A 53,031-nucleotide genomic window follows, 5' to 3' on the forward strand; every position below is an offset into this window, starting at 1 on the left:
CCGCCGGAGCTGGCCGCGGGCGGCGAGTACGACTTCAGCAAGGACCGCCGCTACAAGGGCGCCGATCTGCCGTCGACCGAGAGCCTGGCCACGACCCTGGTGCGCGTTCTGCCCTACTGGGAAAGCGATATCGCCCCGCACCTGAAGGCCGGCGAGACGGTCCTGATCGCGGCCCACGGCAATTCGCTGCGCGCCATCGTCAAGCATCTGTTCAACGTGCCGAACGACAAGATCGTCGGCGTCGAGATCCCGACGGGCAATCCGCTGGTCATCGAGCTCGACGACCAGCTCAAGCCGACCAGCGCTCGCTACCTGGACGAAAGCCGGGCGGAAGCTCTGCCCCAAGTTGGGTAAAATTCTGGCTAAGCTTCACCAGAAACCCTTGGAAACACGACGTTAATTTTGCTCTGCGCATGGTGATCCCCTATCCGGGATTCCATGCCAGACATGAGCGCCGCCGCCAGCACGACACAGGAATACAAGCGCCTGACGCAGCATGATGTCGACGTCATCTGCGCCAAGCACGATCGCCTGTGGTCGGCCCGCCTGGGCGGCGCGCGCGCCGTGTTCGCCTTCTGCGATCTGTCGGGTCTGTCGATGACCGGCCGCAATCTGTGCGACGCCGACTTCACCGGCGCGATGATGGTCGGCTGCGACCTGCGCAAGACCAAGCTGGACAACGCCAATCTCTACGGCGCGGATCTGCAGGGAGCGGACCTGACGGACGCTTCGATGCGTCGCGCCGACCTGCGCGGCTCCAGCCTGCGCGGCGCCAACCTGACCGGCGCCGACATGTTCGAGTCCGACCTGCGCGAAGGCTCCATCGCCGCCGCCGACCGCAAGGAAGGCTATCGCGTCATCGAGCCGGTCCAGCGCGAGGCCTACGCCAAGGGCGCCAACCTGTCGGGCGCGAATCTCGAGCGGTCGCGCCTGTCGGGCATCGTCGCCACCAAGGCCGACTTCAGCGACGCGATCCTCAAGGACGCCAAGCTGGTCCGCGCCAACCTCAAGCAGGCCAATTTCAACGGGGCGAACCTGGCCGGGGCCGACCTGTCGGGCGCCAATCTGGCCGGGGCCGACCTGCGCAACACGATCCTGGTCGGCGCCAAGACCATGTCGTGGAACATCAACGACACCAATCTGGAAGGGGCCCTGACCGACAAGCCGTCGGGCACCAGCGTCTCGGACCTGCCGTACGAGCAGATGATCGCCGACCACGCGCGATGGATCGACACGGGCGGCGCCGAGGGCAAGCCGTCGGTGTTCGACAAGGCCGACCTGCGCAATCTGCGTTCGGTGCGGGGCTTCAACCTGACGGCCCTCTCGGCCAAGGCCGCGGTGTTCTACGGCCTCGACATGGAAGGCGTGCAGATGCAGGGCGCGCAGCTGGACGGCGCCGACCTGCGCGCCTGCAACCTGCGTCGGGCCGATCTGCGCGGCGCGCGGCTGAAGGGCGCCAAGCTGACCGGCTCGGACCTGCGCGACGCCCAGCTGGGGCCGCTGCTGATCGCCGCCGACCGCGTGCTGCCAGTGGACCTGACCGGCGCCATCCTGGCCAACGCCGATCTGGCGCGCGCCGACCTTCGCCAGGCCCGGATGGCCGGGGCGGACGTGTCGCGCGCCAACTTCACCGGAGCTCAGCTCAAGGACGTCGACCTGACCGGCGCGATCCGCCTGGCGGCGCGCGGCTTGGACGACGTGATCTGAGAAAATAACGCGACAAAAGGACGCATGCTTAACGCTTCGCTCGTCCCTCGTCGCTAGAGTGCGCGTAACTCAGAAAAGCACCTAACGGGGAACCAACGTTATGAACGCCGCGCAAAGCGTGGTCGGGCGTCGTCGCCTGAGCCAAGCCGAGCTCGACATGATCGTAACGGCGCACGAGAAATTCGTTACCGGCAAGCAGGGCGGCAAACGCGCCTCCCTACGCTTCATGCAGCTGTCGGGCCTAGATCTGTCGTTCCGGAATCTGACTGACGCGGACCTGACCGCTTCCGTCCTCGAAAATTGCCGCATGGTCCGCACCAAGCTGGACCGCGCCAGCCTGTTTGGCTGCGACCTGCGCAAGAGCGACATGCGACAGGCTTCGCTGGTCCGCGCGGATCTGCGCGGCGCCTGCCTGCGCGGCGCCAACCTCGCCCAGGCCGACCTGACCCAGGCCGACTTCCGCGAAGGTCAGATCGCCATCCCGCATCCCCGCAAGGGCCTCGAAACCATGCGCCACGAAACCCGCCAGGGGGAGGTGGACGAGGTCAACTTCTCGGGCGCCACCCTGGACGGCTCGCAGTTCGAGGGCGTCTCCGCGTTCAAGGCCGACTTCAGCGACTGCTCGCTGAGGGGCGCCAAGCTGGCGGGCGCGAACCTCAAGGAAGCCAATCTGGTCGGGGCCATCCTCGACGGGGCCGACGTCAAGGGCTGCAATCTCGAAGGCGCGAACCTGTCGGGCGCGGTGATGGCCGGGGTGGACACCTCCACGGCCCGCACCAGCGGCGCCAGCATGACCGGCGCGGTGGTCACGGTGACCCGCGAGGCGATCGGCAAGGCTCAGGAACTTTACAATCGCTGCCTGGGCAACCAGCGCTGGTGCCAGACCGGCGGCAAGGAGGGCGCGGCCGCCCGCCTGGACGGCGAGGACCTGCGTCCGCTGGGCGACAAGCTGAAGGGTCTGCGCCTGACGGCGATGAGCGCCAAGGGCGCCTGCATGGTCGGCCTGGATCTCTCGGGCGCTCAGCTGCAGGGCGCGAACCTGCAGAACGCCGACCTGCGCATGGCCAACCTGACCAAGGCGGATCTGCGCGGCGCCCGGTTGACCGGCGCCAACCTGACCAAGGCGGACCTGCGCCAGGCCTTCCTGTCGCCGCTGCCGCTGGGGCCGGCGCGCCAGACCCAGTCGAACCTGCAGGGCGCGCGCATACGCTACGCCATGGTCCAGGCCGCCGATCTCAGCGAAGCCATCTTCGACGGCGCCGACCTGCGCGGTTCGGACTTCACCGGCGCGCGGATCGCCAAGGCCAGCTTCCGCGACATGGATCTGAGCCAGGTCCAGGGCCTGGATTTCTCGCTGCCCTGAACGGAAAAAGGCGGCGCATCGCTGCGCCGCCCAAGTTCAGAGGGGATTGAGGGGAGACTAGGGAGAGGCGCCGTTAGGCGGCCTTTTCGCCTTCGATCAGGGTCGAAGCGGCTTTCGACTTGATCTCCACCGTACGGGGCTTCAGGGCCTCCGGCAGTTCACGCTTCAGCGCGATCGACAGCAGGCCGTTCGACAGATCGGCGTCTTCGACGATCAGGTAGTCGGTCAGCTGGAACTTGCGCTCGAAGTTGCGCTCGGCGAGCCCGCGGTGCAGGTACTGCTTGGCGTCGCCGTCATTGGCGGCCTTGCGGCCGGTGACGGTCAGCAGGTTTTCCTTCACCTCGACGGTCAGTTCGTCCGGCTTGAAACCGGCCACCGCGATCTCGATGCGGTAGTCGTTCTCGCCGGTGCGTTCGATGTTGTAGGGGGGATAGCCCGAGGCCGCTTCGGTGCGGGCGGCGGCGTCCAGCTGGTCGGCGAGGCGGTCGAAGCCGACGAGCGAGCGGTACAGGGGCGAAAGGTCGATCGTACGCATAGGGTCAGATCCTTCTCTTCAAGCAAGGTCTTCGAATGTTTCGTCCCGTCGGCGACCCGAAATCGGCATCGCCAGGTGGTCCGGAAGGCCCGGGTGTCCAGCGCCTTCGTGAAAATAGTTGGTGAGCGGATTCCCGGGTTCAAGGGGGCGCAAGCTCGCAGAACGTGAATCGTTTGACGCACCGGCCGCCCCGGCTAAGGTCGCGGCCTCCGTTATGCCGAAGGACACGCCCCCCCATGCCGCTTCGCCGCCACATGCTGTTGCTCGCCGCCGCCATCTCCCTGGCCGCGCCCGCCGCCTTCGCCTCGACCGACCAGGCCCTGAAGGCCGCCGTCGCCTCGCCGACCCGTCCCGCCGGCGATGTCGCCCGCGACGGCGCGCGTCACCCCGTCGAGAGCCTGACCTTCTGGGGCCTGAAGCCCAAGCAGACCGTGATCGAGATCTCGCCCGGCGGCGGCTACTGGACCGAGATCCTCGCGCCCTACGCCAAGGCGACCGGCGGGACCTACGTCGCCGGCGTCGCCGATCTGTCGAACCCCAAGATTTCGGAAGGGGCCAAGAAGGGGCGCGCCGACTTCGAGGCCCGCTTCGCCGACGCGGCCAAGTACGGCAAGCCGCAATTCGTCAATTTCGGCGCCCAGTCGGGCCCGCTGGGCGCGCCCGGTTCGGCCGATCTCGTGCTGACCGCCCGCAACGTCCACAACTGGACCCAGGCGCCGGGCATGGCCGACAAGGTGTTCGCCGACTTCTTCGCCGTGCTGAAGCCCGGCGGCGTGCTGGCCGTCGAGGATCACCGCGCCGATCCGCGCTCGGAAAAGGACGCCGGCGCCGACGGCTATCTGAACACCGCCACCGTGATCGCCCTGGCCGAGAAGGCCGGCTTCAAGCTGGACGCCAAGTCCGAGATCAACGCCAACCCCAAGGACACCAAGGACCACCCCTTCGGCGTCTGGACCCTGCCGCCGACCAAGCGCACCGCGCCGGGCGGCCAGCCCGCCAATCCGAATTTCGATCGCACGAAGTACGACGCGATCGGCGAGAGCGACCGCATGACCCTGCGCTTCCGCAAGCCCGCCTAGGTTTGGCCCGCCTGACTTTGGTCAAGGTCGGCTGGCAGGCTGGCTGCATTACGGGGGAATGATGCTTCCAGCTCGGTATTGGTCGCGGCGAGGAGTCCTGGCGAGCGTTGGCGCGCTGGGACTCTCGGCCTGCGGCAAGAAGAACGACCCGGCCAAGACCGAGGCCAAGGCGGCCCAGAAGGCCGGGCCGGCGACCATCGAGGCGGTCGTGGCCGGCGACTGGCGCCTGCCCGCCGACCGCGCCCGCGACGCCTGGCGCCATCCGGTCGAGACCCTGAAGTTCTGGGGGCTGAAGCCCGGCCAGACGGTGGTCGAGTTCTGGCCCGGCGCGGGCTGGTACACCGACATCCTGGCGCCTTTCCTGGCCGAGACCCACGGCAAGCTCTACGAAGCCGAACTGCAGACCGACGATCCGTCGGAGCCGGCCGCGGCGGAGATCGTCGAGGCCTACCGTCGCAAGCTGTCGGAAAAGAAGAAGATCTACGGCGAGGTGACCTTCACCGCCTTCGGCCCGACCAGCGGTCCGGTGGCCCCGGCGGAGACGGTCGACCTGGTGCTGTTCCTGCGCAACCTGCACAACTGGATGGCCGGCGGCATCGCCGAGAAGGCCTTCAAGGACGCCCTGGCGGCCCTGAAGCCGGGCGGTATCCTGGGCGTCGAGGAGCACCGCGGCGAGCCCGGCCGGGTGCAGGATGTGCTGGCCGCCGACGGCTATGTGCAGCAGGACTACGTGATCCAGATGGCCAGGGAGGCCGGTTTTGTCCTGGCCGGGACCAGCGAGATCAACGCCAACGCCAGGGACACAAAGGACCACCCGTTCGGCGTCTGGACCCTGCCGCCGACGCGCCTTTCCGCACCCCGTGGGGAGCCGGCCGAGTCTGGCTTCGACCATTCCAAATATGACGCCATCGGCGAAAGCGACCGCATGACCCTCAAGTTCGTGAAGCCCAAATGAAACGCGCCGCTTCGCTGATCCTGATCGCCGCCCTGGCCGCCTCCACGCCCGCCTTGGCCGAGAAGACCGCGCCGGCCTCCAAGGTGCTGCCGTTCCTGGACCGCTATCTCAAGGTTCCGGCCGCCGAACGAGCGCGGGTCAAGCTGTCCTACGCCCTCAAGCGCGACGGCAAGCCCGCGTCGAACCTGAAGGTCGTCATGGTGGAGAAGAACGGCGCGCGCACGCCGCTGCCGGTCAACGCCGACGGTTATTTCGACAGCCTGCCGACCTTGTCTCAGCTCGACGGCGACCCGACCCTGGTTCTCGACGTGCCATCCGACGCCAAGATGGGCTCGATGATGAACTTTGGCGCTCAACTGAAGCCGGCCGCCGAGTATGACGCCCGCGAGCTGGTCGCGACGGTCAACGAGGCCAACACCGTGATCGGCAAGGCCGCCGGTCCGATGGCGTTCATGGCTCCGAAGATGACCGGCGTCGCCTTTCCCAAAGCCGACGGCGGCGTGGCGATCTTCGCCGATGGACACATCGCGTCGCTGCCGCGGGCAGAAGGGACGCCCTATTTCCGTCCCGCCGATCATCAGGGCGCCGTACGGGTAAAGTTGACAAAAACGCCAACTAAGGTCGGGTTCTACGACGGGAAGAAATAAGACCCTGGGTCGTCTGAACGGTGTTTACTTAACAGGACGGCCCGGTCTAGCTATTCGCCACACTTTTTCGCGCAGAGGGAGATCGCGCTCATGGCCACGCTTCAGGAAATCACCGATCGCATCAAGGGCGCCGTGGGCGACGACAGCGGTCTCGGCAAGAGCCTCAAGTTTGATCTGAAGGACGCCGGCGTCATCCATATCGATGGCGGCTCGGTGACCAACGAAGACAAGCCCGCCGACCTGACCATGACGCTCAGCCTGGACGATCTGCTGGCCATGGGCGCCGGCTCGCTGGACCCGACCATGGCGGTCATGACCGGCAAGCTGAAGCTGTCGGACATGGGCACGGCCATGGCGCTGCAGCCCAAGATGGGCGCGCTGTTCGCCAAGATGCGCTAACTTGAGATGATGGAAGAACCGGCGCGTCTGGTCTCGATTCCCGAGGCTCCGGTTCCCGATCACGGCCCAAATTCGACTGGGGCCGAATGGTTTAGCGGCGCGGATGGGGCGACCCTCCGCGCCGCGACGTTTTTCCCGCAAGGGCCCGCGCGGGGTTCGGTGGTGGTCAGCCCCGGACGCAGCGAGCCGATCGAGAAATATTTCGAGGTCGTCGAGGACCTTCTGAGCCGCGGCTTCGCCGTGCTGCTGCATGACTGGCGAGGGCAGGGGCTGTCGGCCCGCGGCCTGCCGGACCGCCTCAGGGGCCATGCCCGGGGCTTCAAGACCTTCATTTCCGACCACAAGGCGCTGCTCGACACGTTCGAGGCGCGGATGCCCAGACCGTGGATCGCCGTCTCCCACTCGATGGGCGGCTGCCTGACCATGCTGGCCCTGGCCCATGGCGAGACCCGCTTCGACGCCGCCGTGCTGTCCGCGCCGATGCTGGGCCTGAACACCGCGGGCGTGCCGCCCTGGCTGGCCAGGCCGCTGGCCTGGACGATGTCGCGGGTCGGTCTGGCCGGCGACTATGTGTCCGCCGCCTACGACCCGCTGGTCCAGACCTTCCAGGGCGACGCCCTGACCCATGACGAGACGCGCTTTGATCGCTACCAGGCGCAGCTAAGGGCCGATCCTGAGATCGCCCTGGGCGGGATGACCTGGGGCTGGGCCGACTTCGCGATCTCGGCCTGCGCCTGGTTGCGCGGAAGCAAGGGCGTCGAGGAGATCCAGATCCCCGTGACCATCGTCGGGGCCGAACTGGACAACCGCGTGCTGAACGCCGACGCGGAGTCGATCGCCCGCCGCATCCCCAAGGGCCGCTATGTCGAGGTCCCGGGCGCGTTCCACGAGATCCTGATCGAGACCGATCCCCGCCGGGCGCTGTTCTGGAAGACCTTCGACGAGGCGGTCGATCCGGTCGCTCCGCGCGAGCCGTTTATTTCGCCGAACGCTTCAGACTGACCAGGGCCTCGTCCAGCGGGCGGCGATCGCCCGAGATGACCATCTGGCCGCCGTTCGGGCCGACCGGCTCGCCGCGCCAGTTGGTGACCAGGCCGCCGGCGCCCTCGATCACGGGGATGGCGGCCTCGATGTCCCAGGATTTGAGGCCGGCCTCGATGACCATGTCCATCTTGCCCATGGCGACCATGGCGTAGGCGTAGGCGTCGCAGCCCAGGCGGGCCAGCTTGGCGGCCGAGCGCACCTGCAGCCAGGCGCCGCGTTCGGCCCCGTCGAAGCAGGCGTCGGGATCGGTGGTGGCGATGACGGCGTCGGTCAGGTCGGCGCATTCGCGGACCCTGATCGGCGTCTCCCGGCCCTGCGCCAGCAGGCGCGAGCCGCCGGCGTGGCCGATGAACAGCTCGCCGACATAGGGCTGGCCGATCGAGCCCAGCACCGGGCGACCCTGATGGCGCAGGCCGACCAGGGTGGTCCACAGCGGCAGGCCGGAGATGAAGGCGCGCGTGCCATCGATCGGGTCCAGCACCCAGACGAACTCTGCGTCCGGACGGTCCTCGCCGTACTCCTCGCCGATCACGCCGTGCTCGGGGAACCGCTCGCCGATCAGCTTGCGGATCGCCGCTTCCGCGCCGCGGTCGGCCTCGGTCACGGGGTCGAACGCCGCGTGGCTGTCGCGCGGGAGGTTCTTGCCGGCTCCCTTGTCCTCCAGGCCATGGTCGGCCCGGAACAGCGGCAAGATCGCATCCGCGGACGCGCGGTTCAGATCGATGATGAAGGCGTCGAGCGCCGTGAGCCGGTCAGCGGAAAGCGTCATGAGCGGGGGTTTAGCGCCCCCGCCTCACGTAAGCTACCGTTGTCAGGCGTCCGCGTGCTCGGGACCGCCGCCGTTCAGCGATTTGGCCAGGTCCAGCAGGCGACGGCGCGGACGCTCGCCCAGCAGGTAGTAGGCGCGGATCAGGTCCAGCGTCTCCTTGCGAGCGAACATTTCGCCGCCCTCGGCCGACTCGCCGGCGCTCTCGCGGCGCACGTCCGACAGGCCGTCGTAGAAGTAGCCGACCGGCACTTCCAGGGCCTCGGACAGTTGCCACAGACGCGCGGCGGAGATGCGGTTGGCGCCGCACTCGTACTTTTGAATCTGCTGGAATCGCACGCCGACGGCGCCCGCCAGTTGTTGCTGGGTCAAACCCAGCAGACGACGGCGGCGACGCAGGCGTTTGCCCAGGTGCGTATCGATGTCGTTACCCATGGAAGCCGTGCCCCCTAGCTTTCTCGAGCCGTCCCGAAACGGAACGGCCTGGGCTGACAGCCGCAAGTCGCGTGCCGGGCAAGAGCGCGTTGGTCCAAAGGCGCGCGCGGCTTCGCCGCCCAACGTGCTCTGGGCGACGTTGCGCGAGATATGCGAGACAGCCTACTTAGGACCTATGTCGGATAAGCGTCAGCCCTGGGTTCAGGACATTCTGTGGCGGTTGGAGGCCCTGGGCTTCGACCTCTTTATCGGCGCTGTGCGTCTGATGGGCGTGGACCGCGCTTCGGACTTCGGCGGCTGGCTGGGCCGCACGTTCGGGCCGCTCAGCGGCGCGCACAAGGTGGCGACCCGAAATCTGAAGCTGGCCTTTCCGGAAAAGGACGCCGCCTGGCACGCGCGGATTCTGGACGAGCAATGGGAGGGCCTGGGCCGCTCGTTCGCCGAGTTTCCGTTGATGGACAAGATCCTGCCGTCCACCGGCCGGGTCGAGGTGGTCAATGCCGAGCGTCTGGCGCAGATCGCCGAGCAGAAGACGCCGGTGGTGTTCGTGTCAGGCCATCTGTCGAACTGGGAGGTCATGCCCGCGGCCATCGTCGACAGCGGCGTGATCTGCGAGATGACCTATCGCGCGGCCAACAACCCCTATGTCGACAAGCGCATCCGCGACAGCCGCTTCCGCTACGGGGTGCGGCTGTTCGCGCCCAAGGGCGGCGACGGGTCCCGCGAACTGCTGAAGGGCATGATGGAGGGACGGTCGGTCGCCCTGATGAACGATCAGAAGTTCAACAGCGGCGTGGCGGCCCCGTTCTTCGGCCACGACGCTCGCACCGCGCCGGCTCCGACGCGGATGGCGATCCGTTTTGGCACGGTGCTGCAGCCGATGTCCGTGCAGCGGTTGAAGGGCGCGCGGTTCCGGGCGGTGGTGCACGCGCCGATCGTCCCGCCCAACACGGGCAACCGCACGGCCGACATCGAGGCCGGGGTGCGGATGATCAACGCCTTCATGGAAGACCGCATCCGCGAGCGGCCGGCCGAGTGGTTCTGGGTTCACCGCCGCTGGCCGAACGAGGTCTATGCGGAACTGGCCGAGCGCGAACGCGCGGCCCAGGACGCCAGCGCCTAGAGCCCTTTAGCAGGCTCTAGATCTCCAGCGTGTCGGCGGGCGCGTCCTTCTCGCCGGAGCGGCGGAAGGGGCCGCTATAGTGCGGGTCGACGCGACGGCGGCGGCAGGGGCCGAAATAGTCCCCCGAACGGATGAACGGCCGCGGGTGGAAGATCACCGTGTTGATCCGGTCCAGCAGCGAGCGGGCCGTCACCGGCTTGACCACCACCTCGGTCACCCCGGCGTCGCGGGCCTCGAACACGCGGTGACGCTCGGCGAAGCCGGTCAGCATGATGACGGGCAGGAACGGGTCGACGCTGTCGGGCGAGTTGCGGACCAACTGGGTGAACTGCACCCCGTCCAGGGGGGTCATCTTGAAGTCGACGATGGCGATGTCGGTCTGCCAGTCGCGCAGGATCTGCAGGCCCTCGGCCCCGTCCATGGCTTCACGGATGTGCCGAACGCCCACGCCCTTGAGGATCGCGGAGACGATCGACCGGATGTGCTGGTTATCATCCACCAGCAAAAAGCGCAGCTTTTCGAACGCCGCCGACATGCGGAAGCCGCCTCCTCAAATCATACGGGAAGATCGGAACCCCGAAGCCGCTCCCCCGCGTCTCCATGTCCCGATGCGGCGGCATAGCTACCTAAGGATTGAAATTCGCGCCAGGGGCGAAATGCCAGAATTTCAAGCGCGGAAGGGGCCGGCGCCGACCAGCAGTGACGGGTCGAGATTGCGGCCGCGCCACTTCATGCGCCAGCACAGATGCGGCCCGGTCGCCCGGCCTGCCTTTCCCGTCTCGGCGATCAGCTGGCCCTGCTTGACGTAAGTGCCCGCCGGGACGAGGATTTTCGACAGGTGAAGATAGGCGGTGACCAGGCCCTGGCCGTGATCGACCAGGACGAGACCGCCTTCGTAGTGCAATCCGGTCTCGGCGAAACACACCAGGCCGCCGGCCGGCGCACGCACCGGCGCGCCCACGGGCGTGGCCAGATCAACCCCATAATGGGGACGTTTGGGCTCGCCGTTGAGGATGCGCTGGCCGCCGAACCGGGCCGAACGCCGCGCGCCTGCAACCGGAAGTATGAAGCCGTCGCGGAATCCCTCCAGGTCGACCTGGCTGGCGAAGCCGGCCACCTTGCGCAGGTTCTCGGCGGTGATCCGCTCCAGCAGCGCCGGGTCGGTCGGCGTCACCTGTTCGGGCGGCAGGCCATCGATGCGCTGGACGTCGAAGTCGCCGATCGCGACAGCCCGCTCGTCGGAGGCCGAGCCGTCGGGCGTAGTGATCGTCATCTTGCTGGTCGGCGGCGCATCGCGGTCGAAGCCGATCACGAACCAGCCCTCCGCCGAGGCGGTGGTCAGCACCTGGCCGTCGAGATCGATCACCGCGCGAGGCGTGGTGCGGCCCACCGCGTAGCCGCCCTGGACGAACTTGCCCGTCAGCGACAGGCCCGGCGCGGCGGCGCGGGTCGTCGTCGTGAGGGCGGCCGAGAGCGGAAGCGCGGCGAGGACCGCGCGGCGGCTCAGACTCCCTGCCAACGCTTCAGCGCCTCGGCGGGACCGGCATAGGCTTCCTGGTGCTCGGGGCTCCAGTAGCGCAGGCCCTCCAGCGGGATCTGCTTGTTGGTGATGGCGCACAGCACGAAGCGGCCGGGGCTGAGCACGGCGTACTCGCCGTCGCCATAGTGCAGGACGGCCAAGCCGTCGGACTTGCCGAGATCACGATCGAAAGCGTTCATGGCTCTTACTCTACGCCAATGTGGGGCTTCAGAACAGATCGCCCTGATCGATCGGCGCCGCCGCCGGCTTGGGGCGGGGCTTCTGCGCGGGGACGGACACCGGCGCTGGCGGTGGGACGAACCCGCCTTCGCCGTCTATCACCGCGTCGCGGTCGCCGCTCTTGAACTTCAGGTTCACGCGTTCGCCGGAGACAAGGTCGGCCGCCGAACGCGCCAGCGTTCCGTCGCCCTTGCGGACCAGGGCGAAGCCCAGTTCCAGCGGCCGCTCGGGGTTCAGCGACTGGCGCAGCTTTTCCAGGCTGGACAGGCGGTCGACATCGCGCTGCAGGCGACGTTTCCCCGCCGCGTTCAGGCGCTGCCACAGGGCGGGCAGGCGAGCGTGCTGGGCGACGCGGTCGGGCGCGCGGCGGGCGGCCAGGTCCAGGCGGCGGCCAAGGTCGCCCACACGCTCGGCCTTGATGGCGCGCTGCCGGGTCAGCACCTCCGGCGTCAGGCGCGCGGTGACCTTCAGCAGCGCCTGGGCGTGGACGGTGGTGTTGCGGTGCAGGGCCGCGTCGAGGCGTCCGGAGGCGATGTCGAAGCGCTGCTGGGCCAGGGCCAGGATGTCGTCGGGACGCGGCAGGCCGCGCGCGGCGCTGACCAGGCGCGTGCGGCGGTCCTCGATCAGGCGCGCGCCCGAGCGGTTCAGGCGGCGGTCGAAGTCCGAGATCAGGGCGCGCAGCTCGGCCAGCACCGGCGTCGCCATTTCGGCGGCGGCCGTCGGGGTGGGGGCGCGGCGGTCGGAGACGAAGTCGATCAGGGTGGTGTCGGTCTCGTGACCGACCGCCGAGATCAGCGGGATGGTTCCCTCGGCCACGGTGCGGGCCAGGCCCTCGTCGTTGAAGGCCCAGAGGTCTTCGACCGAACCGCCGCCGCGCGCCACGATCAGGATGTCGGGGCGCGGCACGGGGCCGCCGGGTTGGATGGCGTTGAAGCCGCGGATGGCCGCGCTGACCTGGCCGGCGGCGGCGTCACCTTGGACGACGCACGGCCAGACCAGCACCTGGCAGGGCCAGCGGTCGCGGATGCGATGGAGAATGTCGCGGATCACCGCGCCGGTCGGGCTGGTGATGACGCCGACCACGGCCGGCATCGAGGGCAGGGGCTTCTTGCGCTCGGGCGCGAACAGGCCCTCGGCGGCCAGCTTGGCCTTCAGGCGTTCGAGTTGCGCCAGAAGCGCGCCGACGCCGGCGGCTTCCATGCTGTCGATGACGATCTGGTAGCGCGAACCGGCCGGATAGGTGGTGATCTTGCCGGTGACGATGACCTCGAGCCCATGCTCGGGCCGCACGCTCAAGGCCCGGACATTGCCCTTCCAGACCACGCCGTCGATCGCGGACTTGTCGTCCTTGATGGTCAGGTAGACGTGGCCGTTGCCGTGGTGAGTGACCTTGGACAGCTCGCCGCGCAGCCGCACGAAGCCGTAGCGGTCCTCCAGCGTCCGCTTCAGGGCGAAGGCCAGCTCGGAGACCGAATAGGGCGGGGCGTTGGAATCGTTCGGCGCGAGGTCCGTCATGCGCCCTATCTAGAACGTCCCCCGGAAATGGAAAATCCCAGGCAGTCGCGAGACCGCCCCGACAAATGGAAAATCCCGGGGCGCGTGAGCGCCCCGGGATCCGCCGCCTGAGAGACTATTGTTGTTCTTAGATGTAGCGGCGAAGCGAACGGGCGAGCTCGGTGGCGCCGCCCTTCTTCTTGGTCTGCTGCGGCTGGTAGGCCACGCGGGCGTGCTCGATGCAGTAGGGGCCGTCCGACGAGCGACGGCCGCAGAAGGTGAAGCCGTCCGTCGAAGGATCGCCGATCGGCCACTTGCACATGTGCGCGCCCAGGGTCAGCACGGTGGCCGAGCCTGGCTCCTCATGCCGGAAGGCCGGCAGCGATGGCGGCGTCGAGGCCGAGGCCGCCGGAACCGACGACGGCGCCTCGACCGGCGTCACGCGACGCGGCGCCGACGGCATGGCCTGGGCGGCCGGACGCGCCGGACGCGGAGCCTTGAACGCCGGACGCGCCGGCTGCGAGGGGGCCGCGCGGCCCGAGAGGCCCAGGCGGTGCACCTTGCCGATGACGGCGTTGCGCGTGACGCCGCCCAGTTGTTTGGCGATCTGGCTGGCGGAAAGGCCGTCCAGCCAGAGCTTCTTCAAGGTCGAAACCCGTTCGTCGGTCCAGCTCATAACCCGTCTCCGCCGTTTGGATGGAGGTGAAGCGCGTCCCCACGCTCCTCACCCCATATCTGGTGTTCAAACCGCCCCGCCGGCGGTCGTCCTACTAGATATCGTAAAGAATGTGTTAAGGCGCACAATAGGCGGTAACGACTCTGTCCACAGAAACAAGATGTTGATTCCGGCAAGCCCAAGCTTGCGGAAAGGCGCCTCAGGGCGCACATGGCCAAGCAACACAACGGGTTGAGCGTATGAGAGACATGGCCGACAGCGTCATTCCGCCGCAGCCGCGCGACTATCACGGCTGGAATTGGTCCGGGTTCGCCACGCTGTATCAGCGCGAAATCCGCCGGTTCTGGAAGGTCGGCACCCAGACAGTGGCCGCGCCGGTGGTCACCACCTTGCTCTACATGCTGGTCTTCGTGGTCGCCGTGGGCGCCAGCCGGCCGGCCGTGGGCGGGGTGACCTTCGGCCATTTCGTGGCCCCGGGCCTGATCATGATGGCGATCCTGAACAACGCCTTCGCCAATTCCTCGTCGTCGCTGATCCAGGCCAAGATGATGGGCCTGACGCCGGACTTCCTGACCCCGCCGCTGTCGGCGCTGGAGCAGGTCCTGGGTTTCGCCCTGGGCGCGGCGACGCGCGGCGTGGTGGTCGGAGCCGTCACCGCCCTGGTCATCGGCGTGCTGCCGGGCGCGGGGCTGCAGCTGGCCCACCCCTGGGCCATCGTCTATTTCGCCGTGACGGCTTCGCTGATCCTGGGCCTAGCCGGCATTTTGGCCGGCCTGTGGGCCGAGAAGTTCGACCAGCTGGCGGCCGTGACCAACTTCCTGATCATGCCGATGACCTTCCTGTCGGGCACCTTCTACCTGGTCGACAAGCTGCCCGAGCCGTTCCGCTCGGCCAGCCATTTCAACCCGTTCTTCTATCTGATCGACGGCTTCCGTTACGGCTTCATCGGCCACGCCGACGGCTCGATCCTGATCGGCGTGATCAGCATGGGCGTGCTGACCACGGGCATGTTCCTGTGGTGCTGGCGCCTGTTCGTCACCGGCTATCGCCTGAAGAGCTGAGGCCGCCGGCGTCGGCGAGCCGAAAACTCGTCGGTTTTTCAGCGGCCTTCACAGTCCGTTGATTGACAGGACGTCGTTCCACGGCGACAACCTGCGGCCTTCCGGTCCCCGTGCTCACGCACGGGGGCTTCTTTCCTTTTTGGGAGGCCGGTCTTGAGCACCGCGACGTCGTCCAACCCCTCGCAGCACCACATCATGGGCGTCTACAACCGCGCCCCGCTGGCGTTCGAGCGAGGCCGAGGCGCGCGCCTGTTCTCTACGGACGGCGGCGAGTACCTGGACTGCGTGGCCGGCATCGCCACCGACGGCCTGGGTCACGCCCACCCCGTCCTGGTCGAGGCGCTGAAGACTCAGGGCGAAAAGCTCTGGCACGTCTCCAACATCTATCGGATCCCCGAGCAGGAAGAGCTGGCCGACAAGCTGTGCGCCCACAGCTTCGCCGACGTGGTGTTCTTCACCAACTCGGGCACCGAGGCGATCGAGTGCGCGCTGAAGACGGCCCGCAAGTATCACACCGCCAACGGCCAGCCCGAGCGGACCGAGATCTACGGTTTCGACGGCTCGTTCCACGGCCGCTCGTACGCGGCGGTCAACGCTTCGGGCAATCCCAACTATGTCGAGGGCTTCGGTCCGCGCCTGCCGGGCTACAGCCAGCTGAAGTTCGGCGACCACGACGCCCTGAAGGCCGCCATCGCCAACCCGACCACGGCGGCGATCATCGTCGAGCCCGTGCAGGGCGAGGGCGGCGCGCGCTCGATTCCCGAGCACTGCCTCGTCAGCCTGCGCCAGCTTTGCGACGAGCACGGCGTCCTGGTGATCTACGACGAGGTCCAGTGCGGCATGGGCCGGACCGGCAAGCTGTTCGCCTACGAATGGGCTCCGGGCGGCGAGCCGCACATCATGGCCGTGGCCAAGGCCCTGGGCGGCGGCTTTCCGATCGGCGCCTGCCTGGCCACGACCGAAGCTGCCAAGGGCATGGTCGTGGGCGTCCACGGCTCGACCTTCGGCGGGAACCCGCTGGCCATGGCCGTCGGCAAGGCGGCCTTCGACACGATCAACACGCCCGAGATCCTCGACAACGTGAAGACCGTCGCCGGCTACTTCACCCAGCAGCTGAACGGTCTGAAGGATCGCTTCCCGGACGTCATCGTCGACATCCGCGGCAAGGGCCTGCTGATCGGGGTCAAGCTGATCCCCAACAATCGCGAGTTCATGGCCCTGGCCCGCGACCAGCACCTGCTGGTGGCTGGCGGCGGGGACAACTGCGTGCGCCTGCTGCCGCCGCTGAACCTCACCATCGAGGAAGCCAGCGAGGCGATCTCCAAGCTCGAGAAGGCTTGCGAGGTCGCTCGCGCCAAGGCCGCAGCCTAAAACACTCATCTCCGTCTTCCCGGCGAAGGCCGGAACCCAGATCAAGCCCGCTGACTTCCAGGATGACTCTGGGCCCCGGCGTTCGCCGGGGAGACGGGAATTAGGGATAGTCCGATGACTCAACCCCGGCACTTCATCGACCTGTGGAAGCTGGACGGCGCGACCCTGCGCCTGCTGCTCGACGACGCCCACGCCCGCAAGGCCGCCCGCAAGGGCTGGCCGCAGGGCAAGGTCGACGCCGACGCGCCGGCCAAGGATCGCGTGCTGTCGATGATCTTCCAGAAGAACTCGACCCGCACCCGCTTTTCGTTCGACGCGGCCATGCGCCAGCTGGGCGGCGGCGCCATCATCTCGACCTCGTCGGATATGCAGTTGGGCCGGGGCGAGACCATCGAGGACACCGCCAAGGTGCTGTCGCGCATGGTCGACGCGGTGATGATCCGCGCCAACAGCCACGCCGACGTCGAGCGCTTCGCCCAGGTCGCCACCGTGCCGGTGATCAACGGCCTGACCGACAAGAGCCACCCCTGCCAGATCATGGCCGATATCCTCACCATCGAGGAGCATCGCGGCCCGATCGCCGGCAAGACGATCGCCTGGGTCGGCGACGGCAACAATGTCTGCTCCAGCTTCATCCACGCCGCGCCGCTGCTGGGCTTTACGCTGAAGATCGCCTGCCCGGCGGTCTATCACGCCGATCTGCACGACCTGGCCCGCGCCGAGAGCCTGCAGGGCAAGGTGAGCATGACCACCGACGTCAAGGCGGCCGTCGCCGGGGCCGACGTCGTGGTGGCCGACACCTGGGTCTCGATGGGCGACACCGACCATGACGAGCGCCTGGCGGCTCTGGAGCCCTACCAGGTCGACGACGCCCTGATGGATCTGGCCGCCGGCGACGGCGTCTTCCTGCATTGCCTGCCGGCCCACCGGGGCGAGGAAGTCACCGACGCCGTGCTGGACGGCCCGCGCTCGCTGGTCTGGGACGAGGCGGAGAACCGCATCCACGCCCAGAAGTCCGTGCTGGCGTGGGTGTTCGGAGCGATCGGGTAGGGCAGTCGGGGCGGCGCCCTCGCAATTGTCACCCCCTCATCCTATCTAGCCTCCCCATGACCGACATCGCCTCCAATCCTGGCGTCCTCGACGACGTCGTTTCCGCATTCCAGATCGAAGGCCTGCCCGTGCGCGGCCGCGTGGTCCGCCTGGGCGACGCCGTCGACCAGGTGCTGACCCGCCACGCCTATCCGGAGCCCGTCGCCAACCTGCTGGGCGAGGCCTGCGCGCTGGCCGCCCTGGTCGGCTCCAGCCTGAAGTTCGAGGGCCGGCTGATCATCCAGGCCCAGGGCGACGGCCCCGTGCGCTACGTCGTGGTCGACTATGACACCAGCGGCGGCCTGCGCGGCTACTGCCGGTTCGACCCGGAGGAGGTCGCGGCCCTCTCGGAAGGCTTCACGCGTCCGGGCGCCAAGACCCTGCTGGGCGGCGGCGTCTTCATCATGACGCTGGACCAGGGCGCGGACATGGACCGCTATCAGGGTGTCACGCCGATCGAAGGCGAGACCCTGGCCCTGTGCGCCGAGCAGTACTTCGCCCAGTCGGAACAGACCCCGACCCGCGTGCGCCTGGCCGTCGGCCAGGTCGACACCGGCGAAGGGCCGAAGTGGCGCGCCGGCGGCATCCTGATCCAGATGATCGCGGGCGATCAGTCCCGCGGCGACACCCAGGACGCCTGGACCCACGTCCAGGCCCTGTTCGAGACCACGGGCGAGGACGAGCTGGTCGACCCGACCCTCACGACCCCGACCTTGCTGTGGCGGTTGTTCAACGAGGACGGCGTGCGGCTGCTGGAAGAAAAGCCGATGCGGGCGTTCTGCCGCTGCTCGGACGAGCGCATCGCCGTGGTGATGGACTCGTTCTCGGCCGAGGAAGTCGCCGACATGGTCGAGCCCGACGGCAAGATCCACGTGACCTGCGAGTACTGCTCGCGCGTCTACAAGCTGGACGCGCCGGCGGCGGCCTGACCGCCGGGCCCGAAGTCGTCACTCATAGACGACGGTGTAAGCGCCATTCGGTTCCTGGATCACGGTGGCCGTCGTCTCCGAGCGGCCGGTGAAGTCGATCGCGGCGTAGTCGTTCGATATCGCGTCCATGTCGATGACCTCGCCGGGCGTACAGGCGGTGTCGGCGACGTAGAACTTCACCACGGGCGTGATGTTGTATCGTTCGTTCGGCGCGGCGTTGAAGGTCGCGACGGGCGAGGGGATCGCGCCGCCGTTATCGGTAGCCAGGCCGAAGACGAAGTTGCTGATCGGCGTGAAGTCGCTGCTCGTCACGATCTGGAATGACCCGTTCTGCGCGTGACCGGGACTGCTCACGCCGGTGAACCCCGTCGCGCCCGTGTTGGTGAAGGTGACCGTGTCGTTCGTGCTTGAGTCCACGCCGATGACGCCTCCGGAGTCCAGCACGGTCCCGTGGTCCAAGCGATCAGCTGGCTGCCCCCAATAGGCATAGGTGTTTTCGGTGTAGGTCACCGAATCCCAGGCGCCATTCGTGATGTTCTCGAAGGTCGCCCAGGCGTTCGTGTAGACTGGCGTGGAACCGCCACTGGACACCACGGTCGGTTGCTGCAGGAACGCCACGAACGACTTCGTGACCTGAGACTGATTGAAAATCTTGATGGTGTAGGTCGCCATCGCGGAGCCTCCCGGATCGTGGAGGCGCCTTCGCGTATCAAGCCGCGTCGTGCTTCCCCCAAAAAAGCCACTCCATTAACGCGTGAAGTGCTCCGGGATGCAATCTATGATTTTTGTGGCGCGACGCGAAACGGCGACTAGTTCAGCTTCGCCGCCGCGCCGGGCAGGTGCAGCGAGAACTCCGGAATCTCGGCCTCGAACACCTCGCCCTGGTCGGTGACCATCTGATAGCTGCCCTTCATCGCGCCGGACGGCGTGGGCAGGGGGCAGTTGGAGACGTAGCGGAAGGCTTCGCGCGGCTTCAGCTCCGGCTGCTCGCCGACCACGCCCGAGCCCTCGACGTCGTTCACGCGGTTGAAGCCGTCGGTGATCGACCAGCGCCGCGAGATCAGGGTCACCGTCTCGGTTCCGTGGTTCTCGATCTCGACCGTGTAGGACCACAGATACAGGCCCTGATCGGGCGAGGATTCCTCGGCCGCGTAGGTCGCGAAGACGCGCACGACGATGTCGCGCGTGCGAGCCTCGTAGGCCGCGCCGTCCTGGCCGCGTCGACGGCGCATCCGCTGCATCGGCGGGGAGGTTTCACGCCTGATCGAGCGCACGGATCACATCTCGCTGAAGGTCGGCCAGGCTTTCCAGGCCCACGGACAGGCGCACGCCGCCCTCGGTCACGCCCAGGGACGGGCGCAGTTCCTCGGGCACCGAACGGTGGGTGGTGGTCGGCGGGTGGGTCGCCATCGATTTGGCGTCGCCCAGATTGTTGGAGATGTCGACGATCTCCAGGGCGTTCAGGAACTTGAAGGCCGCCTCGCGCGAGCCGAGGTCCATGGCGATCACGGTGCCGCCGCCGCTCATCTGCGCCTTGGCGACGTTGTGGCCCGGGTGGTCGGCGCGGAACGGGTAGAGCACCCGCTGCACCTTCTTGTGCTCGGCGATGGTGTTGGAGAGCGCCAAGGCGCTGTCGGCCTGGCGGCGGACGCGCAGGTCCAGGGTCTCCAGGCCCTTCAGCATCACCCAGGCGTTGAAGGGCGACAGCGACGGACCGGTGTGGCGCAGGCTGTCGCGGTAGAATTCCTCGTTGATCGCCTCGCTGGTCAGGATGGCCCCGCCCAGCACGCGGCCCTGGCCGTCGATGTGCTTGGTGGCCGAATAGACCACCACGTCGGCGCCCAGTTCCAGCGGCTGCTGGAAGATCGGGGTGGCGAAGACGTTGTCGACGATGACCTTGGCGCCGACCGCGTGGGCCATCTCGGAGACGGCGCGAATGTCGGTGATTTCCAGGACCGGGTTCGAGGGCGTCTCGATCAGCACGGCCTTGGTGCCCGGGCGGATCGCCGCTTCCCATGCCTTCAGGTCGGTGGCGTCGACGAAGGTGGTCTCGACACCGAAGCGCGGCAGCCACTCCGACACGATCCAGCGGCACGAGCCGAACAGGGCGCGGCCGGCCACCACGTGATCGCCGGCGCGGACCAGGCCCATCAGGGCGGAGTGGATCGAGGCCATGCCGGTGGCCTGGGCGCGGCAAACCTCGGCGCCTTCCAGCAGGGCCAGGCGGTCCTCGAACATCTTCACGGTCGGGTTGTTGAACCGCGAATAGACGAAGCCCGGATCCTCGCCGGAGAAGCGGCGGTCGGCGGCCTCGGCGCTGTCGTAGGTGAAGCCCTGCGTCAGATAGAGCGCCTCGGCGGTTTCCATGAACTGCGACCGCGCGATGCCCCCACGGATGAGCTTCGTCGCGACGTCCCAGTCTTTTGGATCCTCGGCCACGGGCCTTGCCTCTCTACGCTTGAAACCGCCGGCATAAGGAGCGGCGAGGGGGTCTTGGTCAAGCCTGAACGCCCCGTCCGCGAGCGGAGAATTGTCACGGGCGAAAATCACATTGTCACGGGCGAACTGGCGTCTCTCCCGCCTTGCCTTTGTGGCGCGGTTTGGCGAGTGTCGCGCCGATGACCGACGCCCACGCCGCAGGGATTCTGCCCTGCCAGACCATCGAGGACCTGATCGTCGAAGAGGCGATCACCTCGGCCACGCCTTTCGACACCGATCAGGTGCAGCCCGCCAGCCTGGACCTGCGGTTGGGCGCGCGCGCCTGGCGCGTCCGCGCCTCGTTCCTGCCGGGCCTGGGCCGCCGGGTGGTGGAGCGTCTGAAGGACGTCGCCATGCACGAGCTGGACCTCACAAAGGGCGCGGTGCTGGAGAAGGGCTGCGTCTACATCGCCGAACTGCAGGAGAGCCTGGCCTTGCCGGGCAATGTCTCGGCGCGCGGCAATCCCAAGAGCTCGACCGGTCGCGTGGACGTGTTCGTGCGCCTGCTGACCGACCACAGCCGCGCCTTCGACGACGTGGACGCCGGCTATGACGGTCCGCTCTATATGGAGATCGCGCCGCAGACCTTCTCGGTGCTCGTGCGCTCCGGCACGCGGCTGAACCAGCTGCGTCTCAAGCGCGGCGAACCGGCCAAGCTGTCGATCAAGAGCGTGGGCGTGGACCTGACGCCGGGCCCGAACGGCCTGGTCGGCTTCCGCGGCCGCCGTCACGCCGGCGTCGTCGACCTGGACCACGAGGATGGCCACGACCCGCGCGACTACTGGGAGCCGCTGGAGGCTCGCCATGGCGAGCTGCTGCTGGATCCGGGCGAGTTCTACATCCTGGCCTCGAAGGAAAACATCGAGATCCCCGTGCTGGAAGCGGCCGAGATGACCCCGATCGATCCGTCGGTCGGCGAGTTCCGCGTTCACTACGCCGGCTTCTTCGATCCGGGCTTCGGCACCGAGGAGGCCCTGGCGACGGGCTCCAAGGGCGTGCTGGAAGTGCGCAGCCACGAGACGCCGTTCCTGCTGGAGGACGGCCAGACCGTGGCGCGGCTGGTCTACGAACCGCTGACCGCGCGCCCCGTCCGCCTGTATGGCGAGGGCGGCTCGCACTACCAGCGCCAGGGGTTGAAATTGTCCAAGCATTTCAAGGCGTGGAGCTGAGCTTCAGCGCGCTGAGGCGTTAGGTCGCGGGGCGTGTTCACTCGCGCCTTACCAGGCTACCGCTTACCTGAAGGTCCAGTTCTGGTCGGGCCTTGAGTATGTGCGTCGTGTTTGGAAGCGCGCTGTCGCGCGAGGTCTGCCGCCCTTCCGAGGGCGCGCGGCTATGCCGTCCGGAGCCTACACATAGGTGTCGCAACCCCGCCGCGCGGCAACGCGCCGCACCACATCTAGTGGACAGTCGGTGCGGTTACACAAATTCTAGCCCTCGTCCTCGCTGGCGGCGACTCACCGAGTCGCTGGGTGGCGAGGCCGGTTAAATCTCCACGGAGGCCATCTTGGCCCGCATCGCACATGATCGGTTCCTGATCCTGCAAGGCCGCGTCGAGGCCTGGGAGCGGTGCGCGCGCATCCCTGGCTGCGACAAGGCCGTCTGGCGCCAGGACGCCGGGGGGCGGGTGATCCGCTGGGCCGACTTCGGTGATCGCTTCTCGCGTTACGGCTGGGAGGTGGTCAGTCGTCCGCGCCCTGGCGTGCTGGGCCGCGCCCTGTCGGTCAAGCGCCTGGAGGCCATCCACTGGCGCGGCCTGACCCGCAACACGGCGCCGGCCGACCCGTTCCTGGACCGCGAGGCGGCCTGAAGCGCTGCCGAAAACGTCAGGCGCCATAGTCTCTTAGATTGGTTTGCATGACAAAATGACAACTTTCCTTGACATGGTTGTGACTCGATGTGACAAGTCTACTTGTCAAATTGAGAGGGTTGCTTGTCATGGAAGATGCAAAGCCTAGGTGGCCCGGATATCTCCTGTTCTTCGCCGGCGTGGCGGCCTTGGCCGCCGTCCCGTTCTGGCTGGCCTATGCTCGTCCGTTTAAGGGACCGGCGATGCTGGTCGCGATCCTGGCCTGGGTCCTGGTCTACATGGCCTATATCTTTGTCGGCTCCTCGCGTTTGAAGGGGAATCGGATCGGTCCGGTCATGAAGCGCTATCGCCGCCGCCTGGGCGTGGCGATGATGGCCTACAGCTTCATCCTGATCGGTTCGCTGAGCCTGCTGCGCGGCGGCCATCTCACCGGACCGCTGCTGTGGCTCGTGGCCGCCGCGCCGGCCATACCGATCCTGGGCGTGCTGGTCGTGATGGGCCTCTACCTGAAGGAAGAGCCCGACGAGTTCGAGCGCATGATCCACGTCGAGGCCATGCTGTGGGGCCTGGGCGCGGTCCTGGGGGTCTCCACCGTCTGGGGCTTCCTAGCCAATGCCGAGGTCGTGCCCAATCCGCCCCTGTTCCTGGTCTTCCCGCTGTTCTGCCTGGCCTGGGGCTTCAGCCAGCCCATCATCCGGAGGCGGTACCAATGAAGAACCGCCTGAAGGTCCTCCGCGCTGAACGCGACTGGAGCCAGGCGGACCTCGCCGAGAAGCTTCAGGTCTCCCGCCAGACCATCAACGCCCTGGAGACGGGCAAGTACGATCCGAGCCTGCCGCTGGCCTTCAAGATCGCTCGCCTGTTCGAGCAGCCGATCGAAGCGATCTTCCAGGACGACCTCTGAGCCAAGGCCTCAGAGCCGGCTCCCACCCACCGACTTTTCTTTCCAACCGCGTCCGGCGCCTGAGCGCCGGAGCCTTCCGCACGTCCCTGTCCAAGGAGAACACACCATGTGCACGCCCATGCCGCGCTTCCGCTTCTTCGTCATGGTGATGGCCATCATGGCCGCCTGCGGCGTCTTCGGCCGCGCCCACGCCGCCACCCCGTCCGACGGCCGCATCACGGTCGCCGTCACGGGCCAAGGTCCCGACGTCATCCTGATTCCGGGCCTGGCCTCGTCCGGCGCGGTCTGGGACGAGACCGTCAAGCAACTGGCCCCGACCCACCGTGTCCACGTCGTTCAGGTCGCGGGCTTCGCCGGCGCGCCGGTGGCCGGCAACGCCGAAGGGCCGGTCGTCGAGCCCCTGGTCGAGGCGGTCGACGCCTACATCAAGACCAATCACCTCAAGTCGCCGGCCGTGATCGGCCACTCGATGGGCGGTTTTGCCGGTCTGCTGCTGGTCAGCCGTCACCCGGAGGACGTCAGCCGCCTGCTGATCGTCGACAGCCTGCCCTTCTTCTCGTCGCTGTTCTCGCCGGCCGCCACCGCCGAAGGCATGAAGCCCCAGGCCGCCGCCATGCGCGACGCCACCATCGCCATGAGCGCCGACGCCTTCGCCAGCCAACAGGCGATGACCCTGCCGCGCATGGTCAAGTCGCCGGACGGCCAGAAGGCCGCCCTGGCCTGGTCGGTCGCCTCGTCGCAATCGGTCGTGGCTCGCGCCCTGTACGACCTGCTCACCACCGACGCCCGCGCCGACCTGCCGGCGATCAAGACCTCCGCCACGCTGCTCTACCCTTACGATCCGGCCATGGGCGCGCCCACGGCGATGATCGACAAGACCTATGCCGACGCCTACGCCGGCCTCCCGGGTGTCACGCTGAAGCGCATCGACGACAGCCGCCACTTCATCATGTTCGACCAGCCCAAGGCCTTCGCCGACGCGGTCGAGACCTTCTTGAAGTAGGGGGCGGCGCAGTCCAAGCATGGGGCCGACGCATCAGCGGGGGTCCCATGCTTCGTAATCTTCGTCGCGTCGCGGCGGGCCTGATCTCCGTCCTGGCGCTGGGTTTCGCCGGGACCGCCCTGGCCGAGCCGGCGCTGTGGAAGATCCAGGACGCGGACTCCACCATCTACCTGTTCGGCACGATCCATGTGCTGAAGCCCAGCACGGTCTGGCGCTCGCCCAGGATCGACAAGGCCCTGAAGGACAGCGGCGACCTGACTCTGGAGATCGTCGGCGCCGACGACCCCGCGGTGATGCAGCCGCTGGTGCTGAAATACGGCCTGGATCCGAACCAGCCGCTGTCGGGCAAGATCGACGCGGCCGCCTTCCAGAAGGCCTCGGCCCTGGCCCAGGTGGGCGGCGTGCCGCCGCAACTGCTGAACGCCATGCGGCCCTGGCTGGCGGCGGTGCAACTGTCGCTGATCCCCGTCATCAAGGCCGGCTACGATCCCAAGAGCGGCGTCGAGTCGATCCTGGCCGCCGAGGTCAAGGCCGCCGGCAAGCCGGAGGGCGCCTTCGAGACGCCGGAGCAGCAGATTCGCTTCTTCGCCGACCTGCCGGTCAAGACCGAGGTGGAGTTCCTGAGCTCGACCCTGGACGAGGCCGACGAGGGCGTTGGCAAGATCGACAAGATGGTCGCCGCCTGGGCCGTCGGCGACACCGCCGAGCTGGAGACCGAATTCGTCACCGAGATGAAGGGCCAGTACCCGGAGCTCTACGACCTCCTGATCACCAAGCGGAACCAGAACTGGGCCGGCCAGCTGAAGACCAAGCTGGCGGGCAAGGGCGTCAGCTTCGTGGCCGTCGGCTCGGGGCACCTGGTGGGGCCCGACAGCGTCCAGGTCCAGCTGGCCAAGCTGGGCGTCAAGGCCGAGCGGGTGGAGTAGGGGGAGGGACTTTGGAGCGGGCGGGGGGAATCGAACCCCCGACATCAAGCTTGGGAAGCTTGCGTTCTACCTCTGAACTACGCCCGCCAAAGGGACGCCCCGTTTAGCCTGGGACGTCCGCCTACTCAAGGCGCCTTCGCGAGGCCTAGGCTCCGCACTGGTCAAGATGACCAAATTGCGCCGCACAGTTCGTCTCCTTATCCGCGGTGACACGGATGGGGAGTCGATCGGCGCGTGGAAGTCCTGACGGAAATCTCTAAGCCGCCCCGGATGGTCTTCGGCGAGGTGACGATCGATGTCGAAAATCGTCGCGTGCGGGCCCCCGTGGGCGCCAGCAGCCTGGAGCCGAGGGTCTTCGACCTTCTGCTGACCCTGGTCGAGCGGCCGGGCCTGACCGCTTCGCGCGACCATCTGATCGAGACGGTGTGGGGCCGGGGTGACGGCTCCGACGGGGCCCTCAGCCAGGCCGTGTCCAAGCTGCGCCAGGTCCTGGGCGACGATGATCGCGCGCCGCGCTACATCGAGACGGTGCCCAGGCTCGGCTATCGCTGGATCTTCGAGGAGCCGCCTGAACGCCTGCGCCCGCCCGCCCCGCGCTGGGCGCTGGGACCGGCCTGGGTGGCCGGCGGCGCGGCTCTGGCGATGATGGTCGGCGGCCTGGGCGGGGTCGGCGCCTATGCCTGGGTCCGGGCGGAAGAGCCCGACCATTTCGAGATTCGCAAGATCCGCATGCAGCGCACGGCCGACGGTCGCTGCCTGAAGCAGGTTCAGGTCATTCGCGGCGTGGGCCGACCCACCGAGGCCGACCAGGCTCTGCCACGGCCTTCGTCGCCGGGTTGCGAGCCGCCGCCGATCTCGCGTGAGTTCGTCGAGCGCTAGGCGTGAAAAAGGCGGGCGTTGCAGCGCCCGCCTTCCTCGTCCGGCCTTGGCCTATCAGGCCTTGATGAAGGCCAGGATGTCGGGGTTGATCACGTCGGGATGGGTGGTGGCCATGCCGTGCGGGAAGCCCGGATAGGTCTTGAGCGTGCCCTTCTTCAGCAGCTTGATGCCCAGGCGGGCGCTGTCGTCGATCGGGACGATCTGGTCGTCCTCGCCGTGCATCAGGAACACCGGCACGTCGACCTTCTTCATGTCCTCGGTGAAGTCGGTTTCCGAGAAGGCCTTGATGCAGTCGTAGTGGGCCTTGGTTCCGCCCATCATGCCCTGGCGCCACCAGTTCTCGACCGTGGCTTGCGACACCTTCGCGCCCGGGCGGTTGAAGCCATAGAAGGGCCCCGCCGCCACATCGTGGAAGAACTGGGCGCGGTTGGCGATCTGGGCGGCGCGGAAGCCGTCGAACACCTCGATCGGCAGGCCGCCCGGATTGGCGGGGGTCTTCAGCATGATCGGCGGCACGGCGCCGATCAGCACGGCCTTGGCGACGCGGCCCGGCTTGGCGCGGGCGACGTAGTGGATCACCTCGCCGCCGCCGGTCGAGTGACCGACGTGGACGGCGTTCTTCAGGTCCAGGTGGTCGGTCAGGGCCGCGACGTCGGCGGCGTAGGTGTCCATCTCGTTGCCGGTGTCGGTCTGGGTCGAGCGGCCGTGGCCGCGGCGGTCATGGGCGATGACGCGGAAACCCTGGCCCAGGAAGAACATCATCTGATTGTCCCAGTCGTCCGCGCTCAGCGGCCAGCCGTGGTGGAACACGATCGGCTGGGCGGTCTTGGGGCCCCAGTCCTTGTAGAAGATCTGCGTGCCGTCCTTGGTGGTGATGAAACCGCTGCTCATGTTCGAAGCTCCTGGAGCGGCCGCCGCGACGGCCGGATTGGCGAGGGTGGGGAGGGCGGTCAGCGCACCGAGCGCCAGCCCGCCGGCAAGCACGCCGCGACGCGATGTTTCGATGGGTTCGTTGGCGTCCATGGCTTTGCCCCTCGTGTGGAGACGCCCGCCTGGAGCGGCGCGCCGTCGTTCTGCGAGGCGGACATTGGCCCGGAGGGGCGGGGCGGGATTGGACGGCCTGGACGCGGTTTGAATGTTCATGAGGCTTGTCGGGCAATGCGTGCGCCCGAAATGCAAAACGCCGCCCGGGCGAACCGGGCGGCGTTCGAAAGCGTCTGGATTGGGAGCGCTTAGTTGCCTTGCGGCGGGTGGCCTTCCGGCAGCGGGCCGGGAGGCGGGCCGCCTTCCTGCGAGCGGCGGGCGCGCATCTTTTCGAAGGCGACCTTCAGTTCGTCCAGGGTGAGCTTGCCGTCGCTGTTGGCGTCGATCATGGCGAAGCGGTCGGCCGGGCGACCCGTGGCGTCCCATTCGGCCTTGTCGACCGCGCCGTCGCTATTGGCGTCCCAGCGCTTGAAGATGTCCTCGGGGGCCGGCATCTGGCGCGGCGGACCTTCTTGGGCCATGGCGACGCCGGCGGCGGCGAGAGCGGTGAGCGAGGCGAGCGCTACGGTGAGCGTGCGGCGCATGGGGGGTGTTTCCTTCCGGGTGATGTCCCTGTCTTGGTCATCGGCCGCGAATATTGCGAGGATGTTTCGAGATTGCGGCCGGACCGGGCCGCGAGCGCCTGGCCGGAACGCGTTCGACGCGACACGAAACTGTCATGCGTGGCCGATAGGCCGAACCTGTCAGATCCGAGGGCGAAAGGCGCCGTCGACGGCCCGACCTTGCGACGAGGCTTCGCCATTCGTGAGGCGGACCGCCAGCTTGCGAGGCGAGATATGAAAAAGCGGCTCAAGGGCTCGGTTCCGGAGCGTTCGCGGACCGCCCCGGTCCGGGCGGCCGAGACCGAGCTGGTCTGCTACGTGCACGAGGGCTGGAAGCCGCGGGTGGAACCGGCCTCGGCCAAGCGCGACTGGATGACCGCCACGCCCGAAAGCTTCGCCTATCGCTGCCTGCCGCTGGCGATCGCCAACGCCCACGGCTGGGTGATGCTGAGCCCGTGCGGCTTCTCCGCCCGATGGCTGGGCGATGTCGGCACCCATTCGGTGGAGATCGTGCTGGACAAGGGCGCGGACCCCAAGCACGCCCCGGTCTCTCTGTTCGGCAGCGGTACGCTGACCTTCCACGTCGAAGGCATCATGCGCACGTCGGAGGGCTGGAACCTGTGGGTCGGCGGCCCGCCGAACGCCATGAAGGACGGCATCGCGCCGATGGGCGGCGTCATCGAGACCGACTGGTCGCCCTACACCTTCACGATGAACTGGCGCTTCACCCGGCCGGATCACTGGATCCGGTTCGAGGAGAACGAGCCGTTCTGCTTCTTCTTCCCCACGCCGCGCGGCGTGGTCGATGGCTTGAAGCCGGAGCTGCGTCCGATGGAGGACCTGCCCGAGCTTCTGGACTCCTATCATGAATGGAGCCGCTCGCGGGCGGCCTTTCAGGACTGGGTTAGGAGCAACAAGCCCAAAAACCCGGCCGACCAGTGGCAGAAGCTCTACTATCGCGGCCTGCATCCCGACGGTCAGGCCGGGCCGGCCGACCATGAGTCGAAGATCCGGCTGGCCGAGTTCCGGCAGACGGGCTCGCGGCGGGTCTGTCCCGTCGGTCGCAAGGGCGCTCGCAAGCCCGACTGACGCGGCGCCGGTCGGAGGCTAGTGCTTGCCCCGGTCCCGGCCGAAGTTGGGTAGGGCGCTTTCCTGGCCGGCCGCCACGATGCCGCGCCGGATCGCCCGCGTGCGGGTGAAATGCGTATGCAAGGTGTCGGCGTCGCCCCAGCGGATCGCGCGGCTCATGGCCTGCAGGTCCTCGGTGAAGCGGCCCAGCATCTCGAGCACCGCGTCCTTGTTGGCCACGAAGATGTCGCGCCACATGGTCGGGTCGCTGGCGGCGATGCGGGTGAAGTCGCGGAAACCCGAGGCCGAGTACTTGATGACCTCGTTCTCGGTGACGTTCTCCAGGTCCGCCGCGCTGCCGACGATCGTGTAGGCGATCAGGTGGGGCAGGTGGGACACCACGGCCAAAACGAGGTCGTGGTGCTTCTCGTCCATCAGCTCGACCTGGGCCCCGAAGGCGCGCCAGAAGGCCGACAGCTTGGCGACCGCCTCGGCGTAATGTTCGTCATCGCTGTCGAGCGGCGTCAGGATCGTCCAGCGGCCTTCGAACAGTTCGGCGAAGCCTGAATCCGGGCCCGACTGCTCGGTGCCGGCGATCGGGTGGCCGGGGATGGCGTAGATCTTCGAGAGATCCTGGGCGCGGAAGGCCTCGGCGACATTGCCCTTGGTCGAGCCGACGTCGGTCAGGGTCGCGCCGGGCTTCATGGCCGGGATGATCTCGGCGGCCAGGCCGGGGATCGACAGCACCGGGGTGGCGATGACCACCAGGTCGGCGTCCTTCACCGCCTCGGCGATGTCGCCGGTGACGTGCTCGGCGATGCCCAGTTCGACGACACGGGCGCGGTTGGCCTCGCTGGCGTCGGCCGCGGTGACTTGACCGACGACGCCGTGCTGGCGCGCCGCGCGGATCACCGACCCGCCAATCAGGCCGCAGCCGATGACGGTGAGCTTGGGATAGAGGAGACCGGGACTGGACATCTAGCGCGCCATGAACTCGCTCAGCAGGTCGACCACCGCTCGATTCTGCTCTTCCAGGCCGATGGTGATCCGGATGGCGTCGGGCAGGCCGTAGTTGGCCACCGCGCGGACCAGATAGCCCTTCGACGCCAGGAAGGCCTCGGCCTCGAGCGCGGTCTTGCCGGGCGTGGTCGGGAAGGTCGCCAGGACGAAGTTCGCCGCCGACGGCGTCACCTCCAGGCCCAGGCCGCCCAGCTGCTGGGCCAGCCACGGTCGCCATTGCTCGACCAGGGCGAGCGAGCGGGCCTGGAAATCGTCGTCGAACAGGGCCGCCACGGCCGCTTCCTGGCCGGGGATCGAGGTGTTGAACGGCGGGCGGATGCGCTCGATCGGCTCGATGATGTGCGTCGGCGCATAGCCCCAGCCCACGCGCAGGGCGGCCAGGCCGTGCAGCTTCGAGAAGGTGCGCGTGACGATCACGTTCTCGGCGGCGCGGGCCAGATCGAGGCCGTCCTCGAAGCGCGGATCGCTGCAGAATTCCGAATAGGCGCCGTCCAGCACCAGGATCACCGACGGCGGCAGGGCCGCGTGCAGGGCGCGGATCTCCTCGCCGGTCAGCCAGGTGCCGGTCGGGTTGGCGGGATTGGCGATGAACACCAGACGCGTGCGTTCGTCGACGCACTTGACCGTCTCGTCGATGTCGATGCGGTGGTTGATCTCTCTGGCCATCCGCACCTGCGCCTGGCAGGCGCGGGCCCCGATGGCGTAGGCGGCGAAGCCGTGCTCGCCCTGGACGATATTGTCGCCGGGTTCCAGATAGACCTGGCACAGCAGGGCGAAGATCTCGTCGCTGCCGTCGCCGAAGGTCAGGCGCTCGGGTTCCAGCTTGAAGCGCTCGGCCACGGCGGCGCGCAGGATATTGGCCTTGCCGTCCGGATAGATGTGCATCCGGTCGACCGCGTCGCGATAGGCCTGCTTGGCCTTGTCGCTGCTGCCCAGGATGTTCTCGTTGCTCGACAGCTTCACCGGATGGGCGACGCCTTCGATCTTCGACTTGCCGCCGACATAGGCGTGGATGTCCATGATCCCAGGCTTGGGAACGGGACGGGGCGCGGCGAAGCGATCGGTGGGGACGGCGGTCATCGGATACTCAGTCTAGAGACGGGCGTCTCTTACACGTCGAACTGTTCGGGCGCAGCCCCGATGACGCCGGTCAGTTGACCCGGCGCGCGGGCCAGGCGCTCGTCGTCGGCCTGGAAGAAGCCCGACAGCGAGAGCAGCTTCAGGCCGCCGGCCTCGGCGACCTGCTCGGCGGCGACGCCGTCCAGGCTGAGCGCGTCGACGATGGCGGCCGCGCTCTTGGCCGAGTCGGTCACCCAGAAGGTCTGGTCGTGGCCGGTGGGCTCGACCTCGACCTCCGCCACGGCCAGGGCGGCTTGCGGTCCCCAGGTCGCCAGGCAGGGCAGGGCGGCGAACACCTTCAGCTTCGGCTCGGCCAGCAGGCGGCCCCACCAAGGCGTGTCTGACGCCAGCGGCAGGACGGCGACGCCCCACGGGGCGCGGGCCACGGCAAGGGCGTCCTGGGTGGTGGGGACGATCGACAGGCGCGGGGCGGTCCCGAAGCGCAGGCGGGTCAGCTCGACGGCGCGGGCCGGTTCGCGGCCGCCGAACACGGCCAGCTGATAGGGACCCTGGCGCGCCAGGTTGTCGGCCATGATCTCGCGCCAGATGCGGATGACCAGGGCGTTGGAGGCGCCGGTGCGGGGCGCTTCCAGAAGCTTGCGGACAATCTGGGCCTCGCGGCCGGGGCGCAGGCCAAAGCCCGTGTCGCCGGAGGCGCGCTTGGCGGCCGCGACGGCGCTGGCTAGACCGGCGCGCTCGTCGAGCAGCTTCAACAATTCACCGTCGATGGCGTCCAGTCGCCATCGGACCTCTTCGAGAGACGGTGTGGCGTCCGTCGCGTCGCTGCCCATGTTCTTCCCCGAAATTGGAGGGCGGACCATAGTCTTTGCCGCCGAACACGCAATAGCCAGCCCTGTTGGGGAAGAAAATTGCGCGCTCGGCGATCAGTGATCCATCACTCGGGTTCAATACACCTTCGGCGCGGGGCCCGTATCGATCACGCCCAGGAAGGTGCGGCCGTTCTGGAACTTCAGGTCCGCTTCGATGACCGGCTCCTGGCCGGCGGCCTGGGCGACGGCGGCCAGGGCCTGTTCCGGCGTCTTGATCGGCTGGCCGGGGGTGGCGCGTTCCTTGAGCGCCACGCTCAGCGATCCGGTCACCGCGCCATCGGCGTCGACCGACAGCACGCCGGACTTGGCCTTGCCCTCGGCGTCGCCGGCCAGCAGTTGGCTCTGCTGGACGCTGATCTGGCCGCCGGCCTCGCTCCAGCGCTTGACGGCCGCCTCCCAGTTGCGGCCGCGCAGGTACGAAACGTGCGACAGGCGGGTCTCCAGGATCATCGAGGCGGTCTTGTCCTGGGCCAGGCGGCCCAGCAAACCGGTGAAGGCGGTCTTGGCGCCGTCAGCCTTGAAGAAGATCGCGCCCTGGTCGTCGGGACCGCTGCGGGTGTGCAGCTGCATGTTGTCGGCCGAGACCAGCTGGAACGGCTTGGTCCCCGGGGCGGGGACGAAGGTCAGCTTGGCGCCCTCGACCGAGATGCGCGGCGGGTATTCGGTGACATGCGAGATGCTGGCGCGCAGGGCCTGGCCGGTGATGGTCACGTCGCCGGCCTCGGGACGGGTCAGCACCACGCCTTGGGGCGCGACGAGCACCCAGTGGGTCAGGTCATAGATCTCGGCCTCGCCCTTCAGCACCGGCGCACGGACGGCCCAGCCGGTGGGTTCGGCCATGCGGGCGTTGGTCAGGTCGACGTTCATGCGGAACGGGAAGCCGTGGAAGGTGCGGGCGCTCCACGACAGGTCATAGCCGCGCGACTTCAGGTCGGCCGACTGGGCGTCCATCCGCTGCTCGGCCTGACCACGCAGCCAGAACCAGCCATAGCTCCAGCCGCCCGCGATGATGGCGGCGAGGATGAAAGGCGTGAACAGACGGCTGCGCCGAGCCTTCTGGGGGGCTTTGCGGGACGGGCGGGCGTCGGTATGGGTCATGTATAGGGCGCGTCCAGTCGGGATCGGGAATGGGTTTGGCAGGCGACAGTGAAGATCGCTGGGTGTTCGGATACGGATCGCTCATGTGGCGGCCCGGGTTCCCGTTCATAGACCGAAGAACGGCCGTGCTCCACGGTCGCCGGCGGGCCTTCTGCATCTATTCCGTCCACCATCGCGGCACCTACGAGCGACCGGGCCTTGTGCTGGGCCTGGCTCCCGGCGGGGCGGTGCGCGGCATGGCCTACCGGGTGGCGGCTGGCGAATGGGAAGCGGTCTATGCCTATCTGCGCGAACGCGAGCAGCCGACCGAGACCTATTTCGAAACCTGGCGCGACGTGAAGATCGACAACGGGCCAAAGGGGGGCGAGAAGACGCCGGCGCTGGTCTTCCTGTCGGACATGAAGCATGCCCAGTGGGCCGGAGCCTTGACCCTGGAGCAGCAGGCCCAGCTGATCGCGGGCGCCAAGGGCCTGTCGGGCCGCAACATCGACTACCTCTCCGACCTCGTCCTGCACCTGCGCGAGGATGGGGTGCGCGACGGGACGATGGAGAAGCTGCTGAAGATGGTCGAGGCGATCGAGCCGGTCCGCTAGAGTCGTGGACCGAAATCCTCGTCCTTCGACAGGCTCAGGATGAGGATGAGGATTTCTACTGGAACCGCCATCGACAATAGCCCTCATCCTGAGCTTGTCGAAGGACGAGGGCGGGAGCGCGGCGGTTAAATTCCGCTGTCCTCCAGCGCCTTGGTCGCGGTGTCGATGCGGGTCTGCAGCTCGCGCATGAATTCGCCGCGCTTCAGGCCGGCGGGGATCGGCTCGAGATAGTCGAAGACGATCGTGCCCGGCTTGACGACGAAACCCTTGTTCCAGTGGCTGCCGCAGTTCAGGGCGAGCGGCGTGACCGGCATCTCCAGCTCACGATAGAGCGCGGCGATGCCAGGCTTGTACTCGCCGGGCTGGCCGGGGAGGCCGCGGGTGCCTTCTGGGAAGATCACGATCTGGCGGCTTTCCGTCATGCGCTCGACGGAGTCGCGGACCAGCTTCTTCAACGCCGTCGAATGGCCGGCGCGGTCGACCACGATCATGCCCGCCTTCATCCCGTGCCAGCCGAACAGCGGCACCATCAGGAGTTCCTTCTTCATCACGAAGCAGGCGTCGGGCAGCAGGGCGAACTGGCTGAAGACGTCGAACATCGACTGGTGCTTGGCCGCGACCAGGGCCGCGTCGGTCGGACGCTGACCGCGCACCTCGACCCTGACATCGGCCAGCCAGCGCAGGCTCCAGATCAGGCCCTTGGCCCAGGTCTTCAGCGACCAGGTGTTGGCCTGCCGGGGCAGCGGATAGGTCACGATCATGCCCACGGCCCAGACGATGGACCACAGCCAGAAGAACAGCTGGAAGAGGAACGAACGCAGATAGATCAAGACGCTTCCTTCGCGGCCGGGGCGGCCTTTTCTTTCGGTCCCAGGCCTAGAAACGCTTCACGGCCCAGGATCGCCAGGTACTTGCAGTATTCCACGATCATCCGCCGGGCGCTGATGCTGGTCTTCCACCAGCGGTGGGCGTTGAGATCGGTCTTGACCGGATAGGCATAGAGCTCGACGTTCGGCATGGCGGCCCGCAGCTCCAGCATCGAGCGCGGCATGTGATAGTCGGCCGTGACCACGATCAGGCTCTTATAGCCCTTGGACTTGGCCCACTCGGCCGTCTCGCGGGCGTTGCCGACGGTGTTGGCGGCGGCGAAGCCTAAGTCCACGCAGCAGTCATAGATCGGCTTGACCGCCTTGGTCACCGTCTGGACATCGGCGCGGGTGGCTTCGCGGTTGACGCCGGAGATCAGCAGACGCTGGCCCTTGCCCTCCTCCAGCAACTTGGTGGCGGCTTCCAGGCGCAGGGTCGAGGCGCCGGTCAGGGCCACGACGCCGTCGGCGACCGGCGGCTCCTTGGCGGGGGTCGACTGGTCCACCCGGCCGGTGAAGGCCAGCAGGCCCAGGCCCCAGATCATCAGCGCGATCAGCAGCGCGGCGAGCGTCTTCATGACGTTTGGGTCTTCACGGCATCTCCCCCACGATGCGCGACGCCGCCAGGCGGGCCGAGAGCCCGGCGATCAGGGCCGCGACCACCGGAGCGGGCAGGGCGGCGACCAGATCGATCCAGGCCAAGGGCAGGACCGGCGCAACCCCCGCGCCGCCGCCGAAGTAGCGCGCAACGACGCCGATGATGGCCGCGCCCGCTCCGCCCAGCAAGCCCGCCAGCGCGCCCATGGTCGCGAAACGGTTCTGGAACAGGCTGGCGATGAAGCCCTGCTCGGTCCCGGAGAAGTGCAGCACCTCGATCACGTCGCGGCGGGCGGCCAGGCCCGCGCGGGTGGCGAAGGCGATGACGGCGGCCGTGGCGGCGGCGATCAGGGCGAAAACGCCCAGGGCCGCCAGGCGGGCCAGGTCGGCGGCGCGCTCGATGTCGGCGATCCAGCGGCTGTGGTCGTCGACCGTGGCGTCGATGCCGGCCGAGCGCAGGGCCTTGTCCAGCACCTGGGCGGTCGGCGGGGCCTTGGGATCGAGCTCGAGGGTGACGAGACGCGGAGTCGGCAGGTCGTCGACCAGGGCCTCCTTGCCGATCCAGGGCGCGAGCAAGGCCTCTGCCTTCTCGCGCGGCAGGGCCTGGGCCTCGGCCACGCCCCTGACCCCGGCCAGGGTCTCGGCGGCGCGGGCCGCGGCGCTGTCGGGCGTCTCGTTGGCGCGGGCCCGGACCACCACGGTGGCGGAGTTGACCAGTTGCGAGGTCCAGCCGTGGGCGGCGCGGTTAGCGGCCAGGGCGGCGAAAGCGGTCAGGCAGGCCAGGAAGCACAGCACCGCCACCACGAACACCAAGGCCCCGTCACGGGCGTCACGCGGTGGCAGCAGCGGGCCTGGCTTCCAGCGGGCGACCTGGAAGAACTCGCTCATCGAGGGCCTCCCGCGTCGACCAGCCGGCCATGTTCGAGGTGCAGGGTCGGGCGGCCGGCGCGGGCCACCAGATCCTCGTCGTGGGTGGCGATCAGCACCGTGGTGCCCAGACGGTTCAGCTCGACGAACAGGCGCAACAGGCGCAGCGACATGGCCGGGTCGACATTGCCGGTCGGCTCGTCGGCCAGCAGGACGTCGGGGCGATCAACGACCGCGCGAGCGATGGCCAGGCGCTGCTTCTCGCCGCCGGACAGGGTGGCGGGAAGCGCATGCATGCGTTCACCAAGTCCCACCCAGGTCAGCAGTTCGGCGACATCCTCGCGGTAGGTGGCCGGCTTGCGCTTGAGGATACGCAGGGGCAGGGCGGCGTTGTCGAACACCGACAGGTGCTCCAGCAGCCGGAATTCCTGGAACACCACCCCGATCCGGCGACGCAGGAATGGCAGGTCCGAGGTATGGGTGAGGCTGACATCGCGCCCGAAAAGCTCGACGCGACCCCGTGACGCACGGTGCGCCAGATAGATCAGCTTGAGCAGGGAGCTCTTGCCCGCCCCCGACGCGCCGGTCAGGAAATGGAACGAGCCCGGCCCTAAGGAAAAGCTGATATCCCTCAGGGTTTCCGGCGCGCGGCCGTAACGCATCGAGACGCCATCGAACCGGACCACCGGAAGGGCGTCATCGCCCTGTTCTGTGTCGATCCGCAAGGCGCGTCACTTGGGTTTCTGGACATCAGGGTTAAAATCAGCGACCCCCTTAAGGTATGTGGGGAGCGTTCGATTCGCGGCCATGATACTGACCTGTCCGGAGTGCGCCAGCCGCTATTTCGTCGACGACTCCAAGGTCGGTGCGGCTGGTCGCGTCGTGCGCTGCGCTTCGTGCGGCCACCGCTGGAACGCGCGCAACGAAACCGCTGACGATCTCTTCGACGAGCCCGAAGCGCCGACGCTGGCCAGCCAGGCCGAGGGCGCCGAGCAGACCGCTGAAACCGTGGCCGAGGGCGCGGGGGCCGACGCCGAGGAACCGCCGGTCAGCGCCCTGCCGGGCGAGGAGCTTCCCAAGGTCTTCCGGGCTCGCGCCGACGCCGAGCGTCGCCTGCGCGAAGCCACCACCACCGGCGTCATCTGGGCCGGCATGGCCGCCGCCATGGCGGTGGTCGTGGTCGCCGCCCTGATCTTCCGCATCGACGTGGTCAAGATCCTGCCGGGCTCGGCCGGCGCCTACGCCGCCGTCGGCCTGCCGGTGAACACCATCGGTCTGGTGATCGACCGCGGCAGCCTCAAGGCTCAGCCCGTGATGCTGGATGGCCACGCGGCCGTGACCATCACCGGCTCGATCCGCAATATCACCGAACATGAAGTGCTGGCCCCGCCACTGCGGGTCGAGCTGCTGAACAAGCAGGAAAAGCGCGTGGCCGGCCAGCTGGCCGCCGCCGCCGACGCCAAGATCCCCCCGGGCGAGGTGCGCCACTTCTCGATCACCTTCCTGAATCCGCCTCGCACGGCCAAGGACTTGCAGATCGGCTTCGCCACCGAAGCCGGCGCGGCCAAGGCGGTGAAGGCGGCTCTCCACAAGCCCGAAGGCCACGGCGGCGAGCCCCAATTGGACCTGCGCGGCGCTCAGGACGCCCCCGTCGAACACGAAGCGGCTGGACAGGAACCCCCGGTACATGAGAGCGGGGACGAAACTCCTCCCCCAGCAGACTCTCATGAACCCGCCCACCATGAATGACACCAAACAGCCCGAAGTCCTGATCTCGGAAGCCGAGATCGCCGAGCGGGTTCAGAAGCTGGCGGAAGCCATCGCGCCGCGCATCGACAACGACACCGTCGTGATCTGCTTGCTGACCGGCGGCCTCTGGTTCGCCGCCGACCTCACACGCGCCCTCTACAAGGCCGGCCGCGATGTGCGTTTCGACGCCCTGTGGCTGGCCTCCTATCACGACGAGCGCAAGAGCACGGGCCGCTGCGAGGTCCGCGCCGACCTGCAACGCCCGCTGGTCGGCCGCCGCGCCCTGGTCGTCGACGATGTGTTCGACACGGGCCTGTCGCTGTCGGAAGCCGCCCGTCTGGTCAAGGACGCCGGGGCCAGCGAAGTGCTGACCGCCGTCTTCGCCCGCAAGCCCTGGCCCAAGGATCGCGGCATGGAGCCCGACTTCGTCGCCTGGGAAGCGCCCGCGCGCTACCTGGTCGGCTACGGCCTCGACGACGAGGGCAAGAGCCGCGGCCTGCCGTACATCGGCGCTCTGGACTAGAGGCCCTTAGGCCGCGCGCTGCGGGCGCGCCGCCGGCTTTTTGTCGATCTCGAACAGGTCGACTCGTTTGGCCAGTTCCTGCGTCTCGTTGTGCAGCGCATGGGCGGCGGCGGTGGTCTCCTCGACCATGGCCGCGTTCTGCTGCACGACCCGGTCCATCTCGCCCATCGTCGCGTTGACCTCGCCCAGGCCCAGGGCCTGATCGTGGGCGGAGGCGGCGATGGCCTTGACCTGAGCGTCGATCTCGGCGACGCGGGCGATGATCCGCTGCAGCGCTTCGCGGGTGCGGCCCACGCGCTCGACGCCGGCGCTGACCTGTTGGCCCGAAACGTTGATCAGATCCTTGATCTCCTTGGCCGCGCTCGCCGAGCGTTGGGCCAGGGCCCGGACTTCCTGGGCCACGACCGCGAACCCGCGACCGGCTTCACCGGCGCGAGCGGCCTCGACGCCGGCGTTCAGGGCCAGCAGGTTGGTCTGGAAGGCGATCTCGTCGATGACGCCGATGATCTTGCCGATCTGGCCAGACGAGTTTTCGATCAGGGTCATGGCCTCGACGGCCTCGCTGACCACGGGATCCGAGCTTTCGGCTTCCTGGCGAGCCGAGGCCGCGGCGGCGTTGGCCTGGCTGGCGCTGTCGGCGGTGCTGCTGACCGCGATGGTGATCTCGCCCAGGGCGGCCGTGGTCTGAACCAGGCTGGCGGCCTGGTGCTCGGTGCGACGGGCCAGTTCGTCAGAGGCGCGCGACATGTCCGCGACCCCGGCGGTCATGCTGGCGGCGTTGCCGGCGATCTCGCGCATGGCGGCCTGCAGGCGCGACAGGGCGTCGTTGAAGTCGGCGCGTAGCGGCTCGTAACGGGCGGCGAAGGCCTGTTCCAGCCGCCAGGTCAGGTTGCCGCGCGACAAGTGACCCAGCGCCGTGGCCAGTTCCTCGACGACCTGGGTCTGCTCGGCTTCCAGCGCGGCCTTCTGGCGAGCCTGTTCGGCATTGGCCATATCGCGAGCGTTGCGCTGGGCCTCGGCCTCGGCGTTGGCGGCGTCGGCGCGCGAAGCCGCGTCCAGCGCCTTGTCGGTACGAGCGGTGACGGTGACGAACAGCCGCGACACGCCGGCGGTCAGCCAGATCAGCGACCAGGACGTGGCGAGGGTGACGCCGGCGTCGAAGGCCAGGCGCAGGGGCGTGACCTCGCCGCTCATGAGGACGTGTGGAGCGATCGCGGCCATGGACAGCTCGATCCCCACCACGGTGGCCGCGCCCACGGCGACGGCGCGCCAGTCGCCATAGGCGACGAGCAGGGCCAGGGCGGCGAGGTAGGCCATGCGGGCGTCGGCTTGAAGGGGATGGCCGGAAAAAGCGGCGATGAACAGGCTGACCTGGCCCATCAAGGTCAACGCGGTCGAGATTCGCTGAGCGGCGTTGTCGCGCCAGATCGCCCAGCCGCCCCAGGCCAGGGCCGCCAGCAGCACCGAGCCGCCAGCCAGCGGCGGGACCGGGCGACCCGTCATCATCGCGGCGGCCGGGGTGATCAGCACCAGCGCCCCAATACAGGCCAGCACCAGATAACCGCCGAGCTTCCGTTGAGCTTCGATACTGTCGAATTCAATCAGGTTGCCCACCGCCGAGCTCCACTGTTCCCCGAGACTGGACCACTGTTACGGCGCCGATGGTTAATCCCTTGTGGCGGTAGGGCTATTTTTTGAGGCTTCCGTAAGACTACCTAGACCCAGTCCGGGATGAGGTCGCGCGCCAGCATTTCCTCATAGGTCGGGCGCTTGCGGATCACCGCGTAGCGGTCGCCATCGACCAGAACCTCAGGGACCAGCGGCCGGGTGTTGTACTCGCTGGCCATGGCCGAGCCATAGGCGCCGGCCGACATGAAGGCCACCAGATCCCCCGCGCCGAACGGCGGCAGGGCGCGATCGCGGGTGAAGGTGTCGCCCGTCTCGCAGATCGGGCCGACCACGTCATAGACCGTCTCGGTCCCTTGCTGGTCCTTGGCGCGCTTGATCACCGGCCGAATGTCATGGAAGGCGTCGTACATGGCCGGACGGATCAGGTCGTTCATGGCCGCGTCGATGACCAGGAACTTGCGGCCTTCCGGACGCTCGTGGACATGGATCACCTCCGAGACCAGCACGCCGGCGTTGGCGGCGATGACCCGGCCGGGTTCGAAGGCCAGCTTGACGGGAAGGCCCTTGGTGACCTCGCCGACCATCGCGCCGAACTCCGCCGGCGAGGGCGGCGCGGGGCTATTGAAATATGGCACGCCCAGGCCGCCGCCCAGGTCCAGGCGCTCGACCGACAGGCCTTCACCCAGCAGTTGTTCGACCAGGCCCCGCATCTTGGCGAAGGCCGCGCGCATGGGCGTCAGGTCGGTGATCTGGCTGCCGATGTGGCAGGCCACGCCGATGGGCTCGAGATTGGCGTTGTTGCTGGCGTTGGCGTAGAGGCGCGCGGCCTCGGCGAACGAGACGCCGAACTTGTTCTCGGACTTGCCGGTGGCGATCTTGGCGTGACCGCCGGCCGCGACGTCGGGATTGACCCGGAAGGCGATCTTGGCGCGGACGCCCAGCTCGGCCGCGACCTGAGCGATCAGGTTCATCTCCGGCTCGGATTCGACGTTGATCTCGGCGACGCCGACCTTGAGAGCGAACGCGATCTCGCGACGGGTCTTGCCGACGCCGGAGAAGACGATGCGCTCGGCCGGGATGCCGGCGGCCAGAGCGCGGCGGACCTCGCCCTCCGAGACCGTATCGGCCCCGGCGCCCAGATCGCCCAGAACCTTCAGCACCGCGACGTTGGAATTGGCCTTCACGGCGTAGGCGACCAGCGGGTCGACCACGCCGCCGGCGATCAGGGCGTCGCGGAACACGGTGAAGTGCCGCTCCAGCGTGGCGCGGCTGTAGACATAGACGGGCGTGCCGACCTCGGCCGCGATCCTGGCCAGGGGCACGCCTTCACAGGCCAGGCCCTCGGGGCCGTACTCGAAGTGGTTCAACGGAATCTCTTACCTGGGCGTGGCGCCGGGGAAGCCGGCTTGCGAGGGGCCGCCGAACGGATCGTTGGTGCCCGGCAGCGGCGCTTCGCGAATGGTGCGGTTGCTGGAGGCCGGGTCTCGGATCTCCTGGGCGCCGCCGGCGCGGGCCGGCTGATTGGCCTGGGCCGAGGCGGCGCGGCGTTCGGCTTCCCAGGCGGCCTTCTTGGCCGGGTCCCACATCGGCGCTGGACGCTCCAGGGCGCCTTGCTTGCCGCAGGCGGCGGCCGTGAGCGCCATGGCGGTCAGGGCGAGCAGGGTGACGGGGCGCCCAAAGTTCTTCTTAAAGGGGGTCATGCGAGGACTTCCTTCCAACGCGCGATCTGGGCGCGGACCTGGGCGGGGGCGGTCCCACCGTAGCTCATGCGGCTGGCCGCCGAGGCGGCCGGGGTCAGAACGGCGTAGACGTCCTGGGTGATCCGGGGCTCGATCGCCTGGAACTGCTCCAAGCTAAGATCGGCCAGATCGACGCCAAGCCCTTCGGCCGTCTTCACGGCGGAGCCTGTCACGTGGTGTGCGTCGCGGAAAGGCATGTTCAGCGTCCGCACCAGCCAATCGGCCAGGTCGGTGGCGGTCGAGAAGCCCGCGCCAGCCGCCTTGGCCATGGTCTCGGTGTTCGGGGTCAGGTCGGCGACCATGCCGGCCATGGCCAGCAGGCTGAGTTCCAGGGCGTCGAAGGCCTCGAAGGTCGGGACCTTGTCTTCCTGCATGTCCTTCGAATAGGCCAGCGGCAGACCCTTCATGACCACGGTCAGGGTGGTCAGCGAGCCCAGGATGCGGCCGACCTTGGCGCGGATCAGCTCGGCGGCGTCGGGGTTCTTCTTCTGCGGCATGATCGAGCTGCCGGTCGTGAAGGCGTCGGTCAGCTTGATGAAGCCGAACATCGGCGTCGTCCACAGCACGATCTCCTCGGCCAGGCGCGACAGGTGCGTGGCGGTGATCGAGGCGGCCGACAGGGCTTCCAGGGCGAAGTCGCGGGCCGAGACGCTGTCCAGCGAATTGGCGGTCGGGCGGTCGAAGCCCAGGGCCGCCGCCGTCTGGTTGCGGTCGATCGGGAAGGGCGAGCCGGCCAGGGCCGCCGCGCCCAGCGGGCACTCGTTCATGCGGGCGCGGGCGTCGCGGAAACGGCTGGCGTCGCGGCCGAACATCTCGACATAGGCCATCAGGTGGTGGCCGAAGGTGACCGGCTGGGCCGGCTGCAGGTGAGTGAAGCCCGGCATCAGGGCGTCGGCATAAACCTCGGCCTGAGCCAGCAGGGCCTTTTGCAGGGCTTCCAGTTGCGCGGCCGAGCGGTCGGCGGCGTCGCGGACCCACAGGCGGAAGTCGACGGCGACCTGGTCGTTGCGCGAGCGGGCGGTGTGCAGCCGGCCGGCGGTCGCGCCGATCAGCTCGCGCAGCCGCGCCTCGATATTCATGTGGATGTCTTCGTACTCGTCACGGAACGGGAAGACCCCGGCCGTGATCTCGCCCTCGATGGCGTCGAGCCCTTTGAGGATTTCCTCGCCGTCGGCGCTTGCAATCACACCTTGGCTGATCAACATCCGAGCGTGGGCGCGGGAGCCTGCCAGGTCCTGCGCCCAGAGGCGCTTGTCGAAGCCGATGGAGACGTTGATCGCCTGCATCAGTTCCGCCGGCTTGGCCGAGAACCGACCGCCCCACATGGCTTGGCCCTGGCCCTTGTCGGCCTTGGGCGTATCGGAGGCGTTGTCGGTCATATGAGCGAAGTCCAATCGGAGGCGGCGGCCAAGAAGCGCAACCCTGTGAGGCTGGCGCTGGGTGGCGTCGTCCTCGTCGGCGTGGCGGCGGTTCTATACGTCATCGCCAGTGCTTCGTTCAAACCCCATGGGCCTGCCGACCTCACAGAATTCAAGAAGGGGACGCTGGAAAAGCTCGACGTGCCCGCCACGCCGCGTCCCGCGCCCGACACGGTGTTCACCAGCCTGGACGGCAAGCCCGCCACTCTGGCCGACTTCAAGGGCCGCGTGGTGGTCATGAACCTGTGGGCGACCTGGTGCGCGCCGTGCAAGGCCGAGATGCCGACCCTGGCCAAGCTGCAGTCCGTCTACGCGACCCAGCCGGTCACCGTGCTGCCGATCAGCGTCGACCGCGATGGCGACCTGAACCTGGTCAACGAGGAGATGGCCGCCAACCCGCCGCTGAAGACCTATCGCGATCCGGGCTACAAGCTCTCGTTCGCGCTGGAGCCCAAGGCGGCCGGCTATCCGACGACGATCATCTACGACCGCCAGGGCCGTGAGCGCGCCCGCATGGCCGGTCCGGCCGACTGGTCCAGCCCGGAAGCGCGCGGAATCGTCGAGAAGCTCCTGGCCGAGAAGTGATCGATCCGGCGCTTCTAGAACCCCTGGCCGACGACGCCTGGCCGGCCCGCGAGCGGGCGCGGCTGGGTGGGTGGCGGCTGAACGCCTCGTCCGGCCAGTCGATGCGGATCAACGCCTGCTGGCCGTTGGCGGCGCCGGATCGCGATCCGGAAGCGGCGCTGGATGCGGTCGAGGCCTGGTTCGTCGAACGCGGCCTGCCGCCGCGCTTCAAGCTGACCGATGGCGTCGTGGCGCCGGCCGACCTGGCCGAGCGTCTGGCGGCCCGAGGCTACGCGGCGTGCAAGGCGACCCTGGTGATGCTGGGTCAGACCAGTGGGGAAGGCGACGATGGCGTCCGCCTTTCGGACACGCCGGACGCCACCTTCGAAGCCGTGTTCACCGCCACGGCCGGTAACCCGGAGGATGGTCGCGAACGGCTGGAGGCGCTTGGCCGCATCCCCGTGCCGGCTCGCTTCGCGCGGCTGGACATCGACGGCGTCCCGGCGGCGATCGGGGCCAGCGCCATCGGTGGCGGCTATGCGGGGATCTTCGGCATGCGCACCGTCCCCGACCATCGCCGCAAGGGTCTGGCCCGCCGAGTGCTGCGCGCCCTGCTAGCCGAGGCGAAGACCCTCGGCGCCGAGCGGGCCTGGCTGCAGGTCGAGGCCGACAACGCGCCGGCCATCGCCCTCTATGCCGACGAGGGTTTCACGCCAGGGTATCGCTACAGCTACTGGGTTCGCTGAAGGCAGCGCGATGCTCCGCCTGGCGTCGCCTAAGTGGGGTAGACTAGTTTACAAAACAAACTTGTTGATCCATGGTGTGGCCATCTTCAAGGGGGAAACCGAAGCCATGCACGCGCCCCTCAGCGCCTCCGAGAGATCGACGCTCGTCCAGATCGGCGGTCGCAACGCGGCCATCGGCGCCTTGCGCGCCTTCGTCACCCTGCTGGTGATCGCCCACCACGCGGTGCTGACCTATCACCCGTACGCGCCGGCCCCGAAGGCGTTCGACGCCCAGCCGATTCTCTGGACGGCTTTCCCGGTGGCAGACCCGCAGAAGTTTGGCGGCTGGAGCCTCGTTACCCTGGTCAACGACCTCTTCTTCATGTCGCTGATGTTCTTCATTTCGGGCCTGTTCGTCGCCGATGGCCTGCGGGCCAAGGGGGCGGGCGGCTACCTTAGGAGCCGGGCCTTGCGCCTGGGCGTCCCGTTCGTCCTCGCCGTCGGCCTGCTGGCCCCGCTGGCCTATTTCCCGGCCTGGCTGCAGTCGGGCGGCGCGCCGTCGTTCACCCCCTTCGCCGAGGCCTGGACGCGCCTGCCGTTTTGGCCCAGCGGCCCGGCCTGGTTCCTGTGGGTGCTGCTGGCGTTCGGCGGGCTGTTCGCGGCGGTCTACGCGATGTGGCCTGGCGTCACCTACGTCCTCGGTCGCGCGGCGAAAGGCGCGGACGCCAAGCCAGGTCGGTTCTTCTGCGGCTTGGCGGCGGTAAGCCTGATGGCCTATCTGCCGTTGGTCATGACAACCCCGTTCGGTCATTGGACAATGGTCGGACCGTTCGTGGTCCAGACGGCCCGCATCGGCCACTACTTCGTCTACTTCCTGGCCGGGATCGCGGTCGGCGCCGCGGGCGTGGGACATGGCCTGACGGATCCCGAGGGAAAGCTCGCCAAGCGCTGGCAGCTCTGGCAGTTGGCCCCGATCCTGCCGATCGTCGGGGCGGTGGCGACCATGATCATCGCCTTCTCGCCGAACCCTCCGCCCAGGCCGCTGCTGGATTCGTTCGGCGGGCTGATGTTCTGTCTGTCCTGCGCCACGCTGTCGTTCGCGGCGCTGGCGACCTTCCTGCGCTTCGTCCGCGAGACGGGGCCCATCGGTCGGAGCCTGCAAGCCAACGCCTACGGCATGTACCTGACCCACTACGTCTTCACCGCCTGGCTGGGGTGGCTGATGCTGCCGCAGGCCTGGGGCGGCTTCGCCAAGGGGTGCGTCGCGTTCGGCGGGGCCGTCGTGCTCAGCTGGCTGACCACCATGGTCCTGCGCCGCATGCCGCTGTTGGGACGAATCCTGTGAGCCGTCATGATGCTGCGCTGAAGGGGATCGGCATGAACGACAAGCTCAAGAGCGCCCAGGACGATCTGGCCTTCCTGCGCGGCCTCGCCGAGGGCGGCAACGAGCGCGGCGGGCTTGGCGTGGCCGGGGGCGCGCTCTATGGCTCGGCGGGCGTGCTCTACGGGGTCCAGACCCTGAGCTATTTCGTCCAGGAGAAGGGCCTCCTGACCCTGGGGGCGACGGGAAACATCGTGATGGCCTGGGCGCCGACGGTGATCTTCCTGATCCTGATGACGATCGTCATCGTCATCGACCGCAAGAACCCCCAGCGCGGCGTCACCAACCGCGCCGTCAACGCCGCCTTCGCGGGCACGGGCATCGCCAATCTGGCGCTGGTGGTGGTCTTCGCCTCGGCCGCCGCGCGCAACCACGACTTCCGCTACTGGCTGTTCCATCCGGCCGTGGTGTTCATCCTGCAGGGCGCGGTCTGGTACGTGAGTTTCGTATTGCGCAAGCGGGCGTGGATGGCGCTGGTGGCGATCGGTTGGCTGGTGTCGGGCGTCGCCATGGGAATGCTGATCCATCGCGCGGACCTCTATCTGGCGATCGCGACCTTCGGCCTGTTCGCCTTCATGGGGGCCCCCGGCTTCTTCATGATGCGCCAGGCCCTGCGGCCAGGCGCCTGAGACGATCGTGGCGCCCAGGTTCGACATCAGCGGGCTGGACGACGTCATCCATGGCCGCGTGCGGCTGGGGATCGTCGCCTACCTGGCCAGCGCCGAGGTCGCCGACTTCACCGAGCTGAAGGACGTCCTGGAGGTCACCCAGGGCAATCTGTCGATCCACCTGCGCAAGCTGGAGGAGGCCGGATACGTCTCGATCGACAAGAGCTTCGTCGGCCGCAAGCCCCTGACCCGCGTGCGCCTGACCGAGACCGGGAGAGCGGCCTTTTCGAACTATCTGAAGGCGATGGGCCAACTGGTCGAGCAGGCCGGGGGCGGGGCCTAAAAGCCGAGTTCGGCCCGCAGCTCGGCCGCGCTCATGCCCGCGGCCCTGAGTTCCCGCAGAGTCTGGGCCCTGTCGCGCTTGGCGTAGCGTTTGCCGTCCGGGCCGAGCAGCAGGCCGTGATGGCGGTAGGTCGGCGTCGCGTAGCCCAGCAGGGCCTGCAGCAGGCGCTGGATGTGGGCGGCCTCGAACAGGTCGACGCCTCGGATCACGTGGGTGACGCCTTGCAGGGCGTCGTCGTGGACCACGGCCAGGTGATAGGCGACGCCGACGTCCTTGCGGGCCAGGACGATGTCGCCGGCGATTTCCGGGCGAGCCTGGATGACGCCGGTCTCGCCGTCGGGTCCCGCGCGCTCCTCGACGAAGGTCAGGCCCTCGAAGCCACCGAGCGCGTCACGCGCCGCCGCCAGCGACAGCCGCCAGGCGAAGGCCTCGCCGCGTTCGAGGCGTTCGGCTTCCTCTTCGGCGGGCAGGGGCGCGCCGACATAGGCAACCGCCGGCGCGTGCGGCGCGCGGCCGATGTCGATCTCCTTGCGGGTCTTGAAGCAGCGATAGACCAGGCCGCGCTCGCGCAAGCTCTCGATGGCGGCGTGGTAGTCGGCCAGATGCTCGGACTGCCGACGGACGGGGGTTTCCCACTCCAGGCCCAGCCAGGCCAGGTCCTCCAGGATCGCCGCGTCGTATTCCGGCCGGCAGCGGGTGGCGTCGATGTCCTCGATGCGCAGCAGGAAGCGGCCGCCGGCCTCTTGCGCGGCGCGATAGGCCGTCAGCGCCGAGAACGCGTGGCCGCGATGCAGAAGGCCCGTCGGCGACGGGGCGAACCGGGTGACGAAGGTCACGCTCGCTCTCAGTCCCAATTCAGCCTTGAGGGGGCGCGGTGAACTTCGCGAACATGCCAAGGTGCTCGAACACGGCGCGCAGGAAGGCTTCCTCGCCGCCCAGCTGCGCCTTCAGCGTGGTGAACTGCTTGAAGCCGATCATCTCGGCCAGACCGTGACCGGCGCACCAGGCCGCGATGGTCGCCAGCTCCAGGTCGATGTCGCTGACGTGGCCGCCGCTGTTCTCGTTGATGGTGTCACGGACCTGGCAATAGGCGCCGTCGTCCTTCAACTGGTCGGGCAGGGCGTCCTTGTCGCGCGAGCGGTCGTACATCACGCGATAGAGCGCCGGGTTGTCGCGGGCGAAGCAGACATAGGCCACGCCCAGATTGCTTATCCGCGCGCGAGCGTCGTCGGTCGAGGCGCGGGCCGCGGACAGGGCCACGTCCAGCTCATGCCAGCCCTCGTGGGCGACGGCCTCCAGCAACTGGGCCTTGTCCTTGAAGTGATGATAGGGCGCGGCGGGGCTGACCCCGGCCTCGCGCGCCACGGCTCGCAGAGACAAGGCCGCAGGACCCTCTGTTTCGAGGATCTTGCGGGCGGCGTCAATCAGGGCGCGGCTCAGGTCGCCATGGTGATACGGACGGGATTCGGCGGTCGCGGTGGTCATGGGTCCTCACTGTAACAGCACCTTTCCAGATTTTCATCCAAACACTGTATAGATTATCTTGACGTCGTTCAGATTGGTGCTATCTAAGCACCGTCCAGATTGGCTCGGCGCAGGCTTGGCCAGGGCCCATCGGGGGTAGGACAAGGCATTGAGGGACATCCCATGCAACGTACGCTCGCCGCTTTTGAAAACGCCTTCGACCGTCTGGCCGCCGGCTATTTCCTCGTCATCGCTCTTGGCGTCGCCGCCGCTGTCGCCGGCGTTGTTCTCTAATAAAGACTGATGGTTCGCTGTCGGCGGGCTTGCCTCGGAGCGCCCGTCGCCGCGTTCGGCTTGAAGCTTTGCTGTCGCGGAGCTAACCAGAACCGGACGCGTTAGGCCTTCCGACGCCGTTTTATTCGTGTGCGTTGCAGGCTTTCTCCATGATCCAAGACATCGTCCGATGAGCGTCGCCTTCACCAAGGAAGGCGACAGCGAGGCCTTCGCGGCCGATCTGCCCGATCGCCCGATCTCCACCCATCCCAATCTCGTCACGCCGGAAGGCCTGGCCCAGATCGAGGCCGAGCTGACCTCGGCGCGCGCCGCCTACAGCGCGGCCCAGAGCGCCGGCGGGGCGGCCGATGGCGATCGCACCGCCATGGCGCGCGCCACCCGCGATCTGCGCTACTGGTCGGCTCGCCGCGCCACCGCCCAGCTGATGGAGCGCGACCCGGACAAGACCGCCGTGCAGTTCGGCGACCGCGTGACCTTCGAGCGCGAGGACGGGCGTGTGCAGACCTTCCGCATCGTCGGCGAGGACGAAGCCGACCCGACCCAGGGTTCGGTCTCCTATGTCGCCCCGATCGCCCGGGCGTTGCTCGGGAAGGTCGTCGGCGACGTCTCCCCCGCGCCCGGCGGCGAGGTCGAGATTACGTCCATCGGATAGTTCAGCAAGTTCCGGATTGTCAGCGGCCGCGGGGCGGGGTCCCTTGAGGCCGATGTTCGTTCCACCGACCGCCGACGCCCTGCTCGAAGCCCGCCGGCGCCTGGCCGCCGCCGACCCGGCGCTGGCCGCCCTGGAAGCCGTCACGCCGCCCTTCGAATGGCGCGTGAGCACGGGCGGCTTTCCGGGTCTGCTGAAGATGGTCGTGCAGCAGCAGGTGTCGCTGGCCTCGGCCGCCGCCATCTGGGCGCGGGTCGAGGCGGGCCTGCCCGAGATGACTCCCGACGCGGTGATGGGCCACGAGGACGCCTATCTGCTGTCGCTCGGCCTTTCGCGGCCCAAGGCCCGCTATGTCCGCGCCATAGCCCACGCCCACCTGGCCGGGACGTGCGACTTCGACGCCCTGCCGGGCCTGTCCGACGAGGAGGCGATAGCGGCGCTGACGGCGATCACCGGCATCGGCCGCTGGACCGCCGAGGTCTATCTGATGTTCACCCAAGGGCGGCTGGACATGTTCCCTGGCGGCGACATCGCCCTGCAGGAGGCCATGCGCTGGGCCGACCGGTCCGAGGTCCGGCCCAACGAGAAGCAGGCCTATGCCCGCGCCGAACTCTGGCGGCCCTATCGCGGCGTCGCCGCCCATCTGCTTTGGGCCTGCTACGGCGCCGTGAAACGACGCGAGATCGCGCCTTTCTGAGCCCTGTCGGCGAGATGTCTTGGTTCTGTCGCTGACATGGCCCATCCTTTCCATGCGTTCGGGAATGAATGGCGATTCCCTGAATAGCGTAGGAAGGAGGCCCGTCTTCAGTCCTGTCGCGTATCATATCAGCCGAGGTGCTGAACGCTTAGCCGTTCGCCTCGAAGGGGGGATCTGATGCAGGTCCTCACGCGCCCGCCCTCGGGCATGCCGGCCCTCGTGCTCAACGCCGATTTCAGGCCGCTCAGTTACTATCCGCTGTCCGTCTGGCCGTGGCAGGAGGTGATCAAGGCGGTGTTCCTGGATCGCGTCGACGTCGTGGCCAGCTATGACCAGGTCGTCCATTCGCCGTCGTTCGAGATGCGGCTGCCCAGCGTCGTGGCGCTGAAGCAGTACGTCCCGCAGGAGCGGCCGCCGGCCTTCACCCGCTTCAACCTGTTCCTGCGCGATAGCTTCAGCTGTCAGTACTGCGGTTCGCCGGAGGATCTGACCTTCGACCATGTGATCCCCCGCTCGCGCGGCGGCCGGACCACCTGGGAGAATATCGTCACCGCCTGCGCGCCCTGTAACCTCAGCAAGGGCGGCCGCACGCCGCGCGAAGCGGGTATGCAGCCCTTCCAGAACGCTCGCCGTCCGTCGATGCACGAACTGCAGGAGCGGGGACGTCGGTTCCCGCCGGGGCGGTTGCACGTCAGCTGGCTGGACTATCTGTACTGGGACATCGAGCTGGAGGCTTAGGCCTCCGGCTTCAGACAGCAAACGGCCCGGGCCGTGCGCGAGGGGATAGCTGTCCCCTCGCCGTGGCCATGCAACCCGAACCTGGACCGGCGGGTTTTTACTCCGAGGCTAAAAAGCCACGGGAGACCACGCCATGAGCCGACAACCCAATACCGACGACGACCAACGCCACTTCACGCACGGCGCCGCCGCCTCCACGGCCGACACGGACTCGGAGAGCAAGGTGCGCGCCGAAGACCGGCATATCGACGCGCCGCACGCGCGCGAGGCCAAGCGTCCGCTGGCCGACAATGAGAAGCACGACCAGCTTGCCGACAAGGTCGCCAAGTCCGAGAACCGTCAGGAAGCCCTGCTGGACGAGGGCCTGGAAGAGAGCTTCCCGGGCAGTGACCCGGTCAGCGTCAAGCGGATTACCTGACCGGAAACCGGCGGGCGGCGCGCTCGGCGAAGCTGGGCGCGTCCGTCTCGACCGGTTCGAACGCCGTCGCGCGACGGCGGCGGCCCCGACGGCGGTCCTGCGCGGCGATCTGCGCGAACGTCAGGTCGCCCTGTTCGCGGGCCATCTTGCGAACCGTTTCGATCATGCTCGCGCCGTAGATCGTCAGAACGCCGGCGGCGTCGGCCAGCCAATCGGCGATGTTACCGTCGCGATGGGCGATGAGCTGGGCCACTTCGACGGCCGCGCCCAGCACCAGGGCCGCGATCGCCAGGTCATTGCGGCGCATCCGTGGGAAGGCCAGGAAAGACACCGCCAGCAGGCCGCCGAAGGCGATGGCGTGAGCTTCCTTGTCGGTGAGGCCGAAATGGCCTTCCGCGCCCTGGAACGGACCCAGGGTCAGCACCACGACAGCCAGAGATCCGGCCAGCAGCGTGAAGCGCGCGGCGGCGACGAAGTGGACGGGCTTGAACATAGGACGCGACCTCCGGAAGGACATGCGGGTCCTAACCTCGAAGGTCGCGCCATCCGGTGAACGGACAGGGTTAGCGGAGGCTTACTTGTTCCCGGCGTCCGCCTTCTTCTTGGCTTCGGCCTCGGCCTTGGCGGCGTCGTCCTGGGCCTTCTTCCAGGCCTGATAGGCTTCCAGATAGGGCTGCCGGCGCAGGATCTTCGAGGCCGGGTCGACGATGACCGGCACGGTGTCGCCGACGCTGACCCGACCCGTCCCGTCGGCCATCGGCAGGGTGACGATCCTGTCGCCGACCTTGACGTCCACCGGCATGGGAAAGGGTTTGCCGTTGGGCGCCTTCCACGTCAGCATCAGGTCGCCGCCCTCGCGGGTCTCGACCAGTTCCGGCGGCGCGGCCTCGTAGAGATAGACGTCGAAGAACCAGCCGTAGTCCTTGCCCGTCACTTGGTTGACGATCTTGATATAGTCCTTCGTGCCGAGACAGCGGGTCGTGAAATTGCCGGGCTTCGGATCGTCGCGGCCGTAGACGGCGATGCGGGTGATCTTGAAGAAGGCCTCGTCGCCGATCAGCGTCCGCAGCGTGTGCAGGACATTGGCGGCCTTGTAGTAGATGTCGTTCCCGGGCCCGCGCTCGCCGTTATAGACCTCGTCTTCCCTCAGCGGCTTGCCCGAGACGATCGGGAACCTGTTCTTGGTGTCGACCCGCATCTGGTTCAGGCGCGCCATGTACTCCATGTCGCCGTGCAGCCATTGCGACATCAGCGGCTGCATGTAGGTCCCGTAGCCCTCGTGCAGCCACATGTCGTCGTTGTCGCTGTTGGTCAGCTGGTTGCCGAACCACTCATGCGCGAACTCGTGCTGCAGCAGCCAGTCGAAGCCGTAGACCTCCTTCCTGTACTTGTTGCCATAGGCGTTGATCGTCTGGTGCTCCATGCCCAGGTGCGGGGTCTCGACCACCCCCATCTTCTCGTCGCGGAAGGGGTAGGGGCCGATCATCTGCTCGTAGAAGTCCAGCATCGGCGCGAACTCGGCGAACAGGCCCTGGGCCTTGTCGGCGCCGCCCTTGAGATACCAGAACGACATCGGGAAGCTGTCGCCGAAGCGGCTCTTGTAGCTGGCCGTCAGCTCCTCATAGGGGCCGACGTCCAGGGCGATGGCGTAGGTGTTGGGGGTCTTGGCCCGCCAGTTGTAGGTCCGCCAGCCGTCCTTCTCGGTCATGCCCTTGAAGACGCCGTTGGCCGGGGCGACCAGAGGGGCAGGGACGGTGATGTGCAGGTCGACCAGCTTGGGCTCGCCGGTCGGATAGTCGATGCAGGGCCAGAAGATGTCGCAGCCGTCGCCCTGCACGGCGGTGGCGATCCAGGGCTCGCCGGTCGGGGCCTTGCTCCAGACGAAGCCGCCGTCCCACGGCGCGCGCTTGGCTTCCAGCGGGATCCCATCATAGGTGATCACGGCGGTGACCGACCGCCCCTTGGCCACCGCGTGGGGCAGGGTGATGGTCATGCGGCCTTCGGGGTTGCTCCAGGCCG

63 protein-coding genes, 1 tRNA gene and 1 pseudogene (2 of these 65 only partly in view) are annotated in these 53,031 nt (G+C 68.0%); 35 read left to right on the forward strand and 30 right to left on the reverse strand.

The genetic code is table 11. The features are described 5' to 3' along the window. From gpmA to AC1RNC_RS19190, 3 genes are all read left to right on the forward strand, one after another. On the forward strand, positions 1-354 hold the 3' end of the coding sequence (gpmA, locus tag AC1RNC_RS19180) for a 2,3-diphosphoglycerate-dependent phosphoglycerate mutase (RefSeq protein ID WP_492839974.1). Its footprint begins 360 nt before the window's first position; only the last 354 of its 714 coding nucleotides appear in the window; the start codon falls outside the window, past its left edge; it ends in the stop codon at positions 352-354. A 93-nt stretch (positions 355-447) separates the two neighbouring features. Beyond that, positions 448-1,707 (forward strand): pentapeptide repeat-containing protein, encoded by a 1,260-nt coding sequence (locus AC1RNC_RS19185; protein WP_492887894.1) that lies wholly within the window; start codon positions 448-450, stop codon positions 1,705-1,707. Positions 1,708-1,807: 100 nt separating this feature from the next. Then, positions 1,808-3,070: a pentapeptide repeat-containing protein gene (locus AC1RNC_RS19190; RefSeq protein ID WP_492887895.1), complete on the forward strand. Its 1,263-nt coding sequence runs from the start codon at positions 1,808-1,810 to the stop codon at positions 3,068-3,070. 73 nt (positions 3,071-3,143) lie between these two features. Here AC1RNC_RS19190 and AC1RNC_RS19195 read toward each other — a convergent pair whose 3' ends face one another. Continuing rightward, positions 3,144-3,605: an Hsp20 family protein gene (locus AC1RNC_RS19195; RefSeq protein ID WP_492839977.1), complete on the reverse strand. Its 462-nt coding sequence runs from the start codon at positions 3,603-3,605 to the stop codon at positions 3,144-3,146. 236 nt (positions 3,606-3,841) lie between these two features. Between AC1RNC_RS19195 and AC1RNC_RS19200 the strand changes: the two genes are divergently transcribed. The 5 genes from AC1RNC_RS19200 (at position 3,842) to AC1RNC_RS19220 (ending at position 7,687) form a co-directional block, all read left to right on the forward strand. Beyond that, entirely contained in the window at positions 3,842-4,684 is an 843-nt protein-coding gene (locus tag AC1RNC_RS19200; RefSeq protein ID WP_492887896.1) for a class I SAM-dependent methyltransferase, read from the forward strand. A 58-nt stretch (positions 4,685-4,742) separates the two neighbouring features. Continuing rightward, a complete protein-coding gene (locus tag AC1RNC_RS19205; protein ID WP_492887897.1) occupies positions 4,743-5,639 on the forward strand; it encodes a class I SAM-dependent methyltransferase in 897 nt (298 codons plus the stop codon). Beyond that, positions 5,636-6,286, forward strand: coding sequence for a DUF2987 domain-containing protein (locus AC1RNC_RS19210; protein ID WP_492887898.1), 651 nt, complete (start codon positions 5,636-5,638; stop codon positions 6,284-6,286). Before AC1RNC_RS19205 ends, AC1RNC_RS19210 begins: the two co-directional genes overlap by 4 nt. A 90-nt stretch (positions 6,287-6,376) precedes the next feature. Further along, a complete protein-coding gene (locus tag AC1RNC_RS19215) occupies positions 6,377-6,685 on the forward strand; it encodes an SCP2 sterol-binding domain-containing protein (RefSeq protein WP_492887899.1) in 309 nt (102 codons plus the stop codon). Between the two features lie 9 nt (positions 6,686-6,694). After that, positions 6,695-7,687 carry an alpha/beta fold hydrolase gene (locus tag AC1RNC_RS19220; RefSeq protein WP_492887959.1) on the forward strand — a complete coding sequence of 331 codons (993 nt, stop codon included), beginning with the start codon at positions 6,695-6,697 and terminating at the stop codon, positions 7,685-7,687. Here the strand turns inward: AC1RNC_RS19220 and hisN are convergent. Further along, positions 7,662-8,498 (reverse strand): histidinol-phosphatase, encoded by an 837-nt coding sequence (gene hisN / locus AC1RNC_RS19225; protein WP_492887900.1) that lies wholly within the window; start codon positions 8,496-8,498, stop codon positions 7,662-7,664. The genes AC1RNC_RS19220 and hisN overlap by 26 nt on opposite strands. Before the next feature lie 42 nt (positions 8,499-8,540). Further along, complete coding sequence (locus AC1RNC_RS19230; RefSeq protein ID WP_125158674.1) at positions 8,541-8,930, reverse strand: helix-turn-helix domain-containing protein; 390 nt, start codon at positions 8,928-8,930, stop codon at positions 8,541-8,543. Positions 8,931-9,105: 175 nt separating this feature from the next. Between AC1RNC_RS19230 and AC1RNC_RS19235 the strand changes: the two genes are divergently transcribed. Then, positions 9,106-10,053, forward strand: coding sequence for a lysophospholipid acyltransferase family protein (locus tag AC1RNC_RS19235; RefSeq protein ID WP_492839984.1), 948 nt, complete (start codon positions 9,106-9,108; stop codon positions 10,051-10,053). Positions 10,054-10,069: 16 nt separating this feature from the next. On the opposite strand, the gene AC1RNC_RS19240 is transcribed toward AC1RNC_RS19235, so the two are convergent. From AC1RNC_RS19240 to gcrA, 5 genes are all read right to left on the reverse strand, one after another. Beyond that, positions 10,070-10,588 (reverse strand): response regulator, encoded by a 519-nt coding sequence (locus tag AC1RNC_RS19240; RefSeq protein WP_492839985.1) that lies wholly within the window; start codon positions 10,586-10,588, stop codon positions 10,070-10,072. Between the two features lie 132 nt (positions 10,589-10,720). Further along, complete coding sequence (locus tag AC1RNC_RS19245; protein WP_492887901.1) at positions 10,721-11,572, reverse strand: M23 family metallopeptidase; 852 nt, start codon at positions 11,570-11,572, stop codon at positions 10,721-10,723. Then, the gene (locus tag AC1RNC_RS19250) at positions 11,557-11,772 is read right to left on the reverse strand and encodes a DUF2093 domain-containing protein (RefSeq protein ID WP_492887902.1); all 216 of its coding nucleotides are present in this window, start codon (positions 11,770-11,772) and stop codon (positions 11,557-11,559) included. The genes AC1RNC_RS19245 and AC1RNC_RS19250 overlap by 16 nt, the downstream gene beginning before the upstream one ends. Positions 11,773-11,800: 28 nt before the next feature. Continuing rightward, positions 11,801-13,327, reverse strand: coding sequence for an exodeoxyribonuclease VII large subunit (gene xseA, locus AC1RNC_RS19255; RefSeq protein ID WP_492887903.1), 1,527 nt, complete (start codon positions 13,325-13,327; stop codon positions 11,801-11,803). 127 nt (positions 13,328-13,454) lie between these two features. Further along, positions 13,455-13,982, reverse strand: a complete 528-nt coding sequence (gene gcrA, locus AC1RNC_RS19260) for a cell cycle sigma 70 cofactor GcrA (RefSeq protein ID WP_492887904.1) — start codon at positions 13,980-13,982, stop codon at positions 13,455-13,457. A gap of 239 nt (positions 13,983-14,221) precedes the next feature. On the opposite strand from gcrA, the gene AC1RNC_RS19265 reads away from it, so the two are divergent. From AC1RNC_RS19265 to AC1RNC_RS19280, 4 genes are all read left to right on the forward strand, one after another. Next, positions 14,222-15,043 carry an ABC transporter permease gene (locus AC1RNC_RS19265; RefSeq protein ID WP_492887905.1) on the forward strand — a complete coding sequence of 274 codons (822 nt, stop codon included), beginning with the start codon at positions 14,222-14,224 and terminating at the stop codon, positions 15,041-15,043. Positions 15,044-15,196: 153 nt separating this feature from the next. Then, the gene (locus AC1RNC_RS19270) at positions 15,197-16,414 is read left to right on the forward strand and encodes an aspartate aminotransferase family protein (protein WP_492887906.1); all 1,218 of its coding nucleotides are present in this window, start codon (positions 15,197-15,199) and stop codon (positions 16,412-16,414) included. A 114-nt stretch (positions 16,415-16,528) separates the two neighbouring features. Further along, a complete protein-coding gene (gene argF / locus AC1RNC_RS19275; protein ID WP_492887907.1) occupies positions 16,529-17,464 on the forward strand; it encodes an ornithine carbamoyltransferase in 936 nt (311 codons plus the stop codon). 56 nt (positions 17,465-17,520) lie between these two features. Beyond that, positions 17,521-18,432 (forward strand): Hsp33 family molecular chaperone, encoded by a 912-nt coding sequence (locus tag AC1RNC_RS19280; protein WP_492839993.1) that lies wholly within the window; start codon positions 17,521-17,523, stop codon positions 18,430-18,432. Between the two features lie 18 nt (positions 18,433-18,450). Here the strand turns inward: AC1RNC_RS19280 and AC1RNC_RS19285 are convergent, their stop codons facing one another. The 3 genes from AC1RNC_RS19285 to metZ all read right to left on the reverse strand — a co-directional run bounded on the left by AC1RNC_RS19285 (position 18,451) and on the right by metZ (position 20,871). Further along, positions 18,451-19,104, reverse strand: a complete 654-nt coding sequence (locus tag AC1RNC_RS19285) for a hypothetical protein (protein ID WP_492887908.1) — start codon at positions 19,102-19,104, stop codon at positions 18,451-18,453. A 137-nt stretch (positions 19,105-19,241) separates the two neighbouring features. Further along, on the reverse strand, positions 19,242-19,706 hold the full coding sequence (gene apaG, locus AC1RNC_RS19290; protein WP_125158662.1) for a Co2+/Mg2+ efflux protein ApaG: 465 nt from the start codon (positions 19,704-19,706) through the stop codon (positions 19,242-19,244). Next, entirely contained in the window at positions 19,687-20,871 is a 1,185-nt protein-coding gene (metZ, locus tag AC1RNC_RS19295; protein WP_492887909.1) for an O-succinylhomoserine sulfhydrylase, read from the reverse strand. The genes apaG and metZ overlap by 20 nt, the downstream gene beginning before the upstream one ends. A 179-nt stretch (positions 20,872-21,050) precedes the next feature. On the opposite strand from metZ, the gene AC1RNC_RS19300 reads away from it, so the two are divergent. From AC1RNC_RS19300 to AC1RNC_RS19325, 6 genes are all read left to right on the forward strand, one after another. After that, positions 21,051-22,079: a 2'-deoxycytidine 5'-triphosphate deaminase gene (locus AC1RNC_RS19300; protein ID WP_492839996.1), complete on the forward strand. Its 1,029-nt coding sequence runs from the start codon at positions 21,051-21,053 to the stop codon at positions 22,077-22,079. Between the two features lie 335 nt (positions 22,080-22,414). Continuing rightward, a complete protein-coding gene (locus AC1RNC_RS19305; RefSeq protein ID WP_492887910.1) occupies positions 22,415-22,717 on the forward strand; it encodes a hypothetical protein in 303 nt (100 codons plus the stop codon). Positions 22,718-22,845: 128 nt separating this feature from the next. After that, entirely contained in the window at positions 22,846-23,430 is a 585-nt protein-coding gene (locus tag AC1RNC_RS19310; protein WP_492887911.1) for a hypothetical protein, read from the forward strand. Beyond that, positions 23,427-23,621 (forward strand): helix-turn-helix transcriptional regulator, encoded by a 195-nt coding sequence (locus tag AC1RNC_RS19315; RefSeq protein WP_099576561.1) that lies wholly within the window; start codon positions 23,427-23,429, stop codon positions 23,619-23,621. The genes AC1RNC_RS19310 and AC1RNC_RS19315 overlap by 4 nt, the downstream gene beginning before the upstream one ends. 106 nt (positions 23,622-23,727) lie before the next feature. Next, entirely contained in the window at positions 23,728-24,624 is an 897-nt protein-coding gene (locus AC1RNC_RS19320) for an alpha/beta fold hydrolase (protein WP_492887912.1), read from the forward strand. Between the two features lie 47 nt (positions 24,625-24,671). Further along, the gene (locus tag AC1RNC_RS19325) at positions 24,672-25,550 is read left to right on the forward strand and encodes a TraB/GumN family protein (RefSeq protein ID WP_492887913.1); all 879 of its coding nucleotides are present in this window, start codon (positions 24,672-24,674) and stop codon (positions 25,548-25,550) included. Positions 25,551-25,562: 12 nt separating this feature from the next. Here the strand turns inward: AC1RNC_RS19325 and AC1RNC_RS19330 are convergent. Further along, positions 25,563-25,637: transfer RNA gene (locus AC1RNC_RS19330), tRNA-Gly, on the reverse strand. A 147-nt stretch (positions 25,638-25,784) separates the two neighbouring features. Between AC1RNC_RS19330 and AC1RNC_RS19335 the strand changes: the two genes are divergently transcribed. Continuing rightward, positions 25,785-26,429 carry a winged helix-turn-helix domain-containing protein gene (locus AC1RNC_RS19335; protein ID WP_492887914.1) on the forward strand — a complete coding sequence of 215 codons (645 nt, stop codon included), beginning with the start codon at positions 25,785-25,787 and terminating at the stop codon, positions 26,427-26,429. Between the two features lie 54 nt (positions 26,430-26,483). Here the strand turns inward: AC1RNC_RS19335 and AC1RNC_RS19340 are convergent, their stop codons facing one another. Both AC1RNC_RS19340 and AC1RNC_RS19345 read right to left on the reverse strand, forming a co-directional pair. Then, on the reverse strand, positions 26,484-27,320 hold the full coding sequence (locus tag AC1RNC_RS19340) for an alpha/beta fold hydrolase (RefSeq protein WP_492887960.1): 837 nt from the start codon (positions 27,318-27,320) through the stop codon (positions 26,484-26,486). Between the two features lie 341 nt (positions 27,321-27,661). Continuing rightward, a complete protein-coding gene (locus tag AC1RNC_RS19345) occupies positions 27,662-27,997 on the reverse strand; it encodes an EF-hand domain-containing protein (protein WP_492887915.1) in 336 nt (111 codons plus the stop codon). Between the two features lie 252 nt (positions 27,998-28,249). Between AC1RNC_RS19345 and AC1RNC_RS19350 the strand changes: the two genes are divergently transcribed. After that, a complete protein-coding gene (locus AC1RNC_RS19350; RefSeq protein ID WP_492840003.1) occupies positions 28,250-29,104 on the forward strand; it encodes a DUF6065 family protein in 855 nt (284 codons plus the stop codon). Positions 29,105-29,122: 18 nt separating this feature from the next. Here AC1RNC_RS19350 and AC1RNC_RS19355 read toward each other — a convergent pair whose 3' ends face one another. From AC1RNC_RS19355 to AC1RNC_RS19370, 4 genes are all read right to left on the reverse strand, one after another. After that, positions 29,123-30,061 (reverse strand): prephenate/arogenate dehydrogenase family protein, encoded by a 939-nt coding sequence (locus tag AC1RNC_RS19355; RefSeq protein WP_492887916.1) that lies wholly within the window; start codon positions 30,059-30,061, stop codon positions 29,123-29,125. Next, positions 30,062-31,183 carry a histidinol-phosphate transaminase gene (gene hisC, locus AC1RNC_RS19360; RefSeq protein ID WP_492887917.1) on the reverse strand — a complete coding sequence of 374 codons (1,122 nt, stop codon included), beginning with the start codon at positions 31,181-31,183 and terminating at the stop codon, positions 30,062-30,064. Between the two features lie 29 nt (positions 31,184-31,212). Continuing rightward, on the reverse strand, positions 31,213-32,013 hold the full coding sequence (locus AC1RNC_RS19365) for a chorismate mutase (RefSeq protein WP_492887918.1): 801 nt from the start codon (positions 32,011-32,013) through the stop codon (positions 31,213-31,215). A gap of 114 nt (positions 32,014-32,127) precedes the next feature. Continuing rightward, positions 32,128-33,150 (reverse strand): DUF2125 domain-containing protein, encoded by a 1,023-nt coding sequence (locus tag AC1RNC_RS19370; protein ID WP_492887919.1) that lies wholly within the window; start codon positions 33,148-33,150, stop codon positions 32,128-32,130. 29 nt (positions 33,151-33,179) lie between these two features. On the opposite strand from AC1RNC_RS19370, the gene AC1RNC_RS19375 reads away from it, so the two are divergent. Together AC1RNC_RS19375 and AC1RNC_RS19380 are read left to right on the forward strand one after the other, a co-directional pair. Continuing rightward, positions 33,180-33,743, forward strand: coding sequence for a gamma-glutamylcyclotransferase (locus AC1RNC_RS19375; protein WP_492887920.1), 564 nt, complete (start codon positions 33,180-33,182; stop codon positions 33,741-33,743). Positions 33,744-33,757: 14 nt separating this feature from the next. Further along, positions 33,758-33,857 (forward strand): annotated as a pseudogene (locus tag AC1RNC_RS19380) (hypothetical protein); the annotation flags it as partial. An 11-nt stretch (positions 33,858-33,868) separates the two neighbouring features. Here AC1RNC_RS19380 and AC1RNC_RS19385 read toward each other — a convergent pair. The 4 genes from AC1RNC_RS19385 to ftsE are packed head-to-tail and all read right to left on the reverse strand — an operon-like array spanning position 33,869 to position 36,798. Further along, positions 33,869-34,573 (reverse strand): lysophospholipid acyltransferase family protein, encoded by a 705-nt coding sequence (locus AC1RNC_RS19385; RefSeq protein ID WP_492887921.1) that lies wholly within the window; start codon positions 34,571-34,573, stop codon positions 33,869-33,871. Then, positions 34,570-35,187, reverse strand: a complete 618-nt coding sequence (locus AC1RNC_RS19390; RefSeq protein WP_492840010.1) for a YdcF family protein — start codon at positions 35,185-35,187, stop codon at positions 34,570-34,572. The genes AC1RNC_RS19385 and AC1RNC_RS19390 overlap by 4 nt, the downstream gene beginning before the upstream one ends. A 13-nt stretch (positions 35,188-35,200) precedes the next feature. After that, positions 35,201-36,094 carry a cell division protein FtsX gene (locus AC1RNC_RS19395; protein WP_492887922.1) on the reverse strand — a complete coding sequence of 298 codons (894 nt, stop codon included), beginning with the start codon at positions 36,092-36,094 and terminating at the stop codon, positions 35,201-35,203. After that, positions 36,091-36,798, reverse strand: a complete 708-nt coding sequence (gene ftsE / locus AC1RNC_RS19400; RefSeq protein ID WP_492887923.1) for a cell division ATP-binding protein FtsE — start codon at positions 36,796-36,798, stop codon at positions 36,091-36,093. The genes AC1RNC_RS19395 and ftsE overlap by 4 nt, the downstream gene beginning before the upstream one ends. Before the next feature lie 58 nt (positions 36,799-36,856). Here ftsE and AC1RNC_RS19405 point away from each other — a divergent pair, with 58 nt between their 5' ends. Together AC1RNC_RS19405 and AC1RNC_RS19410 are read left to right on the forward strand one after the other, a co-directional pair. Continuing rightward, a complete protein-coding gene (locus tag AC1RNC_RS19405; protein WP_492887924.1) occupies positions 36,857-37,822 on the forward strand; it encodes an MJ0042-type zinc finger domain-containing protein in 966 nt (321 codons plus the stop codon). Further along, positions 37,761-38,345, forward strand: coding sequence for a phosphoribosyltransferase (locus tag AC1RNC_RS19410; RefSeq protein WP_492840014.1), 585 nt, complete (start codon positions 37,761-37,763; stop codon positions 38,343-38,345). Before AC1RNC_RS19405 ends, AC1RNC_RS19410 begins: the two co-directional genes overlap by 62 nt. Positions 38,346-38,351: 6 nt before the next feature. On the opposite strand, the gene AC1RNC_RS19415 is transcribed toward AC1RNC_RS19410, so the two are convergent. The 4 genes from AC1RNC_RS19415 to argH all read right to left on the reverse strand — a co-directional run bounded on the left by AC1RNC_RS19415 (position 38,352) and on the right by argH (position 43,092). Then, the gene (locus tag AC1RNC_RS19415) at positions 38,352-39,950 is read right to left on the reverse strand and encodes a methyl-accepting chemotaxis protein (RefSeq protein ID WP_492887961.1); all 1,599 of its coding nucleotides are present in this window, start codon (positions 39,948-39,950) and stop codon (positions 38,352-38,354) included. A gap of 110 nt (positions 39,951-40,060) precedes the next feature. After that, complete coding sequence (lysA, locus tag AC1RNC_RS19420) at positions 40,061-41,341, reverse strand: diaminopimelate decarboxylase (protein ID WP_492887925.1); 1,281 nt, start codon at positions 41,339-41,341, stop codon at positions 40,061-40,063. A 9-nt stretch (positions 41,342-41,350) separates the two neighbouring features. Further along, complete coding sequence (locus tag AC1RNC_RS19425) at positions 41,351-41,674, reverse strand: hypothetical protein (protein WP_492887926.1); 324 nt, start codon at positions 41,672-41,674, stop codon at positions 41,351-41,353. After that, positions 41,671-43,092: an argininosuccinate lyase gene (gene argH / locus AC1RNC_RS19430; protein WP_492887927.1), complete on the reverse strand. Its 1,422-nt coding sequence runs from the start codon at positions 43,090-43,092 to the stop codon at positions 41,671-41,673. The genes AC1RNC_RS19425 and argH overlap by 4 nt, the downstream gene beginning before the upstream one ends. Between argH and AC1RNC_RS19435 the strand changes: the two genes are divergently transcribed. The 5 genes from AC1RNC_RS19435 to AC1RNC_RS19455 all read left to right on the forward strand — a co-directional run bounded on the left by AC1RNC_RS19435 (position 43,093) and on the right by AC1RNC_RS19455 (position 46,752). Next, a complete protein-coding gene (locus AC1RNC_RS19435; RefSeq protein ID WP_492887928.1) occupies positions 43,093-43,716 on the forward strand; it encodes a TlpA family protein disulfide reductase in 624 nt (207 codons plus the stop codon). Next, a complete protein-coding gene (locus AC1RNC_RS19440; RefSeq protein ID WP_492887929.1) occupies positions 43,713-44,441 on the forward strand; it encodes a GNAT family N-acetyltransferase in 729 nt (242 codons plus the stop codon). Before AC1RNC_RS19435 ends, AC1RNC_RS19440 begins: the two co-directional genes overlap by 4 nt. Before the next feature lie 106 nt (positions 44,442-44,547). Beyond that, positions 44,548-45,765: an acyltransferase family protein gene (locus tag AC1RNC_RS19445; protein ID WP_492887930.1), complete on the forward strand. Its 1,218-nt coding sequence runs from the start codon at positions 44,548-44,550 to the stop codon at positions 45,763-45,765. Between the two features lie 32 nt (positions 45,766-45,797). After that, on the forward strand, positions 45,798-46,430 hold the full coding sequence (locus AC1RNC_RS19450) for a hypothetical protein (protein ID WP_492887931.1): 633 nt from the start codon (positions 45,798-45,800) through the stop codon (positions 46,428-46,430). Between the two features lie 7 nt (positions 46,431-46,437). Continuing rightward, positions 46,438-46,752 (forward strand): winged helix-turn-helix domain-containing protein, encoded by a 315-nt coding sequence (locus AC1RNC_RS19455; protein WP_492887932.1) that lies wholly within the window; start codon positions 46,438-46,440, stop codon positions 46,750-46,752. Here AC1RNC_RS19455 and gluQRS read toward each other — a convergent pair. Further along, positions 46,749-47,588, reverse strand: a complete 840-nt coding sequence (gene gluQRS / locus AC1RNC_RS19460; RefSeq protein WP_492887933.1) for a tRNA glutamyl-Q(34) synthetase GluQRS — start codon at positions 47,586-47,588, stop codon at positions 46,749-46,751. The two genes, AC1RNC_RS19455 and gluQRS, sit on opposite strands and share 4 nt — an antisense overlap. Before the next feature lie 19 nt (positions 47,589-47,607). Further along, positions 47,608-48,237: a TetR/AcrR family transcriptional regulator gene (locus tag AC1RNC_RS19465; protein ID WP_492887934.1), complete on the reverse strand. Its 630-nt coding sequence runs from the start codon at positions 48,235-48,237 to the stop codon at positions 47,608-47,610. Between the two features lie 162 nt (positions 48,238-48,399). Here AC1RNC_RS19465 and AC1RNC_RS19470 point away from each other — a divergent pair, with 162 nt between their 5' ends. The 5 genes from AC1RNC_RS19470 to AC1RNC_RS19490 all read left to right on the forward strand — a co-directional run bounded on the left by AC1RNC_RS19470 (position 48,400) and on the right by AC1RNC_RS19490 (position 51,012). Then, entirely contained in the window at positions 48,400-48,510 is a 111-nt protein-coding gene (locus tag AC1RNC_RS19470; protein ID WP_492103908.1) for a hypothetical protein, read from the forward strand. A 169-nt stretch (positions 48,511-48,679) separates the two neighbouring features. Further along, positions 48,680-49,162 (forward strand): transcription elongation factor GreA, encoded by a 483-nt coding sequence (gene greA / locus AC1RNC_RS19475; protein WP_492887935.1) that lies wholly within the window; start codon positions 48,680-48,682, stop codon positions 49,160-49,162. Positions 49,163-49,214: 52 nt separating this feature from the next. Continuing rightward, the gene (locus tag AC1RNC_RS19480; RefSeq protein WP_492887936.1) at positions 49,215-49,856 is read left to right on the forward strand and encodes a DNA-3-methyladenine glycosylase family protein; all 642 of its coding nucleotides are present in this window, start codon (positions 49,215-49,217) and stop codon (positions 49,854-49,856) included. A gap of 174 nt (positions 49,857-50,030) precedes the next feature. Beyond that, positions 50,031-50,594: an HNH endonuclease gene (locus AC1RNC_RS19485; protein WP_492840044.1), complete on the forward strand. Its 564-nt coding sequence runs from the start codon at positions 50,031-50,033 to the stop codon at positions 50,592-50,594. Positions 50,595-50,727: 133 nt separating this feature from the next. Continuing rightward, on the forward strand, positions 50,728-51,012 hold the full coding sequence (locus tag AC1RNC_RS19490; RefSeq protein ID WP_492887937.1) for a hypothetical protein: 285 nt from the start codon (positions 50,728-50,730) through the stop codon (positions 51,010-51,012). Here the strand turns inward: AC1RNC_RS19490 and AC1RNC_RS19495 are convergent. Together AC1RNC_RS19495 and AC1RNC_RS19500 are read right to left on the reverse strand one after the other, a co-directional pair. After that, positions 51,005-51,505, reverse strand: a complete 501-nt coding sequence (locus AC1RNC_RS19495) for a VanZ family protein (protein WP_492887938.1) — start codon at positions 51,503-51,505, stop codon at positions 51,005-51,007. The genes AC1RNC_RS19490 and AC1RNC_RS19495 overlap by 8 nt on opposite strands. 81 nt (positions 51,506-51,586) lie before the next feature. Then, a protein-coding gene (locus tag AC1RNC_RS19500; protein WP_492887939.1) for a M1 family metallopeptidase crosses the window boundary here: on the reverse strand, positions 51,587-53,031 show its 3' portion. 322 nt of this gene lie beyond the right edge of the window; only the last 1,445 of its 1,767 coding nucleotides appear in the window; the start codon falls outside the window, past its right edge — the gene reads right to left on this strand; it ends in the stop codon at positions 51,587-51,589.

Source organism: Caulobacter sp. GW822-FHT01G02 (assembly GCF_058802865.1).

Bases quoted from the DNA above. Each gene is read 5' to 3' on its own strand.
- AC1RNC_RS19390 (WP_492840010.1), bottom strand. From the start codon at position 35,187: ATGAAGACGCTCGCCGCGCTGCTGATCGCGCTGATGATCTGGGGCCTG.
- AC1RNC_RS19320 (WP_492887912.1), top strand. From the start codon at position 23,728: ATGTGCACGCCCATGCCGCGCTTCCGCTTCTTCGTCATGGTGATGGCC.
- AC1RNC_RS19325 (WP_492887913.1), top strand. From the start codon at position 24,672: ATGCTTCGTAATCTTCGTCGCGTCGCGGCGGGCCTGATCTCCGTCCTG.
- AC1RNC_RS19310 (WP_492887911.1), top strand. From the start codon at position 22,846: ATGGAAGATGCAAAGCCTAGGTGGCCCGGATATCTCCTGTTCTTCGCC.
- AC1RNC_RS19220 (WP_492887959.1), top strand. From the start codon at position 6,695: ATGGAAGAACCGGCGCGTCTGGTCTCGATTCCCGAGGCTCCGGTTCCC.
- AC1RNC_RS19355 (WP_492887916.1), bottom strand. From the start codon at position 30,061: ATGTCCAGTCCCGGTCTCCTCTATCCCAAGCTCACCGTCATCGGCTGC.
- AC1RNC_RS19265 (WP_492887905.1), top strand. From the start codon at position 14,222: ATGAGAGACATGGCCGACAGCGTCATTCCGCCGCAGCCGCGCGACTAT.
- AC1RNC_RS19215 (WP_492887899.1), top strand. From the start codon at position 6,377: ATGGCCACGCTTCAGGAAATCACCGATCGCATCAAGGGCGCCGTGGGC.
- AC1RNC_RS19365 (WP_492887918.1), bottom strand. From the start codon at position 32,013: ATGGGCAGCGACGCGACGGACGCCACACCGTCTCTCGAAGAGGTCCGA.
- AC1RNC_RS19410 (WP_492840014.1), top strand. From the start codon at position 37,761: ATGAGAGCGGGGACGAAACTCCTCCCCCAGCAGACTCTCATGAACCCG.
- AC1RNC_RS19445 (WP_492887930.1), top strand. From the start codon at position 44,548: ATGCACGCGCCCCTCAGCGCCTCCGAGAGATCGACGCTCGTCCAGATC.
- AC1RNC_RS19190 (WP_492887895.1), top strand. From the start codon at position 1,808: ATGAACGCCGCGCAAAGCGTGGTCGGGCGTCGTCGCCTGAGCCAAGCC.
- AC1RNC_RS19250 (WP_492887902.1), bottom strand. From the start codon at position 11,772: ATGAACGCTTTCGATCGTGATCTCGGCAAGTCCGACGGCTTGGCCGTC.
- AC1RNC_RS19315 (WP_099576561.1), top strand. From the start codon at position 23,427: ATGAAGAACCGCCTGAAGGTCCTCCGCGCTGAACGCGACTGGAGCCAG.
- AC1RNC_RS19375 (WP_492887920.1), top strand. From the start codon at position 33,180: ATGGGTTTGGCAGGCGACAGTGAAGATCGCTGGGTGTTCGGATACGGA.
- xseA (WP_492887903.1), bottom strand. From the start codon at position 13,327: ATGACGGACCTCGCGCCGAACGATTCCAACGCCCCGCCCTATTCGGTC.
- AC1RNC_RS19205 (WP_492887897.1), top strand. From the start codon at position 4,743: ATGATGCTTCCAGCTCGGTATTGGTCGCGGCGAGGAGTCCTGGCGAGC.
- AC1RNC_RS19235 (WP_492839984.1), top strand. From the start codon at position 9,106: ATGTCGGATAAGCGTCAGCCCTGGGTTCAGGACATTCTGTGGCGGTTG.
- AC1RNC_RS19470 (WP_492103908.1), top strand. From the start codon at position 48,400: ATGCAACGTACGCTCGCCGCTTTTGAAAACGCCTTCGACCGTCTGGCC.
- AC1RNC_RS19185 (WP_492887894.1), top strand. From the start codon at position 448: ATGAGCGCCGCCGCCAGCACGACACAGGAATACAAGCGCCTGACGCAG.
- AC1RNC_RS19200 (WP_492887896.1), top strand. From the start codon at position 3,842: ATGCCGCTTCGCCGCCACATGCTGTTGCTCGCCGCCGCCATCTCCCTG.
- hisN (WP_492887900.1), bottom strand. From the start codon at position 8,498: ATGACGCTTTCCGCTGACCGGCTCACGGCGCTCGACGCCTTCATCATC.
- AC1RNC_RS19280 (WP_492839993.1), top strand. From the start codon at position 17,521: ATGACCGACATCGCCTCCAATCCTGGCGTCCTCGACGACGTCGTTTCC.
- AC1RNC_RS19240 (WP_492839985.1), bottom strand. From the start codon at position 10,588: ATGTCGGCGGCGTTCGAAAAGCTGCGCTTTTTGCTGGTGGATGATAAC.
- hisC (WP_492887917.1), bottom strand. From the start codon at position 31,183: ATGACCGCCGTCCCCACCGATCGCTTCGCCGCGCCCCGTCCCGTTCCC.
- AC1RNC_RS19300 (WP_492839996.1), top strand. From the start codon at position 21,051: ATGACCGACGCCCACGCCGCAGGGATTCTGCCCTGCCAGACCATCGAG.
- AC1RNC_RS19230 (WP_125158674.1), bottom strand. From the start codon at position 8,930: ATGGGTAACGACATCGATACGCACCTGGGCAAACGCCTGCGTCGCCGC.
- AC1RNC_RS19425 (WP_492887926.1), bottom strand. From the start codon at position 41,674: ATGACCCCCTTTAAGAAGAACTTTGGGCGCCCCGTCACCCTGCTCGCC.
- greA (WP_492887935.1), top strand. From the start codon at position 48,680: ATGAGCGTCGCCTTCACCAAGGAAGGCGACAGCGAGGCCTTCGCGGCC.
- AC1RNC_RS19285 (WP_492887908.1), bottom strand. From the start codon at position 19,104: ATGGCGACCTACACCATCAAGATTTTCAATCAGTCTCAGGTCACGAAG.
- gcrA (WP_492887904.1), bottom strand. From the start codon at position 13,982: ATGAGCTGGACCGACGAACGGGTTTCGACCTTGAAGAAGCTCTGGCTG.
- argH (WP_492887927.1), bottom strand. From the start codon at position 43,092: ATGACCGACAACGCCTCCGATACGCCCAAGGCCGACAAGGGCCAGGGC.
- AC1RNC_RS19195 (WP_492839977.1), bottom strand. From the start codon at position 3,605: ATGCGTACGATCGACCTTTCGCCCCTGTACCGCTCGCTCGTCGGCTTC.
- AC1RNC_RS19465 (WP_492887934.1), bottom strand. From the start codon at position 48,237: ATGACCACCGCGACCGCCGAATCCCGTCCGTATCACCATGGCGACCTG.
- AC1RNC_RS19490 (WP_492887937.1), top strand. From the start codon at position 50,728: ATGAGCCGACAACCCAATACCGACGACGACCAACGCCACTTCACGCAC.
- AC1RNC_RS19370 (WP_492887919.1), bottom strand. From the start codon at position 33,150: ATGACCCATACCGACGCCCGCCCGTCCCGCAAAGCCCCCCAGAAGGCT.
- AC1RNC_RS19340 (WP_492887960.1), bottom strand. From the start codon at position 27,320: ATGAGCAGCGGTTTCATCACCACCAAGGACGGCACGCAGATCTTCTAC.
- AC1RNC_RS19450 (WP_492887931.1), top strand. From the start codon at position 45,798: ATGAACGACAAGCTCAAGAGCGCCCAGGACGATCTGGCCTTCCTGCGC.
- AC1RNC_RS19480 (WP_492887936.1), top strand. From the start codon at position 49,215: ATGTTCGTTCCACCGACCGCCGACGCCCTGCTCGAAGCCCGCCGGCGC.
- argF (WP_492887907.1), top strand. From the start codon at position 16,529: ATGACTCAACCCCGGCACTTCATCGACCTGTGGAAGCTGGACGGCGCG.
- AC1RNC_RS19495 (WP_492887938.1), bottom strand. From the start codon at position 51,505: ATGTTCAAGCCCGTCCACTTCGTCGCCGCCGCGCGCTTCACGCTGCTG.
- AC1RNC_RS19210 (WP_492887898.1), top strand. From the start codon at position 5,636: ATGAAACGCGCCGCTTCGCTGATCCTGATCGCCGCCCTGGCCGCCTCC.
- AC1RNC_RS19435 (WP_492887928.1), top strand. From the start codon at position 43,093: ATGAGCGAAGTCCAATCGGAGGCGGCGGCCAAGAAGCGCAACCCTGTG.
- AC1RNC_RS19350 (WP_492840003.1), top strand. From the start codon at position 28,250: ATGAAAAAGCGGCTCAAGGGCTCGGTTCCGGAGCGTTCGCGGACCGCC.
- AC1RNC_RS19345 (WP_492887915.1), bottom strand. From the start codon at position 27,997: ATGCGCCGCACGCTCACCGTAGCGCTCGCCTCGCTCACCGCTCTCGCC.
- AC1RNC_RS19395 (WP_492887922.1), bottom strand. From the start codon at position 36,094: ATGAGCGAGTTCTTCCAGGTCGCCCGCTGGAAGCCAGGCCCGCTGCTG.